Annotated in this window: 48 protein-coding genes (1 of these 48 running past the window's edge); 26 read left to right on the top strand and 22 right to left on the bottom strand. The window is 67.1% G+C overall.

The window, feature by feature from the left end; genetic code table 11:
• The 8 genes from HWY45_RS11255 to HWY45_RS11220 all read right to left on the bottom strand — a co-directional run.
• Positions 1-33, bottom strand: the 5' portion of a protein-coding gene (locus HWY45_RS11255; RefSeq protein WP_059881275.1) for a TonB-dependent receptor. The gene continues 2097 nt to the left of window position 1, outside the view; 33 of the gene's 2130 nt are visible here — the first part of the coding sequence; its start codon is at positions 31-33; its stop codon lies off the left edge, out of view.
• 223 nt (positions 34-256) lie between these two features.
• Complete coding sequence (locus HWY45_RS11250) at positions 257-1198, bottom strand: CopD family protein (RefSeq protein ID WP_059881273.1); 942 nt, start codon at positions 1196-1198, stop codon at positions 257-259.
• Positions 1198-1572, bottom strand: a complete 375-nt coding sequence (copC, locus tag HWY45_RS11245) for a copper homeostasis periplasmic binding protein CopC (RefSeq protein WP_059881271.1) — start codon at positions 1570-1572, stop codon at positions 1198-1200. Before copC ends, HWY45_RS11250 begins: the two co-directional genes overlap by 1 nt.
• A 5-nt stretch (positions 1573-1577) precedes the next feature.
• Positions 1578-1904, bottom strand: coding sequence for a copper-binding protein (locus HWY45_RS11240; protein ID WP_059881269.1), 327 nt, complete (start codon positions 1902-1904; stop codon positions 1578-1580).
• A 73-nt stretch (positions 1905-1977) separates the two neighbouring features.
• Positions 1978-3273, bottom strand: coding sequence for a multicopper oxidase family protein (locus HWY45_RS11235; RefSeq protein ID WP_059881267.1), 1296 nt, complete (start codon positions 3271-3273; stop codon positions 1978-1980).
• A 1-nt stretch (position 3274) separates the two neighbouring features.
• On the bottom strand, positions 3275-4816 hold the full coding sequence (locus tag HWY45_RS11230) for a TolC family protein (RefSeq protein ID WP_059881265.1): 1542 nt from the start codon (positions 4814-4816) through the stop codon (positions 3275-3277).
• Entirely contained in the window at positions 4813-5097 is a 285-nt protein-coding gene (locus HWY45_RS11225) for a hypothetical protein (RefSeq protein ID WP_059881263.1), read from the bottom strand. The genes HWY45_RS11230 and HWY45_RS11225 overlap by 4 nt, the downstream gene beginning before the upstream one ends.
• Positions 5098-5187: 90 nt before the next feature.
• Positions 5188-5583 carry a hypothetical protein gene (locus HWY45_RS11220; RefSeq protein ID WP_230946929.1) on the bottom strand — a complete coding sequence of 132 codons (396 nt, stop codon included), beginning with the start codon at positions 5581-5583 and terminating at the stop codon, positions 5188-5190.
• Between the two features lie 161 nt (positions 5584-5744).
• On the opposite strand from HWY45_RS11220, the gene HWY45_RS11215 reads away from it, so the two are divergent.
• On the top strand, positions 5745-6416 hold the full coding sequence (locus HWY45_RS11215; protein WP_059558078.1) for a heavy metal response regulator transcription factor: 672 nt from the start codon (positions 5745-5747) through the stop codon (positions 6414-6416).
• The gene (locus tag HWY45_RS11210) at positions 6413-7819 is read left to right on the top strand and encodes a heavy metal sensor histidine kinase (RefSeq protein WP_059881259.1); all 1407 of its coding nucleotides are present in this window, start codon (positions 6413-6415) and stop codon (positions 7817-7819) included. Before HWY45_RS11215 ends, HWY45_RS11210 begins: the two co-directional genes overlap by 4 nt.
• A 37-nt stretch (positions 7820-7856) precedes the next feature.
• Here the strand turns inward: HWY45_RS11210 and HWY45_RS11205 are convergent, their stop codons facing one another.
• The 5 genes from HWY45_RS11205 to HWY45_RS11185 form a co-directional block, all read right to left on the bottom strand.
• On the bottom strand, positions 7857-8051 hold the full coding sequence (locus tag HWY45_RS11205) for a DUF1289 domain-containing protein (protein ID WP_059558083.1): 195 nt from the start codon (positions 8049-8051) through the stop codon (positions 7857-7859).
• 3 nt (positions 8052-8054) lie between these two features.
• Complete coding sequence (gene dmeF, locus HWY45_RS11200) at positions 8055-9065, bottom strand: CDF family Co(II)/Ni(II) efflux transporter DmeF (protein WP_059881257.1); 1011 nt, start codon at positions 9063-9065, stop codon at positions 8055-8057.
• A gap of 8 nt (positions 9066-9073) precedes the next feature.
• Entirely contained in the window at positions 9074-9352 is a 279-nt protein-coding gene (locus HWY45_RS11195; protein ID WP_059881255.1) for a metal/formaldehyde-sensitive transcriptional repressor, read from the bottom strand.
• Positions 9353-10052: 700 nt separating this feature from the next.
• The gene (locus HWY45_RS11190; protein ID WP_059881253.1) at positions 10053-10763 is read right to left on the bottom strand and encodes a ProQ/FinO family protein; all 711 of its coding nucleotides are present in this window, start codon (positions 10761-10763) and stop codon (positions 10053-10055) included.
• A gap of 765 nt (positions 10764-11528) precedes the next feature.
• Positions 11529-15038: a pyruvate carboxylase gene (locus tag HWY45_RS11185; RefSeq protein ID WP_059881251.1), complete on the bottom strand. Its 3510-nt coding sequence runs from the start codon at positions 15036-15038 to the stop codon at positions 11529-11531.
• 586 nt (positions 15039-15624) lie between these two features.
• On the opposite strand from HWY45_RS11185, the gene HWY45_RS11180 reads away from it, so the two are divergent.
• On the top strand, positions 15625-15810 hold the full coding sequence (locus HWY45_RS11180; protein ID WP_059881249.1) for a hypothetical protein: 186 nt from the start codon (positions 15625-15627) through the stop codon (positions 15808-15810).
• Between the two features lie 111 nt (positions 15811-15921).
• Here the strand turns inward: HWY45_RS11180 and HWY45_RS11175 are convergent, their stop codons facing one another.
• Both HWY45_RS11175 and HWY45_RS11170 read right to left on the bottom strand, forming a co-directional pair.
• Positions 15922-16413, bottom strand: a complete 492-nt coding sequence (locus HWY45_RS11175; protein ID WP_059881247.1) for a flavodoxin family protein — start codon at positions 16411-16413, stop codon at positions 15922-15924.
• Positions 16414-16529: 116 nt separating this feature from the next.
• Complete coding sequence (locus HWY45_RS11170; protein WP_059558096.1) at positions 16530-17183, bottom strand: TetR/AcrR family transcriptional regulator; 654 nt, start codon at positions 17181-17183, stop codon at positions 16530-16532.
• Between the two features lie 81 nt (positions 17184-17264).
• On the opposite strand from HWY45_RS11170, the gene HWY45_RS11165 reads away from it, so the two are divergent.
• From HWY45_RS11165 to HWY45_RS11155, 3 genes are all read left to right on the top strand, one after another.
• Complete coding sequence (locus HWY45_RS11165; RefSeq protein WP_059881245.1) at positions 17265-18383, top strand: MBL fold metallo-hydrolase; 1119 nt, start codon at positions 17265-17267, stop codon at positions 18381-18383.
• A gap of 2067 nt (positions 18384-20450) precedes the next feature.
• Positions 20451-21149, top strand: a complete 699-nt coding sequence (locus HWY45_RS11160) for a ParA family protein (protein ID WP_059881243.1) — start codon at positions 20451-20453, stop codon at positions 21147-21149.
• Positions 21142-22167 (top strand): ParB/RepB/Spo0J family partition protein, encoded by a 1026-nt coding sequence (locus HWY45_RS11155; protein WP_059558101.1) that lies wholly within the window; start codon positions 21142-21144, stop codon positions 22165-22167. Before HWY45_RS11160 ends, HWY45_RS11155 begins: the two co-directional genes overlap by 8 nt.
• 47 nt (positions 22168-22214) lie before the next feature.
• Here HWY45_RS11155 and HWY45_RS11150 read toward each other — a convergent pair whose 3' ends face one another.
• Positions 22215-23531 (bottom strand): replication initiation protein, encoded by a 1317-nt coding sequence (locus tag HWY45_RS11150; RefSeq protein ID WP_059881241.1) that lies wholly within the window; start codon positions 23529-23531, stop codon positions 22215-22217.
• Between the two features lie 2150 nt (positions 23532-25681).
• Between HWY45_RS11150 and HWY45_RS11145 the strand changes: the two genes are divergently transcribed.
• On the top strand, positions 25682-25999 hold the full coding sequence (locus tag HWY45_RS11145) for a hypothetical protein (RefSeq protein ID WP_059558105.1): 318 nt from the start codon (positions 25682-25684) through the stop codon (positions 25997-25999).
• A 602-nt stretch (positions 26000-26601) separates the two neighbouring features.
• Here the strand turns inward: HWY45_RS11145 and gcvA are convergent.
• The gene (gcvA, locus tag HWY45_RS11140) at positions 26602-27504 is read right to left on the bottom strand and encodes a transcriptional regulator GcvA (RefSeq protein ID WP_059881600.1); all 903 of its coding nucleotides are present in this window, start codon (positions 27502-27504) and stop codon (positions 26602-26604) included.
• A gap of 139 nt (positions 27505-27643) precedes the next feature.
• Between gcvA and HWY45_RS11135 the strand changes: the two genes are divergently transcribed.
• Entirely contained in the window at positions 27644-28942 is a 1299-nt protein-coding gene (locus HWY45_RS11135) for an adenylosuccinate synthase (protein ID WP_059881239.1), read from the top strand.
• Positions 28943-29205: 263 nt separating this feature from the next.
• Positions 29206-30147, top strand: coding sequence for a LysR family transcriptional regulator (locus HWY45_RS11130; RefSeq protein WP_059803874.1), 942 nt, complete (start codon positions 29206-29208; stop codon positions 30145-30147).
• Between the two features lie 264 nt (positions 30148-30411).
• Here the strand turns inward: HWY45_RS11130 and HWY45_RS11125 are convergent, their stop codons facing one another.
• A complete protein-coding gene (locus tag HWY45_RS11125; protein ID WP_059881235.1) occupies positions 30412-31128 on the bottom strand; it encodes a dienelactone hydrolase family protein in 717 nt (238 codons plus the stop codon).
• 501 nt (positions 31129-31629) lie between these two features.
• Positions 31630-31935: a DUF4148 domain-containing protein gene (locus tag HWY45_RS11120; protein ID WP_059881233.1), complete on the bottom strand. Its 306-nt coding sequence runs from the start codon at positions 31933-31935 to the stop codon at positions 31630-31632.
• Positions 31936-32260: 325 nt separating this feature from the next.
• Between HWY45_RS11120 and parS the strand changes: the two genes are divergently transcribed.
• The 6 genes from parS to HWY45_RS11090 all read left to right on the top strand — a co-directional run bounded on the left by parS (position 32261) and on the right by HWY45_RS11090 (position 39824).
• The gene (gene parS, locus HWY45_RS11115) at positions 32261-32716 is read left to right on the top strand and encodes a type II RES/Xre toxin-antitoxin system antitoxin (protein WP_059558116.1); all 456 of its coding nucleotides are present in this window, start codon (positions 32261-32263) and stop codon (positions 32714-32716) included.
• On the top strand, positions 32713-33195 hold the full coding sequence (locus HWY45_RS11110) for an RES family NAD+ phosphorylase (RefSeq protein WP_059558117.1): 483 nt from the start codon (positions 32713-32715) through the stop codon (positions 33193-33195). Before parS ends, HWY45_RS11110 begins: the two co-directional genes overlap by 4 nt.
• Before the next feature lie 157 nt (positions 33196-33352).
• On the top strand, positions 33353-36811 hold the full coding sequence (locus tag HWY45_RS11105) for an adenylate/guanylate cyclase domain-containing protein (protein ID WP_059881231.1): 3459 nt from the start codon (positions 33353-33355) through the stop codon (positions 36809-36811).
• Between the two features lie 40 nt (positions 36812-36851).
• Positions 36852-37901, top strand: coding sequence for a patatin-like phospholipase family protein (locus tag HWY45_RS11100; protein WP_059558122.1), 1050 nt, complete (start codon positions 36852-36854; stop codon positions 37899-37901).
• A 76-nt stretch (positions 37902-37977) separates the two neighbouring features.
• The gene (locus HWY45_RS11095; protein WP_059881229.1) at positions 37978-38589 is read left to right on the top strand and encodes an HD domain-containing protein; all 612 of its coding nucleotides are present in this window, start codon (positions 37978-37980) and stop codon (positions 38587-38589) included.
• A 194-nt stretch (positions 38590-38783) separates the two neighbouring features.
• The gene (locus HWY45_RS11090; protein WP_059803846.1) at positions 38784-39824 is read left to right on the top strand and encodes a methyl-accepting chemotaxis protein; all 1041 of its coding nucleotides are present in this window, start codon (positions 38784-38786) and stop codon (positions 39822-39824) included.
• A gap of 60 nt (positions 39825-39884) precedes the next feature.
• Here HWY45_RS11090 and HWY45_RS11085 read toward each other — a convergent pair whose 3' ends face one another.
• Positions 39885-41327 (bottom strand): GSCFA domain-containing protein, encoded by a 1443-nt coding sequence (locus HWY45_RS11085; RefSeq protein WP_059881227.1) that lies wholly within the window; start codon positions 41325-41327, stop codon positions 39885-39887.
• Between the two features lie 210 nt (positions 41328-41537).
• On the opposite strand from HWY45_RS11085, the gene HWY45_RS11080 reads away from it, so the two are divergent.
• The 11 genes from HWY45_RS11080 (at position 41538) to HWY45_RS11030 (ending at position 56631) form a co-directional block, all read left to right on the top strand.
• The gene (locus HWY45_RS11080) at positions 41538-43025 is read left to right on the top strand and encodes a sugar ABC transporter ATP-binding protein (RefSeq protein WP_059881225.1); all 1488 of its coding nucleotides are present in this window, start codon (positions 41538-41540) and stop codon (positions 43023-43025) included.
• The gene (locus HWY45_RS11075) at positions 43022-44077 is read left to right on the top strand and encodes an ABC transporter permease (RefSeq protein ID WP_059881223.1); all 1056 of its coding nucleotides are present in this window, start codon (positions 43022-43024) and stop codon (positions 44075-44077) included. Before HWY45_RS11080 ends, HWY45_RS11075 begins: the two co-directional genes overlap by 4 nt.
• A gap of 166 nt (positions 44078-44243) precedes the next feature.
• Complete coding sequence (locus tag HWY45_RS11070) at positions 44244-45482, top strand: SfnB family sulfur acquisition oxidoreductase (protein ID WP_059881222.1); 1239 nt, start codon at positions 44244-44246, stop codon at positions 45480-45482.
• Between the two features lie 4 nt (positions 45483-45486).
• Positions 45487-46707 carry an SfnB family sulfur acquisition oxidoreductase gene (locus HWY45_RS11065; protein ID WP_059881220.1) on the top strand — a complete coding sequence of 407 codons (1221 nt, stop codon included), beginning with the start codon at positions 45487-45489 and terminating at the stop codon, positions 46705-46707.
• Positions 46708-46727: 20 nt separating this feature from the next.
• Positions 46728-48110, top strand: a complete 1383-nt coding sequence (locus HWY45_RS11060) for an LLM class flavin-dependent oxidoreductase (RefSeq protein ID WP_059881218.1) — start codon at positions 46728-46730, stop codon at positions 48108-48110.
• Between the two features lie 46 nt (positions 48111-48156).
• A complete protein-coding gene (locus HWY45_RS11055; RefSeq protein WP_059881216.1) occupies positions 48157-49227 on the top strand; it encodes a substrate-binding domain-containing protein in 1071 nt (356 codons plus the stop codon).
• Positions 49228-49687: 460 nt separating this feature from the next.
• Positions 49688-50467, top strand: coding sequence for a hypothetical protein (locus HWY45_RS11050; protein ID WP_059881215.1), 780 nt, complete (start codon positions 49688-49690; stop codon positions 50465-50467).
• A gap of 153 nt (positions 50468-50620) precedes the next feature.
• Positions 50621-51871 carry a metallophosphoesterase family protein gene (locus HWY45_RS11045; protein ID WP_059881213.1) on the top strand — a complete coding sequence of 417 codons (1251 nt, stop codon included), beginning with the start codon at positions 50621-50623 and terminating at the stop codon, positions 51869-51871.
• 3 nt (positions 51872-51874) lie between these two features.
• The gene (locus tag HWY45_RS11040) at positions 51875-55345 is read left to right on the top strand and encodes an ATP-binding protein (RefSeq protein ID WP_059881211.1); all 3471 of its coding nucleotides are present in this window, start codon (positions 51875-51877) and stop codon (positions 55343-55345) included.
• 90 nt (positions 55346-55435) lie between these two features.
• Positions 55436-55960 carry an HD domain-containing protein gene (locus tag HWY45_RS11035; RefSeq protein ID WP_059881209.1) on the top strand — a complete coding sequence of 175 codons (525 nt, stop codon included), beginning with the start codon at positions 55436-55438 and terminating at the stop codon, positions 55958-55960.
• Between the two features lie 2 nt (positions 55961-55962).
• On the top strand, positions 55963-56631 hold the full coding sequence (locus HWY45_RS11030) for a DUF429 domain-containing protein (protein ID WP_059881207.1): 669 nt from the start codon (positions 55963-55965) through the stop codon (positions 56629-56631).
• A gap of 76 nt (positions 56632-56707) precedes the next feature.
• On the opposite strand, the gene HWY45_RS11025 is transcribed toward HWY45_RS11030, so the two are convergent.
• Together HWY45_RS11025 and HWY45_RS36600 are read right to left on the bottom strand one after the other, a co-directional pair.
• Positions 56708-57145 carry an ATPase gene (locus tag HWY45_RS11025; protein ID WP_150999087.1) on the bottom strand — a complete coding sequence of 146 codons (438 nt, stop codon included), beginning with the start codon at positions 57143-57145 and terminating at the stop codon, positions 56708-56710.
• Positions 57146-57465: 320 nt separating this feature from the next.
• Positions 57466-57671 (bottom strand): hypothetical protein (locus HWY45_RS36600; RefSeq protein WP_208450112.1); only part of this gene is annotated, 206 nt, incomplete at its 5' end.

Here is a 57671-nt window from a genome sequence, read left to right as displayed (position 1 = left end):
GAGCGCGCGGCAGGCGTTCTGGTTGAGTTTCATCGTTGAAGGTGGACGGAAGCGGAAAAAATCGGTCGACGACATGAAAAAGCCGCGACGTCCGGGTCGCGGCTCGTAATATCTCGAAATATTAAACGATAATGATTCGTATTTTTAATCAATCGCCAAGCGTGTCGCCTGCCTGCAACACGCTTGCCGTCTACCTTTCATATTCCAAACAATCGCCATTCCTGACGAATGGCTTTCGATTTCGGCGTGACGCCGGTTACATCGTGCCGGGCAACGGGCTCGACGCAAGCACGGCGGCAGCCGCCAGCACGCCGGCCAGCACGACGGACTCGACGCGCAGCACCACGTTGAAATGGCGCAACGGGCCGCCGGGCGCGTTGCCGGATGCATGCGACAGCGCCGCCAACAGCTTCGGCATCCCGAAGAACCGGTTGTGTCCGCCGAGCGCGGCGGCCAGCAGCACGAGCGCGAGCTTCGCGAGCAGCACCTGCCCGTACGCCGAGTCGAACAGGTTGGCGGACGTGTTCACGCCGCGCCAGCCGTTGTAGGCGCCGGTAACGAACAGCACGACCAGCGCGGCCGTCGCCGCATCCGACAGCGACTGCACGAACGCCGCGCCGGCCGGCGCTTCGCCGCGCGGCGCGGCGAGCAGGCGCGGCATCACCACGCCGGCCGTCACGAACACGATGCCGACCCACGTGCTGATCGCGAGCAGATGCAGCCAGTCGATCCACACCGGCAGGCTGAACCACCCTGCCTCCACCGGATGGCCGCCGTGGCTGCGCGCCAGCGCGACGGCGGCGATCGCGAGCCACAGCGCGACGGGCTCGCGATCGCCGTGCCCCCGCCACCGGAACGACAGCACGACGATCGCGCCCATGCCGAGCGCGCCCGCGAACCACGCATGGCCGAAGCCGGTGCCCGTCAGCATCGGCCATACCGCGGGCCACACCGTCAGCAGCGTCGCATCGCTCATCAACGCGCAGTGCGCCAGGAACGCGACGACGCTCGCCAGCAACGCACCGGCCGCGGCCACACGCAGCGCGACGACCATGCGCCGGCCGGCCGCCGCCTGCCATGCGGCGTCGCCGCGCGCGAGCCAGCGGCTGCCGAACAGCGCCCCGACGACGACGGCGAAGCCGAGGTTCTGGATCGCCACCGCCGCGAGGCGCAGGATGCCCAGGAATCCTTCGTTCATCACTTCACCGTGAACGTGTAGGTGCCCCGCGTCTTGTGCGCATCGGCGGTCATCACGGCCCACCGGACCGTATACGTGCCCGTCGCGAGCTTCGGCACCGTGACGGTCATCACGCGCGGCGCGGACGCGTCGACCCGCGCCTTGTCCTGCGTGACGGCCGTGCCGTTCGCGTCCGCCACGACGATCGTGCTGAAGGCCGCTTCGAGGTCCTCGTTGAACGTGAGCCGGAGCGTGTCCGGCGCCGCCTCGACGGTGCTGCCCGCTGCGGGCGACGCGCGTTCGAGCTTGCCGTGCGCGAATGCCGCGAGCGGTGCGAGCGCGAGCAGCGCGCCCGTGGCCAGTGCGGCCAGATGTGTGAGCGTTGACGTCTTCATTGCCGTCACTTCCGCTGCAGCTTCGTGACGGTCAGCGCGCCGTTCACGTCCTCGGCGACGAAGTCGATCGTGTCGCCCACTTTCACCTGCGACAGCATCGCCGGGTCCTTCACCTTGAACACCATCGTCATCGCATCCATGCCGAGGTTCTCGAGCGGGCCGTGCTTGATCGTCAGCTTGCCGGCGGCCGCATCGACCTTGCGGATCTCGCCGTGCGACATGCCGTTGCGCACGTCCGTTGCATCGGCGTCGCCGGCCGCGTACGACACGGCAGGCAGGGTGGACAAGGCCAGCGCGCAGCCCGCTGCGATTACGGCAAGTGCTTTTTTCATCGTCGTTCTCCAGGGTTGGGGTGAGGCAATCGGCGGCCGGCGTCGTGCCGGCCGCATCGTGTGATCGTGTGAATCAGCGCGCCGGCAGCTCGCCGGCGTATTCGTAGGCGACCGTGCCCTTCGGGTGCTTGAACCAGCCCGGGTCGCGGTAATCGTTGCGGCCGAGCCCCTGCCGCACCTTCACGACGGTGAACATGCCGCCCATCTCCAGCGGGCCGAACGGCCCGGTGCCCGTCATCATCGGCAGCGTGTTGTCGGGCAGCGGCATCTCCATCTCGCCCATCGCGCCGCCGGTGCTGCCCATCGCCATGTAGTCGGGCACGAGCTTGCCGATGCGCTTCGCGAGATCCTTCTGCGGCACGCCGATCAGGTTCGGCACCTGGTGCCCCATCGCATTCATCGTGTGATGCGACTTGTGGCAATGGAACGCCCAGTCGCCCGGCCGGTCAGCGGTGAACTCGATCGCGCGCATCTGGCCCACCGCGACGTCGGCGGTCACTTCAGGCCAGCGCGCACTCGGCGGAATCCAGCCGCCGTCGGTGCCGGTCACCTCGAACGTGTAGCCGTGCAGGTGCATCGGGTGGTTCGTCATCGTCAGGTTTCCGAAGCGAATGCGCACGCGATCGCCCGCACGCACCGGCAGCGAATCGATGCCCGGGAACACGCGCGAATTCCACGTCCACATGTTGAAATCCGTCATCTCGTTGACGCGCGGCGTGTAGCTGCCGGGGTCGATGTCGTAGGCGGCGAGCAGGAACACGAAGTCGCGGTCGACCGGCATCACGCCGCGATCCTTCGGGTGCACGATGAACATCCCCATCATCCCCATCGCCATCTGCACCATCTCGTCGGCGTGCGGGTGATACATGAACGTGCCGTGCTTCTCGAGGCGGAACTCGTACACGTAGGTCTTGCCGGGCGGAATGTGCGGCTGCGTGAGGCCGCCCACGCCGTCCATCCCGTTCGGCAGCAGCATCCCGTGCCAGTGGATCGTCGTGTGCTCCGGCAGCCGGTTCGTCACGAAAATGCGCACCTTGTCGCCTTCGACCGCCTCGATCGTCGGGCCGGGCGACTGCCCGTTGTAGCCCCACAGGTTCGCCTTCATCCCGGGCGCCATCTCGCGCACCACCGGCTCGGCGATCAGGTGGAATTCCTTCCAGCCGTTCTTCATCCGCCACGGCAGCGTCCAGCCGTTCAGCGTCGCGACGGGCGTGTACGGGCGGCCGTCGGGCGGCGCGAGCGGCGGCTGCGTGGCGGCCTGCGCCATCGTCGGCGCCTCCGGCAGCGTGGCCGCGCCGGCCTTGCTGACCATCGCGGCACCGAGGAGCGCGGCACCCGAGCCGCTGAGAAATTGTCGACGGGACACCATGTCAATGACCTTCCGAATGCGTTGCCGGCGCGGAAAGCGCCGCGGGAATCGTGGGAGACGGCTCGGCTGCGGGAGCTGCGGGAGCTGCGGGAGCTGCGGGAGCTGCGGGAGCTGCGGGAGCTGCGGAAGCTGCAGTCGCTGTGGCCGCGGCCGCGGGCGGCGTGTCGCGCTGCGCGGCGTCCGGTGCCGGCAGGCGGCCGCCGACCGCCTGCTGGAGATCGGTCTCCGCAAGCCAGTAATCCTTCAGCGCGTCGACGGCGCCGTTGACCGCGCCGACCTGTTCGCGCGCATCGACGAGCAGTTCGAACACGCTCGCGAGCATGCCGTTGTAGCGCAGCAGCACTTCGTCCGAGATGGTCTTGCGCAGCGGCACGACCTCGTCGCGGTAATGCTGCGCGACGTCGTAGCTGGTCACGTATGCCGCGTACGATTCGCGCACCTCGGAGCGCGCGTCGATCGCCGTCTGCGCGAGGCGGTTGGCCGACTGCATGTAGAGCGCTTCCGCCCGCGCGACCTTCGCGCCGCCCCAGTCGAACAGCGGAATCTCCACGCTGATCTCGTAGCCGCGCTCATGCCCCTTGTCGGTTTCGTAGTTGTTCACGTAGCCGACGTCGAGCGCGTTGACGAAACGCGTGGCCTTGCTCAGGCCCAGCGACGACGCGACGCCCTGCGTCTGCAGCTGCGCCGCCTGGATGTCGACGCGATTGCGCATCGCGAACGCTTCGAGGTCCGCAAGCGCGGGGCGATCCTTCGGCAGCGCCGGCAGGCGATCGGGCAGCGTGTACTGCGTGCCCGCGCCCCACAGGCCCATCGCGCGCGTCAGCCGCTCGCGCGCGGCGACGGCCTGCTGCCGCGCCTTCGCGAACTGCGCGATGGCGTCCGCGTGGAACGCCTGTTCGCGCGCGTGCTCGAGCCGGCTGAAGTGGCCGGCCTGGCGCATGCGCTGCGCGAGTTCGGCGGCCGCGCCTGCCGCATCGTTCACCTGCCCCGCGTAGCGCGCCGACTGCTCGGCCGCGACCGCGTTCACGTATGCGCGGCGCGCATCGGCCGCGACTTTCAGCATCGCGTCGGCGGTTTCCAGCTTCGTCTGCTCGAACCGGCGCCCTTCGATGCGCGCGGCAAACGGCAGCGTCAGGATGCCGAGCACGTTCGCCGAGAACGTCCGGCCGATGCTCAGGTCGTTGTTCGAACGCGTGCGGCTGAAGCTGAAGCCGGGATTCGGCAGCCGCCCGGCCTGCACCAGATCGGCTTCCGACAGGCCGAGCTGCGCATACGATGCCTGCAGCCCACGATGATTCAGCAGCGCGACCTGCACGGCGTCGTCGATGCCGAGCGGCTTCGCGAGCAGCTCGCGGGTGCGCGCCGCGACCGTCTCGCGATCCGCGTCGCCGCGGACGATCACCGCGTCCTTGCCGAGCCGGTCGCGCGCGGCGGTGGACACCGCGTCGAACCCGCCGTCGCGCGAGAACGTCGTGCAGCCCGCCAGCCATGCGATCGCGGCAGCACTGGCCGCGACCCGCAGGGAAACCCATCGTTCGATCATCTGGCCGGGCCCTCGTGGGTTGCGTGGTTCGCGCGGCCCGAATCGGCCGGCTTGCCCGGCGCGGCCGCGCGCCTGGCGGGTTCGGTCACCGCGCGATTCAGGTGTTGCCAGCCCGGGCCGTCGCCGTCGCGATAGGGCCGGTAACCGTCGAATGCGGACGGAACGGCGTGCGCGGGCACGGGCGCCGCGGCATCGGCCGGATCGGGCAGCGTCGTCGTGGCGTGCGCGAGCGGCGGCAGAATGGCCGCCGCGCCGAGCAGCGCCGCAAGAATCAGTTGCATGAGTTGCCTCGTCATGAGTCACCGCGCGGGCCGCCATGCGGCCGCCGGTTCGGATTGCACGTCGCGGCGCATCGGCCGCGATCCCGGGTACTAGACGAGTGCGCCGCGAGGCGGCCGTTCGATGCCGCCGGTCAGGAACGACGCGGCGGCCGTGGGCGGTGGAATGAATCCGTGGATGCGGGCCGTATGGGCGGCTGCCGCGACGTCCGGCAGCGCCGGCCCCGTGCCGACACAGCACGACGCACAGGCCTGGCACGCGTGCGCGTGGCCCGCATCGCCGGGCGCCGCATGGCGGGTGTGACCGTGATCGTCCCGCATGTCGTGGAGCTGCGCGCCGCCGGCCGCTTCCGCATGCCGGGCCCGCATGTCGCCGGCCAACGCACATGACATCGCCGCAGCCGCGAACGACTGAACCGGCAGGCTCAGGGCCAGCAACACGACGATGAGGAATTTGCGCCAGTACGACATGGAAGCGGAAGCGGGCACGCGGCAATCAGGAACGCCCAGCTTATCGGCGCACGGGTGACGACGCCGTGGCCGCAACATGACCGGATTTTCATGAAAGACGTGCGGCAGTAGCGTACCCTCCTGCCTGTCGGCCGCATCCTCGCGTTGCGCCGCCCTGCTTCATCAACCACCATCACACCATGCGGATACTCATCGTCGAAGACGAAGCCAAGATGGCGTCGTATCTCCGTCAGGGGCTGACGGAAGCGAGCTATACCGTCGACATCGCCACGAACGGGCGTGACGGCCTGTTTCTCGCGCTGCACGAAGCGTTCGACCTCGTCGTGCTGGACGTCATGCTGCCCGAGCTCGACGGCTTCGAGGTGCTGCGGCGCCTGCGCGAGCAGAAGTCGACGCCGGTGCTGCTGCTCACGGCCCGGGACACGGTCGACGACAAGGTCGCCGGCCTCGAACTGGGCGCCGACGACTATCTTCCGAAGCCGTTCGCGTATGCGGAATTTCTCGCGCGCATCCGTTCGCTGCTGCGGCGCGCGCCGCGCAGCGTGCGCGACACGCTGCAGATCGCCGATCTCGAGGTCGACCTGATCCGGCGCCGCGTGCGGCGCGGCGACACGCGCATCGACCTGACCGCACAGGAATTCGCGCTGCTGCAACTGCTGGCGGAACGCGAGGGCGAGGTGCTCACGCGCACCTTCATCACGTCGCAGATCTGGGACATGAACTTCGACAGCGACACCAACGTCGTGGATGCCGCGATCAAGCGCCTGCGCGCGAAGATCGACAATGCGTACGAGCACAAGCTGATCCACACGATCCGCGGCATGGGCTACGTGCTCGAGGATCGCGCGTGAGCGCGGCGCCCTCGCCCTACTCGCTGCTCAAGCGGCTGACGTTCGCGTTCGCCGCCGTCGCGGGGCTCGTGTTCTCGCTGACGGGCGCGTACCTGTACCGGTCGCTGTCCGCCGAGCTGCAACGCCGCGACGACATCGAGATCAGCGGCAAGCTGAACCAGTTCGCGCAGTTGTCCCGCGCGCGCGGTTCGGCGCAAGCCATCCGCACGAACCCGGGCGTGTTTCACGACGTGCTGCTGTCGCACCCGGGCGTATATCTCGGCATCTACAATGCGCGCGGCACGCCGCTGGTCGAGCACGCGGACGGGCCGGACCCCGCGCTGAAACCGCTCGCCGACGGCCCGCACCCGGACAGCCAGCCGTTCACCTGCGCGCCCAAGGCGATCGGGCAGGCGCGCTGCATCTTCTCGAAGGTCGTACTGCCGTCCGGCGAAGCGATCCGGATGCTGCTCGTGCGCGCCGCAGATGACCGTCAGTCACTGCTCGACAGCTACCGGGACCACATCTGGTTCGCGATCGCGGCCGGCGCCCTGCTGGTGTGCGCGCTCGGCCATGCGGTCACGCGGCGCGGGCTGCTGCCGGTGCGGGACATCGGCCGCCAGGCGTCCCGGATCGAAGCGCACAACCTCGACGAACGCCTCGACATCCGCGGCGGCCCGGTCGAGCTGCACGAGCTCGCGCTGTCGGTGAACCGCATGCTCGACCGGCTCGAGCGCTCGTTCGAGCGGCTGTCGCGGTTCTCGTCGGATCTCGCGCACGACATGCGCACACCGCTGGCGAACATCATCAGCGCGTCGCAAATCACGCTGTCACGCGCACGGTCGGCGGAAGAATACGAGGCGCTGATCGATTCGAACATCGAAGAATGCGAGCGCCTGCAGCGGATGATCGACAGCATGCTGTTCCTCGCGCGCACCGACAACGCGCAGCAGCACCTGACGCTCGCCGCGCTCGACGCGGCCGACGAGCTGCAACGGCTGGCCTCGTATTTCCAGGGGCTCGCGGAAGACGCCGGCGTGCGCATCGTGGTGCACGGGCACGGGAACGTGCACGCCGATGCGCCGCTGTTCAGGCGCGCGGTGAGCAATCTCGTGTCGAATGCGCTCCAGCATGCGCATCGCGGCTCGACCATCGAGCTTGCGGTGGCGGTCGGTGCCGACCATGCGGCCGTGTCGGTCGCGAACCAGGGCGCCGTCATTGCGCCGGACCAGCTCGACCGGATCTTCGAGCGCTTCTACCGCGTCGATGCATCGCGCCACGGCTCGGCCCGCAACGCGGGGCTCGGCCTTGCCATCGTGAAATCGATCATGGCGCTGCACCGCGGCAGCGTCGCCGTGACGAGCGACGCGCAGCGGACGATCTTCACGCTGCGTTTCCCGTGCGGCGATTCGCGCCGCGCGTGACACGCGCGCGGCCGGCGCGTGCGTGGCCGACGCGGCGCTATTGCCCGTCCGGCGGCGCGCCGCGGTCGAGCTTCGCTTGCCGCCGCGCACGGTCGTTGACGATCTGGTGCCGCCGATGGTCGGTCAGCTTCTTCCAGGTCCGCGCCTCTTCCAGCGTGCGGAGGCAGCCGATGCAGAATCCCGTTCTTCCGTCGAACGAGCAGATGTCGATGCAGGGTGACTTGACGGCCATCGCTCAGGCCGCCCGCTGCGGTCTCACGACCTCGACGGTCACGTGCGACAGCCCGTCCACGCGGTCGAGCAGGCCGTGATAGAAGCGTGCATCGCGGCTGCCGTCGCCGGTCGCCACCGACACGACCGCGCTCATGTGGCCCGGCCCGAGACGCCACACGTGCAGGTCCGCGACGTGGTCGCCGCCGCCTTCGATCAGCGCGCGCACGCGCTGCGCCATCCGCGGGTCGGATTGCATGTCGAGCAGGATGCCGCCCGTGTCGCGCATCAACCCGTATGACCAGTTCGCAATCACCAGCGCACCGACGATGCCCGCGAGCGGATCCATCCACACCCAGCCGAACGCGCGCGCCAGCACGAGACCGATGATCGCGAGCAGCGACACGGCTGCGTCCGCGATCACGTGGATGTAGGCGGAGCGGATGTTGTGGTCGCGCGTCGCGACGGCGTGCGCCTGCGCGTGCTTGTCGCCGTGGTCGTGGTCGTGGTCGTGGTCGTGGTCGTTACCGTCATGGTCATGCGCGCGATGGTGATGATGCCCATGCCCGTGATGATCGCCGCTCAGCAGCCACACGCTCGCGAGGTTGACGAGCAGGCCGAGCACCGCGATCGGAATCGCTTCGCCGAAGTGAATGGGTATCGGCGACAGGAAGCGCGACACGGCCTCGTAGCCGATCAGCAGCGCGATCATCGCCAGCACGATCGCGCTGGTGAATCCCGCCAGGTCGCCGAGCTTGCCGGTGCCGAACACGAAGCGCGCATCGCCGGCGTGCTTGCGTGCATACGTATAGGCCAATGCCGCGATCAGCATCGCGCCCGCATGCGTCGACATGTGCAGCCCGTCGGCAACGAGCGCCAGCGAGCCGAACAGGCTCCCGCCGACGATTTCCGCGACCATCATCGCGCTGCACAGCGCGATCACCGCCCATGTCCTGCGTTCGTTCTGCTCGTGCGCCGCGCCGAGGAAGATGTGGTCGTGCCCCGCGCCGAACGCCGCTTCCCTGAAGTCGTTCATGTCGCGTCTCACTTGAAGTAGCTGTGCACGACGTCGATCAACTGCTCGGTCGCGCTGCCTTCTTCATGGCCGCCGTCGTGCTCGGCATCGACCAAGTGGGTGCGGATGTGATCCTCGAGCACGACGGCCAGCAGCCCGTTCATCGCGCCGCGGCAGCTCGTGATCTGTTGCAGGACCTCGTTGCAGCCCCGCTCTTCCATGAGCGCGCGCTCGATCGCTTCCACCTGCCCCTTGATGCGGCGGACCCGGTTGAGCAGCTTCTGTTTTTCGCGGACGGTGTGACTCATCGAGGGCCTCCAGATAGGGTGGGGGAGTATATCTCAAGGCCGAAACCTGTATAGGGGATGGGGGTATGGCACGGCGTATCGGCCTCCGCGCCGATCCACATTCCGAAGTGGAACGAAACCCGATGCAGAAAGTACTGGAAGGAATCCGTGCTCAGCCTGAACCGGCCGGCCACCGGCAACCGCAGCGAGCTACGGGCCACCGGATATCTTCCGGATAACTGATGGTTTCCCGATCGCGCGGGTCATCGGCCAGTCGCCGTTCAAGCGCTGGGCGAACGTGATCGGCGCGCCCGAACTGATCGGGCGACGGGCGCATTCAAGCGGCTCGCCTACCGATGGCGGTGAGAACTGCCTCGAAGATCGGGGATCGGGGATGGAAAGCTGAAAGCTGAAAGCTGAAAGCTGAAAGCTGAAAGCTGAAAGCTGAAAGCTGAAAGCGGAAAGCGGAAAGCGGAAAGCGGGATACGGGATGCGGGATGCAGGATGCAGGATGCAGGATGCAGGATGCAGGATGCAGGATGCAGGATGCAGGAATGCGACAGGCAGGCTGGCTGCCTGTCACGGAAAATTCATCGTGTGCTCGGCGTCCGGGCGCGTTGGCCGGCGCGATCCGCGCGACGCCCGCCTTGTGGGGACGAATCCAGATTCATGCTGCCGGCAATGCATTGAATTGCCGGCAGCATGGCGTCGCGCCGATGCGTTACTCGGCTTTCGTTGCCGGCTGCTCGACCGGCGTCGCTTGCGGCTCGGCCTGCTCGACTTGCGGTGCCGCGGCATCGGCCTGCTCCGGAACCGGAGCCGAGGCGTCGGCCTCGACCTTCTCCGGTTGCGTGCCGGCCTTGGCTGCCTGCGCAGGGCCCTTGCGCGGGCCGCGCGCCTTCAGCCGCCGGGCACGCGCCGCGTCGTCGCGCGTCACGCGCCCTGCCTCGTTGCCTTGCAGATCGATACGCACCGCGTCCTCGACGAGGCACGACCAGTAACGGTTACCGCGGCACCAGGTCGACATCGCGTCGCGCAGCTCGGCTTCGCTCAGGCCGATCGCCTGCGCGTCGGCGGCGAGATCCGCCCAGATGCCGACCTTCAGCGGCACCTTGGGCGCCGGGTTGCGCGGGAACGCCAGCGGGAAGCGCTTTTGCAGTTTGCCGATCGCGACGATGACCGGATCGACCGGCGCCGACGACTTGCCGCCGGCGGACGGACGCGCCCGGGGCCCCTGCCGGGCGCCGGCGGGTGCCTTCGCGTCAGCCGACGCCTTCGCGCCGGCAGGCGCCTTGGCCCCCGAAACCGGTTTGCCTCCGGACGACGGCTTGGTTCCGGATTGCGGCTGCGCCTTCGCGCGCTTGGCATTCCGATCCTGCTTGGCCTTCGCTGCGAGCTGGTCGCGCAATTCGGCAAGTTGTTCAAAACCCATAAATTCAATCCACCAGGAATAGAGAGCGTCGCTTCCACGGCGAAACGCACGCGAGGCCGCGCCAGGTTTGACGCGGCGGCTCGGGATGACGGCGTTCGGCACGTCCGTCACCGACGTGGAAGATACCGCATGAGCAACGGAGCGCACCCCGTGTCGGGCATCGCGCCGCGCTGCCGGATGGTACGCAGGAGTGGAAGTATACCGATACGCGCGGCTGTCGGTTGACTCGCAGGTCAACGGGTCGTGACAGAGGTCGCCTTGTCGCGCCGCGGGGCCGCCGCTCCGTACGTCGAATCCGGTTTCCCGCACGCGCTCTCCGCCCCCGCGTTCGCTGGCCGGGTTTCGCTCCCCTTCACTCAGGTTCCACAGTATGAAACAAGCATTCCGGAACGATTGCGCGGCGCCGGTCGCCCGGTTTCAAGGGTGATGGGGCGCTCCGCTTGGCTCGTCTCGCCGGATTGCCGTCCGCATGATCGTTGCGTCCGCATCGATCGTCGTCCACGACCGGCTGTGTCCGCGGCAAGCGGGACCGACGACGGCATACCGTAACGGTTCTTCGGAAAATGCGTAGTATGTTCGCGACGACACCGTCGCGGGCCGACATGCATCGTCATCGCGCCCACACGCGATCACCGACAAAAAGACAGGCGCGATCTCGTGAAGACGCTGTGGCCCGATCATCACCGGCCGGTGCAGCCGGTCGACGAGCGCCGATCGCGCAACGTGTCCGCGCGCCCGCCCGACGGCGGACGCGCGGCGTCATCCTCAGGCCGCGCCCTTCAGCTCGATCAGCAGATCCTTCGCCGCCACCCGTTCGCCGACCTTCACGTGCACGGCGGCAATCTCGCAGTCGCGCTCGGCGGCGATGTGCGTTTCCATCTTCATCGCCTCGAGCGCGATCAGCGTCGTGCCGGCCGTCACGCGCTGTCCCGGCTGCACCGCCACCGTCACGACCGAGCCCGGCATCGGCGCGGCCACATGCAGCGGGTTGGCCGGATCGGCACGCTGCAGGCCGTGGCGCTCCTTGCCCGCATGCACGGTGGTCTTCTGCTCGACGAGTGCAGAACGCGACTGGCCGTTCAGCTCGAACAGCACCTTCACGATGCCGTCCTGCGCATCGGCATGCTGCCCCTGCAGCGACACGAGCAGCGTCTTGCCCGGCGAAATGTCGATCGCCGCTTCTTCCTGCGGCTGCAGCCCGTACAGGAATGCAGGCGTCGGCACCACCGACGTATCGCTGTAGGCACGCACGTGCGCGTAGTAGTCGACCGTCTGCTTCGGATACATCAGGTAGGACGCCAGTTGCCGATCGTCGAGCGGCTGCTCGCACGCGGCCTCGGCCTGCGTGCGCACCGCATCGAGGTCGACCGGCAGAATCTGGTCCCCGGGGCGATACGGCGCGGGAGGTTCGCACTTGAGCACCTTGCGCGACAGCTCTGCCGGAAAACCGTCCGGCGGGAAACCCAGTTCTCCCTTGAACAGCGATACGACCGACTCGGGGAATGCGATGTCCTTGTCGGGATTGCGCACGTCGTCCACGCTCAGGTCGTTCGCGACCATCATCAGCGCCATGTCGCCGACCACCTTCGACGTCGGCGTCACCTTGACGATATCGCCGAACAGCCGGTTCACGTCCGCATACGCGCGCGACACCTCGGTCCAGCGATGATCGATGCCGAGCGAACGCGCCTGCTCGCGCAGGTTCGTGTACTGGCCGCCGGGCATCTCGTGGCGGTACACGTCGGCCGTGCCCGCGCGGATCTCCGATTCGAACGGCGCGTAATAGCGGCGCACGCCCTCCCAGTACATCGACGCCTCGTGCAAGCGGTCCGCGTTCAGCCCCGGATCGCGTTCGCTGCCGGCCAGCGCGGCCGCGATGCTCGACAGGTTCGGCTGCGACGTGAGGCCGCTCATCGCATCGAGCGCGCCGTCCACCGCGTCACAGCCTGCTTCGACGGCCGCGAGCACGGATGCCGCGGCAATGCCGCTCGTGTCGTGCGTGTGGAAATGCACCGGCAGCCCCGTTTCATCCTTGAGCGCCTTCACGAGCGTCGCGGCCGCCCGCGGACGGCAGATGCCGGCCATGTCCTTGATGCCGAGCACGTGCACGCCGGCCTGCTGCAGCTCGCGCGCGATGCCGACGTAATACTTGAGGTCGTACTTCGCGCGCGACGTGTCGAACAGGTCGCCGGTATAGCAGATCGCGCCTTCGCACAACATTCCGCTGTCGCCCACCGCATCGATCGCCACGCGCATGTTGCGCACCCAGTTCAGCGAATCGAACACGCGGAATACGTCGACGCCGGCGCTCGCGGCCTGCTTCACGAAGAAGCGCACGACGTTGTCCGCGTAGTTCGTGTAACCGACCGCATTCGAGCCGCGCAGCAGCATCTGGAACAGGATGTTCGGCACGCGCTCGCGCAGCAGCGCAAGGCGTTCCCACGGGTCTTCCTTCAGGAAGCGCAGCGCGACGTCGAAGGTCGCGCCGCCCCAGCATTCGAGCGAGAACAGCTGCGACAGCTCGCGCGCGTAGAACGGTGCGATCGGCAGCATGTCCGCGGTGCGCATGCGCGTCGCGAACAGCGACTGGTGCGCGTCGCGCATCGTCGTATCGGTCAGCAGCACCTGCTTCTGGTCGAGCATCCAGTTCGCGAATTTCGCCGGGCCGAGTTCGCGCAGGCGATCGCGCGTGCCGGCCGGAATCGCCGCCGCCGTATCGATCTTCGGCAGCACCGGTTTCGGCAACGGCAGGGCCGGCAACGTGCGGCCGTTCATCTCCGCGTTGCCGTTCACGTTCAGCTCGCCGAGATAGCGCAGCAGCTTCGTCGCGCGGTCGCCGCGCTTCGCGAATTCGAGCAGTTCCGGTGTCTTGTCGATGAAGCGGGTCGTCACGTCGCCGGCGATGAACGCCGGATGGTTGATCACGTTTTCGAGAAACTGCAGGTTCGACGTGACGCCGCGAATCCGGAACTCGCGCAGCGCGCGATCCATCCGATGAATCGATTCGGCCGCCGTCGGCGCCCACGTCGTCACCTTCACGAGCAGCGAGTCGTAGTACGGCGTGATCACCGCGCCGCCATAGGCGGTGCCGGCATCGAGCCGCACGCCGAAGCCGGCTGCGCTGCGGTACGCCGTGAGACGCCCGTAATCGGGCAGGAAGTCGTTCTCCGGGTCCTCGGTCGTGATCCTGCATTGCAGCGCGTGGCCGTTCAGCGGAATCGCCTGTTGTTCCGGCACGCCGGCCGCGCGCGCGACGAGCGCGCCGTCGCCATCCGTTGCGTCCTCTGCCAGGCCGATGCGGCCACCTTCCGTGATGCGGATCTGCGCCTTGACGATGTCGATCCCGGTGATCATTTCGGTCACCGTGTGCTCGACCTGGATGCGCGGGTTCACCTCGATGAAGTAGAACTGGCTGGTGTCGGCATCCATCAGGAATTCGACGGTGCCCGCATGCGTATAGCCGACGGCGCGCATCAGGCGCAGCGCCGATTCGCACAGCGCGTGGCGGCCGTCGCGATCGAGGTACGGCGCGGGCGCGCGTTCGACCACTTTCTGGTTGCGCCGCTGCACCGTGCAGTCGCGCTCGTACAAATGCACGACCGTGCCGTGCAGGTCGCCGAGCACCTGCACCTCGACGTGCCGTGCATTGCGCACGAGCTTCTCGACGTACACCTCGTCGTTGCCGAATGCAGCCAGCGCCTCGCGACGCGCGACAGGCAGCAGGGTTTCAAGGTCCTGAGCGTTTTCCAGTACGCGCATTCCACGGCCACCGCCGCCCCAGCTCGCCTTGAGCATCAACGGATAGCCGACTTCCGCGGCCAGCGCTTTGCACGCGTCGAGATCGTCCGGCAGCGGCGCGGTGGCCGGCATCACCGGCACGCCGGCCGCGATCGCGGCATTGCGCGCGGCCACCTTGTTGCCGAGCGTGCGCATCACGTCGGGGGCGGGGCCGATCCAGCGGATGCCGGCGTCGATCACGGCCTGCGCGAAATCGGGGTTCTCGGACAGGAAGCCGTAACCGGGGTGAATCGCGTCGACCTTCGCCTGCCGCGCGACGCGCAGGATGTCGTCGATGTCGAGATACGCCGCAAGCGGCTTCTTGCCCTCGCCGATCAGGTAGCTCTCGTCGGCCTTGAAGCGATGCAGCGCGAGGCGGTCTTCCTTCGAATAGATCGCTACCGTACGCATGTTCAGTTCGGCGGCGGCACGCATCACGCGAATCGAGATTTCCGAGCGATTGGCGATCAGGATGGACTGGATGGAGGTAGGCGTCATGTTATGCAAGGATCAACGGTCGTCGAACGGAACCAGCCCATGGGGCGTGTGACGGTCTGGCGCGAATCTGGATCGATGCAAGCAAGCGGCGGGCCAGCCGAGGCCGGCACGTCTACGTGCCTGATTTGGCAAGCGAACGGCACGGCGCCCGCTTGCCGTTCGTTTCAAAAGTGGAAGCCCGCTTGCAACGCTGAACTGCGCAATCGAGCGGGCAGCCGGCCGGCTCCGTGGGCTGCATTCGGGATGTCGATCGATCAAACGCGCCTCAGACATTACCGCGCGCAACGCAGGCGTTGCGCAATGCATCCCGATCAGGTGTTCCGTAGTTCGAAACATCGGCGGTGATCCTCAGGCGGACTTGCGTGCATGCGCAGACCAGTATTGCCGCGCATGGGATTGTGTTGTTCCGTCCATGCCGTCTACTCCGTTGCGCCCCGCACGTAACATACGCTGCGCATCGGCGAAGCGCAAACACGGCTCGCCCGCTGTGCAATTTCACAGTACGGATCACGGTGCGGAACGCCGGACTGGGTACGCGTCGCTCGCCGGCAGCCATGCGGTCAACGCCCCATCCGGCGCCGTGCTCATGCAGGTGTTGCCGCACGGCACGGGCGCGACGGTCGGCGGACGGACGCAGCAGATACTGGGGGTCGGCGGCGCCTATTCGGATTCGTATGTCACGGCGCTCGCCGATTTCGTGCTGAGCCATTTCGGCTCGAAGCAGGGAACGGTGACGGCCGAACAGGTGCGCGCGCAGTGCGTGTCCGAATGACGTTCGGCGTGTCGGCCGGGATCGCTGGTGCGATGCGGTGGCGGTGCGTGGCTTCCTGTTGCGTGGTAGTCGTTTATGGGAAATCCCGCGCCGCGCGGCACTTCATTCGGTTCAGAACACGCCGAGCGCAAGACCGGCCGCGAGGCCCGCGCCGAGTTCGGCGCAGCGCGCGAGATCGCCGGCGTCGATCGTCTTCGGTGCGAGGATGCGCTCGGTCGTCTGCGCATGCGTGCACACGATCAGGCCCGGCGCCACGCTCTTCAGGCGCCAGCCGGTCGCGATGCGATCGATCTGGCGCAACGCATTCTGTCCGTCGCTGCCGGCGCAGATCATCGTTGCGTACGGGCGGCCATTCACGCGATCGAGCGCCGCGTAATAACAGCGATCGAAAAAGTCCTTCATCAGGCCGGACATCGCGGCGAGATTCTCCGGCGTCGCGAACAGATATGCATCGGCCGACAGCACGTCGTCCGGGCCCGTCTCGTCCGCGCGCTGCAGCCGGACCGACACGCCCGCCTGGTCGCGCGCCGCGCCGGCGGCCGCCTCGGCCATCTGTCGCGTGCCTCCGGTCATCGTGTGGTAGACGATCAGCAGCGTCTTCATTCGGGTTTGCTCACGTGTCGGCCCATGCGCTGCATGTGCGGGAGCGGCATGGATGTGCTTCCAATGTAGATCAAACGTCGGGGTGTCGAAGCAGTGCGCTCCGGTGCGCCGACGCTTCAGCGTCCGCTTTCGTCGTGACCGTCGCCGCCCTGCTTTCGCTCGTAGTACGCGAGAAACAGGTCGGCCGCAGATTCCGCGACCTGCTTCTGCGCCTCGTCGCTTAGTGGTGGCTGTCCCATCGTCACCTGCGGCCAGAACGCGAACGCCTTCACGATGCCCTGCAACTGATGCGACGCGAATGCCGGATCCGGCGCCGCGAGCCGGCCCGCGGCCGCGGCCGCGCGGATCCACACCGTCACGTCTTCCTCGCGCTCGCCGAGACGCTCGACCATGTCGCGCGCGCGTTCCGGCGAATGAATGGCCGCCGCGATCGCGACCCGCGCGAGCGCGAGAAACGCGTCGTCGTTGAGCAGGCGCAGCTTGCGCGTCAACAGGTCGAGCAACTGCGTGCGCAACGGCACGTCGCTGCGAAAAGCCGGAGTGGCGCCCGAATGGCTCGCGTCCCAGAGCTGGTGCAGGATCGCGGCGAACAGCGCGTCCTTGCTCGGGAAATGGTTGTACACCGTGCGCTTGGAGACATCCGCGCGCGCGGCAATGCGGTCCATGCTGGTCGCGTCGTAGCCGGCCGCGAGAAACTCCTCGATCGCGGCGCTGACGATGGCCGCCCGCTTTCGATCGGTCAGACGTTGATGAGTGGTGCTCGTATCCATTCTCAAATTTTACACCCGGCAGTTTACTTTCCTCGGAAATAAACTACACTGTTTAGTGTACTTTCATCCGGATGGATACTCATGGCATCGCTCCCCGATTTCATTCAACGTACGCTCGGCCTGACCGCTGCAAAGCGCGGCCGCGCGTTGTCCGCCCATTCGCCGCAACACGACGGCGAACGCTTTCGCAACGTCGCGCCGCGGCCCGCCGAAGGGCTCGGCAAGATGCTGGGCATCATGTGGAACATGATGTTCCACAAGCCGCGCGGCGCGGTGCCGGCCGGCGCCCTGCCCGTCGATACACTCACCCGCGCGGAGCTCGACGCGGCGCCGGATCGCAGCCTCTACCGGCTCGGGCATTCGACGCTGCTGCTCAAGCTGCGCGGCCAGTTCTGGCTGACCGATCCCGTGTTCGCCGAGCGCGCGTCGCCGTTCCGGCGTGTCGGCCCGAAACGCTTCCATGCGCCGCCGATCGCGCTCGGCGACTTGCCGCCGCTGCGTGGCGTGATCCTGTCGCACGATCACTACGATCACCTGGACCGCGACACCGTGCTTGCGCTGGCCGCGAAGACGGAGCGTTTCCTGACGCCGCTCGGTGTCGGCGATCGCCTGATCGAATGGGGCATCGACGCGGCCAAGGTGCGCCAGCTCGACTGGTGGCAAAGCGCGGAGATCGACGGCGTGACGCTGACCGCGACGCCTGCGCAGCATTTCTCCGGCCGCAGCCTGCTCGACGGCAACAGCACGCTGTGGGCGTCATGGGTGATCGTCGACGGCGACCTGCGCGTGTTCTTCAGCGGCGACACCGGCTACTTCGACGGTTTCAGGACCATCGGCGAACGTCTCGGGCCGTTCGACGTGACGCTGATCGAGACGGGCGCGTACGACGCGCAATGGCCGTACGTCCACATGCAGCCGGAAGAAACCGTGCAGGCGCATGTGGATCTGCGTGGCCGCTGGCTGGCGCCGATTCATAACGGCACGTTCGATCTGGCGATGCATCGCTGGCAGGAGCCGTTCGAGCGCGTGACGGCGCTGGCCGTGGCGCGCGGAGTCGATCTTGCGACGCCGCGGATGGGTGAGCGGCTGGACCTGGTTGCGCCGCATTGCGGCGAGCGGTGGTGGCGCAATGTCGTCGAGAAGGTCGAGGCGCCGAAGTCGTTGCGGTTTGCAATCTGTCCGGCGCGAGCAACCAAGTAGATGATCGTTGTCATTCCGGCGGCTGACGCCGAGCGCCTCGCATTCATGTTCGTGTTTGCCTGATGCTGCGCGTTACGAAACGCTCCCCGGGACTTTCGCGATCGGCGATGCAGCGGTGAAGGGCTATTCCGCTCCTCGGGGTTGCCCTGAAACGCTGCGGGGCAGCCTCACTACCGGCGCTCCTCAGTCTGGCCAGCGAGATCCGCGAGAGATTCGAATCTCTTTCGCTGAGTGCGGAGGTCGCGTGTCGCGGCCCGGGTCGCGTATCGACCGGACGAGGGCTCGATGGTTTGGCATTTTCTCCGGGGAAGAGGCAATTTGAATAAGTCGATCGGCGTATGCTTCCCTGAACCTCCGGCTGCCCGCGACGATGTGCGATGACAATGCCGCAGGTTCGATGCAATCGAGCGCATTGAATTTAGGACGGCAACGTAATGGATCCGGCAAGCGCGAATGACAGGAAGTGGGACCGCAAAGACGATTTGCGTCGCGAACTATTGAATGGGCGGATGCGGGCTTATCGTGGCTCAGGGTTTCGGAGGCGGTCAGATATCGCTCTTTACTTCGGCCATTTATCGCGTGGATTGTGGTGATGCCTGCCGATCCAGCCAATTAATTCAGAATGAAACTGGGGCGGCCCTACCCCAGCATCGTTATTGACTTCACTTCCGTTCATATCGCTCATTTCGTAACGGCGCTAAGTGAAACACCATGCTTCGGGAGGGGCCCACTCCGTAATGTCGCGTTGTCACGTGACAACTCACCACTCTGCGGGGATCGCATTACCCCCGAATTACGCTCGGCTCACGCCGAAATCATTTCATTTACGACACAACACGTATCAATCAATACATTTGATGCTTACGCATGGCTGAAGAAGCGTGGCCGCCTTAAGTGTAGTTGGTTGACCCCTGTTTTTGGGATGCGCGCGCCCTCCGTGCGTGAAACAACATGAAGAGTCGCCCGGAAGTCCTTATAAGATAAGGCTTCCGCGACCGCACCCTACTTTGTGTGAATGTTTCACGATACGAATCGTGTGCGCTGCCGGCGCCTGGGGATCGGGTGTTGTCGATCCCCGCGCAGGTTTCCACGGTGTGCCCCGCTGGGCGGGAGACAGCCTCTGCTTGGCGACAGGCCGCCATCAAGCAAACGAGCTAATGGGTGCGCTACATCAGGGAGCGCATTAATGGGGACACATCGAAGATGTTGCCTGCCCTCATGCCTCCTGATGCGCAACGCGCCTGACAATCAGTGTGCGATACCAGACCAGATCGCCAGATCGAGCTTCACCCACGGCAAAAGACCTAGGATCTCGCGAGTCAAACTGCCCAACGAACTCGCTCATTTCCGCATCCCGTCACGTCCGAAACCATTCGCCAACCGTTCGCGTCGATCTCTGAAATCTAACCAGTGCTTCCCAACCATCTCTGGCGTACGCCCCGGCTCGATCATCCGTTGTCACGTGACAACCGATCAACAGTGGGTAGAGCTCGGACACACATCCACTTCCGCGAACGAAATCTAACACCAGTACCGACTGCTAGAAGCCCGTTTCCATTTAGCAAGCCAATACACCGTAGCCACGTTCGTCGACACCTGCCCATGTTGTCACGTGACAACCTGTCATTTGGTCGAGTCACTACTTCATCTCTGTTAATCGCTATACCTGTCGATCGCGCGACGTTCGGCTATGCAACCATCCGATCGCACGATCGGCTCATCAGCTTGGCGGCTTGTCACGTAACAACTACTCGTATGTTGATCGTCAGCCAATCGGCACGATGCAATGTGTTTGCAGCAGCTTAGTGCATACCGTCGCGGCCAAGAACTAATCCAGTATCAAGGGAAAGCCAATTCGTCGATCGCACGCGTCATCTCAACTGCAAGCCATCAGATTTTTATTGATTTCCATAATCTCACTTCCATCGCTTCCGCACGTGTTAGCCATCCGGCTACTTGTCACGTAACAACTGCACCGCCTCGCTCAAAATCTCGCGATCAGAGCATCTTGTCTGGACTTTTCTCCAACAAATGCATATATTACGCAAAACTCCTTGGAGGGATTTAATGGCTTTCAAGATCGCCGTCAGCAATCAAAAGGGTGGTACTGGAAAGACCACCATCTCCGTCAACATCGCCGCCGCCTTCGAGGCCGGCGGGAACAAAGTGGCACTCATCGACGCCGACCCGCAGGGCACGTCCGTCCGGTGGGTCACGAGTGGCGAGAACACCCTGCCGATGACCGTGCTCTCCCTGGCCCCGGCCGGCCGCGGGATCGGTGGCGAGATCAAGAAGCAGGATGCGCATTTCGATGTGATCGTCATCGACTGCCCCGGCAACCTCGAGGATCCGCGCATCGCGTCGGTACTCGAAGTCGCAGACTTCTGTCTCGTACCACTGTCGCCATCGCCTGCAGACCTCTACAGCACCGTCGCAATGATCCGCATGATCGAATCCATGCGAGCAGTACGTAACCCGAACCTGTCTTCCGCACTGATGCTCAATAGCGTCAATGGAAAAACTAAAATGCGTGAAGAGATTTTAAAAATTCTAAGAGCAGAAGAAATAGGGGAACATCTGCTGGACAGCCAGATCGCCCAACGCGAGGTCTATCGGCAGACCTTCGCGCTCGGCACCACCATCCACCACCACAATCGCTACCTGAAGGGCCTCAAGGAGGCTCGCGCGGAGATCGAGAAGCTGGTCACCGAAATGGCCCAATACATTGCGTCGACACGCGCTACCGGAGCCGCAGCTCATGGCTAAAGACACATCGAAGGAAAAGAAGGCGACGGGCAATCTCCATCTCGCGGCCGGGCTTCTGCGCGGGCTCGCACAGGAAAACGCGGCGCTGGAGACGCGGCTGCCCGAACCGTCCGTGACGGTGCTGCCGACTGCCGCTGCGCCCGCGATCAAGCTGGCGACGGCGCAGCCCGCCGACACGACGGATCTCGACGCCCCGCAGAAGGTCGCCGTGAAGGACTGCATCCCGAACCCGTTCAACCCCCGGGTTTTCTATTCGGAATCGAGCCTGCATGAACTCGCGCTGACATTGAAGCGGGAAGGGCAGATCGAACCGATCAAGGTGACCCGTCTGCCGGAATTTCCCGGCAAGCTCGTCGTGATCGACGGGCAGCGCCGGCTGCGCGCCACCAGCATCAACGGTGACGAAACCATCACTGCCACCTTCCGGTCGGATCACACACCCGAGCAGCTCTATACGATCGCCTATCGCGCGAACCACGATCACGAACGCCAAACGATCTTCGACGATGCGGTCGCATGGAAGCGGCTCCTCGACGAAAAGGTGTTCGCCGACCAGAACACGCTGGCGGAGAAGATCGGCAAGGACAAGGCATCGATCAGCAAAACACTCTCGCTCAACGCATTGCCGAACACGCTCCTCGAGCGGATGGCTACGGCGAGCGACGTGGTCGGCCTGCAGGCTGCCTATTTCCTCAAGCTGATCTTCGAGCGGCTGGGCGAACCGACGGCCGACCGCCTGCTGTCGGCCGTGATCGACCGGAAGAAGTCGGTGCGCGATCTCGAGAATTTCCTGCGCGCGCAGAACGACGGGGACAAGAAGGCAGGGCGGACACGCTACAGCGTCCGCCACGACTTCGCGCTTGAATCACAGACGATCGGCCAGTTGAAGACCTATCCCGACGGACGTCTCGACCTGCAGCTCAAGGGCGTGGACGCCGCCCATCAGGAAACGCTCGCCGACCGACTCAAGGAAGTCATCGACGCGTACGTCGCCGAGCTGGCCGCCGCGCAAAAGTAAGGTGCCCAAATGAACAGACCTCGCGTTGCGAGGTCTGTTTTTCAGTTTCAGTTCGTGGCCAGGCTGCTTTTCAGCAGGAACTCCAGCAAGTCGTCCGAGGTCGGTTCGCCCCAGGTATCCAGCGCGAGCCATCTGAAGAAACTGGTTTGCGCGAGCTTGCTGGCCTTCTTCTTCGGCGACAGCACCAGGTCCTTCGAGCCGACCACCGTCTCGTTGTACCGATCGATGAGCTTGGTCTGGTCGTCGATTTCCAGTTCGCGGAAGTAGGCACCGGCCTCGTCGATCTTGGCGGCGAGGTACTTGTCCCGGATCTGCTCCTGCTTGCTCTGCGCCGTTTCCTTCGCCGACGGGGCCGTCTCCGGCGTCGGCCCGTCGGACAGCGTATAGCCGTGCGTCAACGCCTTGCGGAAATAAGCCCCGATGTTATCGACCGGCGCCGCATTCTTTTTCGTGGTCCGGTTGAGCGTGTACGCAATCGCAGCCTTGATGCGCTGAACACCGTACTGCGTAATCAGCCGCCGCGCCTCCGAGCGCGGGATGCCGAACTTGGCGACTTCCTCGACGAGTGCTTCGTTCTTGACGTCGCCTTCTTCCACGGTATCCGCACTCGGCTTGCGCATCACCTTGAACTGGACCGCTTCGACGCTGCGCCCGGACTTGTGCTCGATCAGTTCGAGCGTGTGGTCCGATACTTCGTTGACCTCTTGAATGCACGGCACCAGCACCTTGCTCTTGAACAGCTTGTACTCCTTGTACGACTGCGATGCCTTGTCCTGGCCCAGGATCAGATCCCGGAACTTCGGCAGCGGGATCTTCGCGGTGATGCCGATACCTTCGTAGCGCACCGTGTTTTCCCACAGCGCGAGCGAGTGCGAGCGCCGAAACTCGCGCGCGATCCGCATATCGATCAGCGCGTAGATCTCGGGGTTGAGCAGCTCGCTGCGAATCTGGTCCGAGAAGCTGTACTTCAGCACCGACTGCTCGAGCTCGGCGCCGGCCAGCAGACCCGATGCCTTCCAGACGGTCGAGCGATCCGCTGCAAGATAGTCCCAGTTGACGACGGTGCTGATCAGCGAGTTCACCGTGTCCTTCACGTATTTCGTGTTGTTGCTGTTCAACCCGCTCTCGTGCGAGAGCGAGGCGATCGAGATCGAGAAGCTCGTGCGCCCCGGCTCGAATGCTTCCTGCCTGAGCGCGTTCTTGATCAGCGAGCTGAACATCTTGCGCTGCTGCAGACCGATCTTTCCCGATTTGGGGGCGATGTGAATCGCTTGAACCGCCTTGCGCAGCAAGTCGGGAGGCTCGGGCGTCTGGAACAGCGAGACCTGTTTGTCGGAGCCTTTGCTTGCGGGCTTTCGCGGCATCGTGGTGTCCGGATAAGGTTACCTTGTTGAGAGCGGACTTTATACCTCTTCACCGCCGAGGGCAACGCCCCTGTTCGCACGTCACTTGCACTGTCGCAGCTAACTTATGGCACACAAAGGAATTTTTTCCGCGTGCGAATGTTCGAAAGGCCCCATAACCATCTACCTTTCCGCAAACTCTCCTCCCAAAGGCCGCTACCTTTCGCGCGAGATGTCCTGATCCGTCCGGGCCATCGCCCTGCTGAAGGTACCTTTTTATGGGAAGCAAATGGCCAGAACCGCGATCGGACGCGGAATCTGTGGTGCCGTGCAGCACACGGTCGTTTTTCTCCCATAACACGCTACCTTCGAAATTTCCCATAGAAGGGGACCTTTCGAAGCCGTCGTGTTTTGCGAATCGCGCGCCTTGGGTCGCCGCATCGTCAAATTGATCCCATAACAGGCTACCTTACACGAATCCCACGGATGACTACCTTTCCCACGGACCAATCCTGTATACGCGCGGGAGTCACAGCCTCGGGCTGTGCATGAACTCGAGCTGGCATACACGGAGCAACCCCATAAACGGGTACCTTCAGGGCTTCCCATAACTGGCTACCCGAGATCGCCCTTCTCACTAGAATGGCTCGGTCGATTCGCAGAAATCCCCCATAACCGGGTACCTTAAAGATCCCCCCATAAGCCGCTACCATCGGCGTTTCGCCGCCGAATCCCCATAAACGGCTACGCTTGCACCATATCCACACCCCCGATTCCCCATCCCGGGCTACCCCAAACCCCAAATCCACAGACCTAACGCCCCAGACACTTCTACCTATGCTCCCATAAATGGGTACTGAACACCGGCCACAGCCTTGTTCCACAAGCCTGTGAGGCATCTAAAAGTAGTTAAAGAAGTAAACGTTGCTTTCTAAAGAAGTAAACACACTGTGTGTCTCCGGAAAAAGCACACCCCATAAACCGCTACCAGAAGAGTTCCGCACTGGGTGTCGCGCGTCTTTCTGTGGAGAACCTTCCGGATTCGTCACAGCGCTGTGCCCCGTCTGTCAAGCTTCCTGACGCTGCCTGGCCGATCCGGACGTGAGCACATACTCACAAGCATCGAAACGTATAAGGCTATGGGAACAAATCTCTTAGAAACCGCCTTTTCCCGCTCATAGGTTCCCGTCTATGGGGGATCCACAGCGGGCAGCGACGAGGAAATCGCCAGTCACAGGCCCCGAAAGCCGGCATGACATGGACAGGTCGCTTTGTTGCTCCGCACTACGCTTGCCAGCCGAATTCCCACACGCAGTGGCACCGGAACGCGTCGAGCCGCCTAGAAGCCCCACAGAGCGGCTCAAACAGCAGTCGAATGCCTGTGGGGTACCTTTCCTCGAATGCGGCCGCTACGGCACCATCTGTGCAAGCGATGGCTACCTTATGTCGGTCGGACCACCCCAGCAAGTTTCTACCTTTGAATCGCCTCAACGCCTGTGTGTGAAGTACCCATGCTTCCAGCACCGTTCCGTGCCTCACGTGAGAACACCAACATTCCTGGCACTCACCTGGAGCGATTCGGCACACATCTCCCGAAAATGCTCACCGTTGACACACACCTGATCCCGTAAAGGCTCACGATCACCGTGTCCTGAATTACAGGGCAGTCGGATTGCGATGCCGGAAAGGCGCGCGAAGGCTTCCGACATCCATCCCGGTCAGTCCTTTGCCAAGATCACCACTTCCACATGGCGACCTGATGTGATCGTCGCGCGCTGAAGGATCGGTGAGCCGAATGCGACGCCTTTCGATCACCAGGAACCGATCACACCTGACTCACGCGTTATGTCGCTGATGCGCGCGCAGTTGTATGTGACATGAACGGTGCACAGGGAGAAGCGTATGTGAGACGTCGGCATCGTCGAGCACAGCACGCGTGCCCGACGGTATACATCCATGGGAATCGGCGCGTCAGGCGCCCTCGTCGCCGAGGCCGGGGTTGTCGTTTATGGGAGCGCACGACTCGATCCTCGACGAGCAAATTCCATGTCGCCACACGCGAGGCAACACGGTTATGATGCAGAGGCCTCGATCGACGTGCTCACACGTCGGGGCAGGGGTGGTATCTCGCAGTTCTTCATCCGTGACCAATCCGAATAGAGAGTTCAGCGATGCGAATCCAAATCAGAACGTTCACGCTCGTTGCTGCGACCGCAGCTTTCCTGATCGGCGGGACAGCGCCTGCGTTTGCGCAGGAAACGGCCAGCGCACCCGCGGCGCAAGACGCAAAAGCCGCGAAAGCCGAGGCACGCAAGCAAGCCCGTGCGCAACACAAGGCCGAGCGCAAGGCGGCTCGCGCGAAGAAAAACGCCGAGCTGAAGAAGCTCGAGGACGCGGGCTACAAGCCGGCGGCCAATGATCCGAACTATCCGCAGAAGCTGCAGGATGCGCAGAAGAAGGCGGGCGCCGCGGCCGGCGCAAGCCAGTAAGCGCTGTCACGGCCGGGACGTCGCGCGAGGCCCGCGTGACGCCCTGCCAGCCATCACGCTGTGATGGGGCACGTCGCATCGTTCGCGAATGACGTGCCCAAGTTTGTGAAGCAGCAATCGAATATTTGGTTCGTCATGCTGATGATGTGTTCGGCTTGAACCTGCCGCATGCTTTCCTGGAAGATCATTACGTTCGGGCGATCACCAGTTTCGCTTGAATCCCGCCTCCTGCTGCTCGAGACAAAGCACCGTCGACTTCACTGCACGGAACGTCTCGACTGAACGGTTTACACCACGTAAAACCAACCTTGTAATGCATCGAGTTGGGCGGCGTTCGGCGTTCCGCAAACCATTTCCCCGAACACGTGCGGCCGTCGCGTTGACGTTCGCCGCTCAGGACGGACGCACAATGCAATGATCAGGCGCGATTCGCGGCTTCACGTTTGATCGCCTTGAACGCCAACGATATCGCCGCGCACGAACGTCAACGTGCTGGTCGAGCGTCCGGGCTCGACGACATCCGGGCGGCAGCGGCGTAACGCCGCCCTCGGCGCGGCCGACTTCGCGGGCAACCCGGGCGAGCCGGGGCGGCCTGCCATCCGTCACCCGCCGCTCGAACGCGATGCCCCGGCCGCGCGCGTCAACCAGTCCTTGAACGCGCGAACCGCACCGTCTTCCGCGCGTGATGCTGCAACGTAGGTGAAGTACCGCCACGGCGGCATCACCGGCGCCTTGAACGGCTGCACGAGCCGGCCTTCGGCGATATCGTCCGCGACGAGCGCGATCGGCCCCATCGCGACGCCGAGCCCGTCGAGCGCGCCCTGCAGCGTCAGGTAGAAATGCTCGAGCGTGAGCGACTGCCGCGGCACGAGGTGCGGCTCGCCGGCCGCCGCCAGCCACTCGGGCCACATGCCGGGATAGGTCGCCGCATGCAGCAGCGTGAAATGCGCGAGATCGGCAGGCTTGCGCAGCTTCCTGCCTTCGAGGAGCCGCGGCGCACACACCGGCAGGCGCACTTCGGACAGGAACTCGTCGGCGACATAGCCATCGATCGCCTGCGGGCCGCCGCGAATGATCAGGTCGACGACGTCGCGGAGCTTCTCGATCGGTTCGTTCGACGTGGACAACCGCACCTCGATATGCGGATGCGCGACCTGGAACGACGACAGCCTTGGCACGAGCCAGCGTAGCGAGAACGTTGCCGGCGCGCTGACGCGCAGCACCCGCTGTTGCCCGCGTTCGAGCTGCTGGGCGGTGGCAAGTGCAATGCGGTCGAACGACGCGCCGACTTCCGCAAGGTAGGTCCGCCCGGCCTCGGTCAGTTCGACCCGCCGGTTGTGGCGCTCGAACAGCGCCCGGCCGAGCCAGGCCTCGAGCTGCTGCACATGCCGGCTGATCGCGCCGTGCGTGACGCACAGCTCGTCGGCGGCCAGCGTGAAGCTGCCCAGGCGGGCGGCGGCCTCGAACGCCCGCAACGAATTCAACGGAGGAAGCTTTCTGCCCATCACATCCATTCGCGTGAATTTTTTTCACACGATGCTCAAGATTAATCGTTTGATCGCCCAGTGCTGCTGCGCCAATATGCCATACCTGCGGCTCGCCGAGTCCGCCAAGTGTCGAGTTTCCTCACGTGGAGAGTGGAGCATGCAGAATGTCGTGGTGGTGGGCGCCCAATGGGGCGATGAAGGCAAAGGCCGCGTGGTGGACTGGCTCGCGGGGCAGGCCGACATCGTCGCGCGCTACAACGGCGGGCACAACGCGGGCCACACGCTGGTCGTCGACGGCAAGACCTACAAGCTCGCGCTGCTGCCGAGCGGGGTGGTGCGCGGCAAGCCCGGCGTGATCGGCAACGGCGTGGCGCTCGACCCGGAGGCGCTGCTCGCCGAGATCGCGCGCGTCGCGGAACTCGGCGTCGCGGTCACGCCCGATAACCTGGCGATCGCCGAAAACGCGACGCTGGTCCTGCCGATTCACCGGGCGATCGACGCCGCGCAGGAGACGCTGCGCCGCGAACCGATCGGCACCACGCTGCGCGGCATCGGCCCCGCCTACGAGGACAAGGTCGGCCGCCGCGGGCTGCGGGTCGGCGACTTGGCCGATCCCGACGCGCTCGCGAGCAAGCTCGACGTGCTGCTCGACCATCACAACGCGTGGTTCCGCGGGCTCGGCCTCGACCCGTGGACGCGGGACGCGATGCTGCCGATGCTCGTCGACCTCGCGCCCAAGGTGCTGCCGTTCGTGCGGCCCGTGTGGGCGGACCTCAACGATGCATACGACCAAGGCCGGAAAATCCTGTTCGAAGGCTCGCAAGCCGTGATGCTGGATATCGACTGGGGCACGTATCCGTTCGTGACCTCGTCGGGCACGGTGGCGTCGGCGGCTGCCGCCGGCACCGGCCTCGGCGCGTCGAAGCTCGGCCATGTGCTCGGCGTGACCAAGGCCTATGCGACCCGCGTCGGCGGCGGGCCGTTCCTCACGGAACTCGCCGACGGCGTCGGCGCGCGGTTGCGCGAACGCGGGCGCGAGTTCGGCGTCAACACCGGCCGGCCGCGGCGCTGCGGATGGCTCGACGCGGCCCAGCTGCGCCAGGCGGCCAAAGTGTCCGGCATCGATTCGCTCGCGCTGACCAAGCTCGACGTGCTCGACGGCTTCGACACGATCCGGCTGTGCGTCGGATACGAACTCGACGGCGAGCGCATCGATCATCTGCCGGCGAGCCTTGCCGCGCAGGCCCGTGCGAAGCCCGTCTACGAGCAGTTCGACGGCTGGGCCGGAACGGTTGGCGGCACGCGTCGGCTCGGCGACCTGCCGCACGCGGCGCGCCGTTTCGTCGAACGCGTCGAGGCGATCGCGGGCGTGCCGGTTTCGCTGCTGACGACCGGGCCGGAGCGCGACGACACCATCGTGCTGCGCAACCCGTTCGATTCGTCCGTGCGCGCGTAGCAGGTATCCGGCGGCGTTCGACCGCGACGGCCGAACCGTGAGGAGTCCGGCCGAGCGGCGGCGTAGACAGTTCGGGGGCATACCCAACTGGACACGCCCGTGGCGCTGCTGTAGTGTTCCGCACCAATCATTCCGGCCTCCGGAACACGGTGCCGGCATCTTGCGTCGCGCGCTGCGCCGATACCGGCACAGACCCGGTCGCGCGCGTCGCGGCGCGCCAGGCCTGCATGGTGCGAGGCGATCTCATTCCCGGGGACTTGTCGATGGACACGCTACAGATGATGCGCATTTTTGTCCGCGTGGCGGAGGAAGGCAGCTTCACGAGCGCCGCCCAGCGCCTGGACATCACGACCGCCTACGCATCGCGTTCGGTCGCGCAGCTCGAAACGCATCTGCGCACGCGCCTGCTCAATCGCAGCACCCGCCGCATCGCGCTGACCGATGCGGGGCAGCGTTATCTGGACCGATGCCAGCGGGTGCTCGCGTACATCGACGAGGCCGAAGCGGAAGCGGCGGACGCGCAGGCGAAGCCGTCGGGCCGGCTGCACGTGCATGCGACGACGAGCTTCGGCCAGGCGTACGTGGTGCCGGCAGTCGTGCGCTATCGGCAGCGGTATCCGTCGGTGGCGGTCGAGCTGACGCTGTCGCAGCACGTGCCGGACATCATCGACGAAGGCTACGACGTATCGCTGCAGTTGAGCACGACGGAGCTGCCCGATTCCGGGCTCGTGTCGCAGCGGCTCGGCGCCGTGCACAGCGTGCTGTGCGCGTCGCCCGCGTATCTGCAGGCGCGGGGCACGCCGCAGACGGTCAAGGATCTCGAGGGGCATTCGTGCCTGCAGATCGTCACGCCGGTGTTTCCGCGCGACCGCTGGCATCTCGACGGGCCCGACGGCCGCGAGACCTTCGAACTGCCGCTGCCCGATTTCCAGGTGAACATCGCCGATGCGCTCGGCGCCGCGCTGCGTGCGGGCCTCGGCATCGGCTCGCTGCCGATGTCGACGGCGTTGCCCGCGCTGAGCAGCGGCGCGCTGGTGCGCGTGCTGCCCGAGTACCGGCTGCAGAAGCTGACGGTCTATACGCTGTATCCGTCGCGCCAGTATCTCGACGCGAAGATCCGCACCTTCGTCGATTTCCTGCGCGAATGCGTGCCCGAGATGCTCGCCGCCGACGAGGCGGCGCTGTGCGCGTCCCACCAGGCGTGATGCGTGCGGTGGCGGCGCCACCGCGCACGATCATGCGTCGAATTTGAAATTGACCGTCTTCAGTTCGGCGAACGCCTCGATCGACGGTCAGGCGCTTTCGCGGCCGATGCCCGAACGCCTGATGCCGCCCATCGGCGCGCTGGCATAGCCATTCACGCCGAGGCGATCGATACGCGCATCGGCCGGCATGTGCCGGCGGCGTTCATTCCCGGCGCGTCGCCCCGCGTTGCGCGCCCGGCGACGCTCATCCGGGCTGCAAGCCGCTTACTTCTGCGCGTGCGCCCACATCGTGCGGCCGAGGAACGTCAGCGTGCGGTCCCACGCGATCTGCGACCACACCGGATCGAACTGCGTGCCCGGCAGGCGGCCGGTGCCGACCGCCGTCTCGTTGGCGAACGCGTGGTGCGCGAGATAGCGGTGGAACGTGTAGTCGGCGTTCGCGGCGCGCAGCTTCTCTTCGAGTGCGTCCACCTGGTCGGCCGCGAAGAACGCATCCTGCGTCGCCCAGTGCCCCATGATGGGCGCCTTGAGCTTCGCCGCGTCGAGGTAGTCGAGCGGCGGCAGGCCATACCAGGCGATGCCGGCCGTCACGTCGGCGTTCTGCAGCGACAGCAGGGTCAGCGCACCGCCCATGCAGAAGCCGGTGACCGCGACACGCTCCGCGTGCGTCTTCAGGTACTGCACTGCGCCGGGAATGTCCTGCGATGCCGCGTCGCCGAAATCGAGCGCGCTCATCAGGTGGTGCGCCTCTTCCGCCTCGACCGTCGACTTGCCGCGATACAAATCGGGAACGAGCGCGAAGTAGCCGCAGCGGGCCAGGCGGTCCGCGACGCCGCGGATCTGGTCATTCAGGCCCCACCATTCCTGGATGACGACGACCGCGGGCGCGCCGTCGGTCTGCTCCGGCGTCGCCAGGTAGCCCTGCAGTTCCTGGCCGTCCGGGCGGCGAAACGAGATCATGGATCCGGTTGCTTGAGACATGAAACCACTCCTTGTCTTGTTGAAATGAGCATGGGTGCGGCATCAAAACAGGCCGGCGGTCTTCACGAACCATCCCGCGCCCGCTTTGGCCGGCCCCGTACACGCGGGAATTCTATGCGCAAACACGCCGCGTCTGCTGGCACGGTGCGGATTTCGCGCGAATCCGATCGTTCCGTGCGCCGCTGCCTGCCGGAGCCGACGTGACCGGACATCCGCGGGCGCCGTTTCAAAGTACGGAGCAAATCGCCGAATGCGTTGACCTCGCGTCGCGGCGCTGGCGGATGTGCCGCCTGTCCGAATCGGGTGCGGCGCCGACGTGCAGCACATGGCGCGCGTCGATCGATCAAAATGGAAGGATTACTGATCATTCTTGGCGGCGTTTGCCGCCGGGAGACGGTGCCTCGCATTCATCCGCCGAGGCCCGATGCGAAAACACCACGCCCCCGATCGTCAGGGGCGTGGTGTTCGGCAGCACCCGCGCGAAGCGAGCGGCAGTTCGTGTTACTGACCGAAATAGATCGAGTCGCGGCCGTTCTCCTTGACCGGCGTCACACGGCCGGAGCGGACGCCGGCGGCTGCCTGCGCGCCGTAGCCGGCTTCGTCGGCATGGGTCACGCGCGCCTGGGCGGCTTGCAGCGCTTGCGGGTAATGGGCATCGGACACCTCCGGCTTGTACCCGGCCTGCTCGAGCTGCACCAGCTCCGCGCGCACCTGCTCGCGTGTCGGCGCCGGCGTCGACTGTGCGAATGCGGCATACGAGGCGGACAGGGCGGTGGCTGCGACCACGGCGTAGATGAACGATTTCATGATGACCTCCGGTTTGATTGATTTCGCGCTTCACTGTCGTGCTGAGCGGTTGATTGCATCGTAGCGGTCGCGTCACCGGCCGAAAATACCGATTCCAGTGACAAATTATCTCAGCACGGTAAACAATCCGACGCGAATACCCGGTTTGGTCTGATGATTGCCGAAGTTCGTGGAACGATCGGCTGCAGCGTTTCCGTTGCATCGAATGTGCGATGCCGAAGCGCGGATTCAAAGTTGTTACGTGACAAAGCCATGACGTTGCCGCACGTCGCCATCGACCCGGCAAAACGCCTATAATGATTGGGCAAATTGCCGAGGAGAGGTCATGGCAACCATCGCTTTCCATCCGTCCGGCGTCGCGCATCCGCGCCAGGCCGAGTTCTCGATTCTCGAACAACTGCTGGCCACCCGCATCCGATCGGGCGCCGACCTGGCCGAGCTCGCGAGCGCGCGCGTCGACGTCGCGGTCATCGACCGGCTGTCCGAGCGCGGCCTCAAGTCCGACGAGCTTGCGTTCATCATTCCGCGCCGGACCTTGAGCCATCGCCGCCAGGCGCACGAGCGCCTGTCGCCCGAAGAATCCGACAAGGCGATCCGCCTTGCGCGGATCGTCGCGCAGGCCACCGCCACCTTCGGCGATCCGGACAAGGCAATGGCATGGCTGCGCAGCGGGCTCCAGCGCTTCGGCGGCCGCACCTCGCTCGACATGGCGAGCACCGAGCACGGCGCGCGGCTCGTCGAGGAAGCGCTCACGCAGATCGACGAGGGGTACTTCGCTTGACGATGCTGTGGCGGATCAGCAATTACGCGGACCTGCAAGGCATCGGCGGCTTGCGCGCCGGCGGGCGCTGGCACTTTGCCGGGCAACCGGTCGTGTATCTCGCCGAACATCCGGCGCTCGCGCTGCTCGAGACGCTCGTCCATCTGGAGATCGGTTCCGTTGCGCAGTTGCCGGACGGGTATCAGCTGCTGCGCGTGGACGTGCCCGATTCTGTCGCCGTGGCCGAGATTGCCGAGGACGACGCGCCGGACGATTGGCGCACGAACCCCGAGTGGACCCGCGGCGCGGGCACCGAATGGCTGCAGACGAAGCCGAGCGCGTTGCTGCGCGTGCCGAGCGCGGTCGTGCCGTATGCGCACAACTTCCTGCTGAACCCCCTTCATCCGGCTGCCGCCGAGATTCGCATCGCGGAGATCGTACGCGCGCCGTACGACCGCCGGATCCTGCATCTGCTCCAGCCGCCGAAGCCGCGCGGTTGATCCGCCGCGCGCGCCGCGCATCGTCCTCCGATCCACGTCGAATGCGCACATCCGCCAGCCGCGACCGAGGGAATGCCATATCCCGTTCGCCGCTTGCCGCGACCGGGTGCGGAACTAGAATGATTAGGTGCAGGTTCCGGGCTAGGAAAGGGATCGTATGCGCTGCGCACATTGCGGATTCGACAATCCCGCCGCGGCCCGCTTCTGCGAGACGTGCGGATCCCCGATGTCGCGCATCTGTCCGCGCTGCGGCCACGCGTCGGGCCCGTCCGCGAAGTTCTGCAGCGAATGCGGCGCGCCGCTCGCCGATGCGCCGGACGCATCGGCGCCGCGCCCGAAACCGGTTGCCGGGCCGTCTCCCGCGCCGATCCACTACACGCCGCAGCATCTGGCCGAACGCATCCTCGCCGAACAGGCCGCGATGGAAGCGCGCGGCGAAACCGCCGGCGAACGCAAGACCGTCACCGCGCTGTTCGCGGACATGGCGGGTTCCACCGCGTTGATCCACGACCTCGATCCGGAGGAAGCACATCGTCTGATCGAGCCCGTCGTCGCGCTGATGATGGAGGCGGTCCACTACTACGAAGGCTACGTCGCGAAGTCGCTCGGCGACGGCATCCTCGCGCTGTTCGGTGCGCCGATCGCCCATGAGGACCATCCGCAGCGCGCGCTGTTCGCCGCATTGCGGATGCAGCAGGCGATGCGGCGGCACGGCGATCGCATCCGTCTGGAGAAAGGCATTCCGCTGCAGATTCGCGTCGGCGTGCACACAGGCGAAGTGGTCGTGCGCTCGATCCGCACCGACGACCTGCATACCGACTACGATCCGGTCGGCCACACGATCCACATCGCGTCGCGCATGGAAGGCATTGCGGCGCCGTCGTCGATTCTCGTCAGCGATTCGACGCACAAGCTGGCCGAAGGCTATTTCGAGTTCAAGGCGCTCGGCGCGACGCAGGTCAAAGGCATTCCGGACCCGCTGTCGGTGTACGAAGTGCTGGGCCTCGGCGCGTTGCGCACGCGGCTGCAGCTCGCCGCGCATCGCGGCCTCGCCCGCTTCGTCGGCCGCGACGCGGAACTGGAGCACCTGCACGGCGCGCTGGAACGGGCCGGCGCGGGCAGCGGGCAGCTCGTCGCGGTGGTCGGCGAGGCCGGGGTCGGGAAATCGCGGCTGTTCCATGAATTCAAGGCGCGCACGCGGCACGGCTGCCTGGTACTCGAAACATTCTCCGTGTCGCACGGCAAGGCGTTCGCCTACCTGCCGCTGATCGAGCTGCTGAAGAACTACTTCCAGATCACTGCGCAGGACAACGAACGGCGTTGCCGCGAGAAGGTCATGGGCAAGGCGCTGACGCTCGAACGCGGCTTCGAGGCGCTCGTGCCTTACCTGCTGTACCTGCTCGGCATCGGCGAACGCGATTCGGTGCTGGCGGAGATGGATCCCGGAATCCGGCGCGAGCGGACCTTCGATGCGATCATCCAGCTGCTCGCGCGCGAGAGCCGAGACCAGCCGGTCGAGCTGCTGTTCGAAGACCTGCAATGGCTCGATCGCGAGACGGAAGCATTCCTCGCGCACCTGAGCGAACGCGTGCCGGCCACCCGGATCCTGCTGCTCGTGAACTACCGGCCCGAATATGCGCCGGTGTGGGGCAGCGCACCGCATTGCGCGCAGCTGCGGCTCGAACCGCTCGGGCCGGCCGAGGCGCAAGGCCTGCTCACCGCGCTGCTCGGCGACGATGCGTCGCTCGGCCCGCTCAAGCAGCGCATCCTCGAGAAGACCGAAGGCAATCCGTTCTTCATGGAGGAGGTCGTGCAGACCCTGGCCGAAGAGCATGCGCTGCTCGGCGAACCGGGCCGCTACCGGATCGAGCAGACGCCGGCCGCGCTGCATATCCCGACCACCGTGCAGGGCGTGCTGGCCGCGCGCATCGACCGGCTCGCGATCGACGAGAAGGAACTGCTGCAGACGCTCGCGGTGATCGGCAAGGAGTTTCCGTACAGCCTCGTGCGGCACATCTGCGACGGGCAGGTCGCGCGGACGGACGACGACCTGCGCCGCCTGCTGGCGCGCCTCGAGGCCGCGGAATTCATCTACGAGCGGCCGGCCTTCCCGGAGGTCGAGTATTCGTTCAAGCACGCGCTGACGCAGGAAGTGGCCGGCTACTCGCTGCTCACGGAGCGGCGCAGCGCGCTGCACGAGCGCACCGCGCGGGCGATCGAGGCGCTGTTCCCGGCCCGCGTCGCGGACTACAGCAGCGAACTCGCGCACCACTACCGGCTGAGCGGCAACGTGCAGAAGGCGATCGAGTATCTGTACCGCACCGGGCAGCAGGCGCTGCAGCACTCCGCGCAACCGGACGCGATGCGCCATCTCGGCGCGGCGCTGGAGCTGCTCGAGCGCCTGCCCGATTCGCCCGAGCGCGCGCATCAGGAGCTGACGCTGCGGCTCGCGCTGGGGCCGGCGCTGATGGCCGTGCGCGGCTATGGCGCGCCGGAAGTCGAGGCGAACTACACGCGCGCGCTCGCGCTGTGCGACCGGATCGGCGAAACCACGCAGCGCTTCTCGGTGCTGATGGGGCTGCGGACCTACTACCACCTGCGCGCGGAATACGCGACCGCCGGCGAGATCGGCGAGCGGCTGCTGAGCATGGCGCGCGACGCGAACAAGCCGGCGCTGCTCGTGGAGGCGCATCTCGCGCTGTCGGCCAGCCTGTTCTTCCAGGGCGATCTCGATACCGCCCGGGCTCACCAGGAACGCGCGCTCGCGCTGCTCGAAGCGGAGCCGCGCCACGAGCCCGTGTTCGCCGCCGCGATCGATCCGGGCATCCGCGCGCTGAGCTTTCTCGCATGGAGCCTGTGGCACCAGGGCTACGCGGATCAGGGCAACCAGCGCTGCGACGCGGCGCTGGCGCGCGCGCGGCAGATCGCGCACGTCCCGACGCTGGCGCTGACGCTCGCGTATGGCGCGCAGTTCCATCAGCTCCGGCGCGAAGCCGACGTCACCCGCGGGCACGCCGAAGCGCTGATGACGCTCGCGACCGAGCAGGGCCTGCCGTTCTGGTACGCGTGGGGCGCGATGCTGCGGGGCTGGGCAATGAGCGAGCAAGGCAGCGTGCCGGAAGGCATCGCGCAGTTGCGCGCGGGCGTGGACGGCTACCGCGCGACCGGCGCCGCGATGGCCTGCTCGTACTTCCTCGCGCTGCTCGCGGACAGCCACGGGCGTATCGGCGAGACGGCGGCGGCCATGGACGCGATCGACGAGGCGATGGCGTTGGCGGCGCGTTGCGGCGAGCACTGCTACGACGCGGAGCTGCATCGGCTCAAGGCGGTGCTGCTGCTCGGCGCGTCGGATCGCGACGGCGGCGACCCGGCGCACGCCGAGGAGGCCGAGGGTTGCCTGCATCAGGCGATCGACGTGGCGCGCCGGCAGGGCGCCCGCGCGTTCGAGCTGCGCGCGGTGCTGGCCCTCGCGCGCCTGCGGCAGCACCAGGGCCGCACGGCCGACGCGCGGCGGATGCTGTCCGACGTGTACGCCGGGTTTGCGGAGGGGTTCGATACGGCGGACCTGCGGGAAGCCGCGGCGCTGCTCGACACGCTGGCGTCGACCGGCGGGTGAGCCGCCCGCATCGCATCGGCATCACGAGGAGAGGCGGAAGATGACCACGAAGAGCGCAAAGCGGCGGGGCAGCGACGAACCGAAGCCGATCGCGCTGGCGTTGCAGGGCGGCGGCATGCACGGCGCGTTCACCTGGGGCGTGCTGGACCGTCTGCTCGAAGACGGCAGGCTCGCGATCGAAGGCGTGAGCGCCACCAGCGCCGGCGCGATGAATGCCGCGGTGCTCGCGCACGGGCTGCGCCAAGGCGGCCACGCCGCCGCCCGCGAGGCGCTGCACGGCTTCTGGCACGCGGTCTCGGAGTCGGCCGAGCAATACAATCCGCTGCGCTGGACGCCCTGGCTGAAGGGCACGCACAGCTTCGGGCTCGATCACTCGCCGCTGTACGCATTCGCGGACATGGTGCTGCGCCTGTTCTCGCCGTACCAGTTCAATCCGCACAACCTGAATCCGCTGCGCGACGTGCTCGAACGGCACGTCGATTTCGACGCGCTGCGCAAGCATTGCCCGATCCGCCTCTACCTGTGCGCGACCAATGTCGAGACCGGCAAGATCCGTATTTTCTCGGGCGACGACGTGTGCGCCGACGCGGTGCTGGCGTCGGCCTGCGTGCCGACCCTGTTCCAGGCGATCACGATCGACGGCCAGCACTACTGGGACGGCGGCTACATGGGCAATCCGGCGATCTATCCGCTGATCTACCACTGCAAGACGCAGGACGTCGTGATCGTGCACATCAACCCGCTCGTGCGTCCGGGCGTGCCGACGACGGCCGCGGACATCCTGAACCGCATCAACGAGATCAGCTTCAATTCGTCGCTGATGCGCGAGATGCGCGCGATCGCGTTCGTCACCGAGCTGATCCAGCAAGGCAAGGTCGACCGGCTGGAGATGAAGGAAATGCTGATCCACTCGATTCGATCGGACGAGGCGATGTGCGCGCTCAGCGTATCCAGCAAGTACAACGCGGACTGGGCGTTCCTGTGCGGGCTGCGCGACAACGGGCGGCGCGAGGCCGACGTGTGGCTCGCGGAGAATTTCGGGAACATCGGCCAGCGCTCGAGCATCGACATCCGCAAGGAATTTTTCTGAGGGCCGCCGTCAGGGCGACGCCCGATGCCGCTTCGCCGCATTGGCACGCGCGTCGGGATGACGGAAAGGGGCGGAGATGAGCCACACGCAAACGCGCTTCATCGCACTGTGGTCACGCAGCGGCGGCCAGCACGCCGAAACCGTCTATGCGGACCTCGCGCGACATTATGGCGAAGCGACGCGTCACTACCATACGCTGCGCCATATCCGCCGCTGCCTGCGCGACTTCGACTGGGCGCGCGGCGCGGTGCCCGACGCCGACGCGGTCGAGCTCGCGCTGTGGTGCCACGACGTGATCTACCGGCCCGGCGCGCGCGACAACGAGGAGCGCAGCGCCGACTGGTTCCGGCACTGGGCGGCGGGATGCATCGCGGCAGGCGAGCGCATCGGCGAGATGATCCTCGCGACCAAGCACCGCGGCGCGCCGGTCGAGCCGGCCGCGCGTTTCGCGGTCGACATCGATCTCGCGGTGCTGGGCGCCGCGCGCAGCCGGTTTCGCGACGACGGCGCGCGGCTGCGCGCCGAGCGCCCGGAACTCGACGATCGCGCATACGACCGCCATGTCCGCGCGATCCTCGGCGACCTGCTGGCGCGCCCGCGCATCTATCACACCGATCTGTTCCATGCGCGCTGCGAAGCGGGCGCGCGCCGCAACCTGTCGTGGCGGCTTGGCTTGCCGCCGGCCTGAGCCGGCCGCGCCTTATGCGCCGTATGCGCGGCGCGCCCATCGTGGTGCATCGCCGGTGCGACAAGCGTGCATCGGCGTGCCCGCGCGGTGCGCGATGCCGAAATGCGTGCATCGCCGCGCGGCAAAGCAGGCCCGATACTTGCGTCGTCTCGGTCGACCACACATCGACACACCACAACGAGAGAGACCCACGCATGGCCAATCCGCAAGCAATCGTCGACCTGACCCATCAAGTGAAGAAGCTCGCGACCGGCAAGATCGGCGATATCAACGACATCAACCGCGAGACCACCTTTCTCGCATTGAACGCGCTGATCGAGGCAGCCCGCGCGGGCGATGCCGGCAAGGGCTTCGCCGTCGTCGCGAACCAGGTGAAGCACGTGTCGAAGCGCATCGGCGACATCACCGACGGCCTCAACAAGGAGCTCGCGGGCGCGCTGACGCGCCTGACCGAGCTCGGCGACAGCATGATCGAACGGATGCGCTCGCACGAAGGGCAGCGCTGCGCCGATCTCGCGCTGAACATGATCGACATCGTCGATCGCAACCTCTACGAGCGCTCGTGCGACGTGCGCTGGTGGGCGACCGATTCGTCGGTCGTCGGCTGCGTGACGCACGAGAGCGCGGCAACGCGCGCGCATGCATCGGAACGGCTGTCGGTGATCCTCGACAGCTATACGGTCTACAAGGACCTGTGGGTCGTGAATGCCGACGGCGTCGTGGTCGCGAGCGGGCGCGAGGCGACCTACCCCGTGCAGGGGCGCCATGTCGGCGACGCGCGCTGGTTCAAGGCCGCGATGAAGACTTCGTCCGGCGCGGACTACGCGGCGTCGGACATCGAGCGGCTGCCGTGGCTGAAGCAGGCGCAGGTCGCGACCTATTCGACGGCCATTCGCGACGGCGGCCAGGAGCACGGCCGCCCGCTCGGCGCGCTGGTCATCTTCTTCGACTGGGAGCCGCAGGCGGCGGCGGTCGTCAACGGCGTGCGGCTGAGCGACGACGAACGGGCGCGCACGCGCTGCATGATCGTCGATGCATCGTCGCGCGTGATCGCGAGTTCGGACGGCAAGGGCGTGCTCGACGAGCCGTTCCGCCTGCAGACCGACGGCAGGGCCGTGGGCTTCTACCGGATGCGCGACGGCGCGACCGTGTCGTTCGCGGCGACGCCCGGCTACGAGACGTACAAGGGGCTCGGCTGGTACGGCGTGATCTGCCAGCGGCCGCCGAAAGGCTAGGCGTCCGTCACCGCGGGCGGCGCGCCGAAGCGACGCCCGCGTTCGATGCCGCCGGCCCGGTTACGAATAATGCTCGATGAACAGATCGGTGATGGCCTTGACCACGTCGTCGCCGATATGGAGCGCGGAATCGTCGTCGGTGCCGTAGTAAGGCCCGACGTGCCCGCCGAGCCAGCGCACGACTTCGAAGCTCGGCCAGTAGACGACGTCCGGGTGTTTCGTGACGAACTCGTGCGCGACGACGCGCAGCGTCGACTTCGAGATGCAGTCCGCCTGCATCGCCGACTTGAACTCGAACGTGGTTTTCAGCGGCACCGGGCTCACGGTGATCACGATCTTCACGTTCGGGTTCAGCGCGCGCATGTGCGACGTGATGTATTCGAGGTTGTCGAGGTTTTCCTGGACCGTGGTGGTGCGGAAGTCGTACATCTCCGCAAATGCGCGCGATGCGAACGCCGAATTCGACGGCATCACGAATGCGCCCGACTGCCGGTCGAAGAAGGCCGGCGCCACGCCCAGCGTGTAGATGAACACGTTCGAGGCGGCCCAGCGCGCCTGCAGCCCGTCCGGCGTGATGTTCAGCGATGCGAACAGCTCGTCGAGCCGCTCGCGGGCCTGGCCTTTGCAGCGGCCCATCGCCCAGTCGACCATGCTCCGGTTCGCGAAGCTCGAATTGATGTGCTCGACCACCTCGAAGAAGTCGGCCTGATAGCCGCGCTCGATCATGCGCGTGGCAATCTCGCGCGCAAAGCACGAGCCGAGCGTGAAGAACCGGGTATCCCGGCTGATGAAGCGCTGCTGCGGCAGGTCCTTGAGCAGGGTGGAGCGAATCGCGGCCTTGAGATCGCCGCGCATCTCCTTCGTGGTCGGGTATTTCGCGCGCGCGATCGGCGCGCGTCGTGCGCCGGCCGCACGCACCTCGCGCGACAGCGCGAGATCGTTTCCGTTCGCGACGCGCGGATCGATCGACTGCGCCGTGTCGAGCAGCGCGGCGGCTTCTTCGAGGTTGTCGTCCGCGCGCAGCTGCGAAAGGTTCGCGTAATGCCCCGCATTGCCCGGGTCGATCCGGATCAGCCAGCGATACGCGAATTCCGCGTCCTCCGCCGGGCCGACGTAGGTGGCCGCCTGCGCCAGCATCTCGAGGCAGAGCTTGAGTTGCGGCCAGGGCGCCGCATCCGGCGTGTCCTGGACCAGGCTGAGCGCTTGCCGGGCGTGATCGCGCCGCACGGCCCAGCTCTTGTGGAAGCCGGGTGTCTGCAACGCCTGGAAGCAGCCCAGGAAGAAAATCGTGTCCGGATTGTTCGGGTTGCCGGCAGCGGACCGGCCCAGGAACCTGACCGAATTGTCGAGATCGCGCGCTTGCCCGTGGAGGATGCCGAGCAGCATGTTGGCTTCCCAATCCGCCTCGTCGGGCTCGCGCGCCAGCAATGCGATCGTGTCCTGCACATTCCCGTTCGTCGACAGGGTTCGATGCGCGTGTTCCTTCCAGCTTGTAATGTCCATGGGGTCCGGGTTCGCGATAAGGGGCACACATTCTGCGGTCGTATTGACGGCAGCGCGCGCGGCAACTTTAGGGCGGCGCGCGCTGCCGAGATGCCGTGCGCGTATCGCTTCGCCGGCGTAAAGATATGAGGAATGCTTCGTTGGCGCATGCGATCGCGGTCGTTACGATGATCCATCCCGTTCCGCGCCGCGTATGCGATCTTCCGCCCGATGTCATCGCCGATCCTGACCGTCTCCCGCGTATCGAAGCGTTTCGATGCCACCGTTGCGCTGTCGGCCGTCGACCTGTCGATCCGCGCCGGCGAAGCCATCGCGCTGATGGGGGCGAACGGCGCGGGCAAGTCGACGCTCGTGAAGATCCTGAGCGGCGTATATCCGCCCGATGGCGGGACGCTGACGCTGCGCGGCGCGCCGTATCGGCCCGCGTCGCCGCGCGCGGCCACGCAGCTCGGCGTCGCCACCGTGCATCAGGCGATCGCGGATGCGGTCGTGCCGGCGCTGTCGATCGCCGACAACCTGCTGCTCGACCGGCTGTGCGATCCGGCGTCGCCGTGGCGCGCGCCGCTCGCGGCACGGCGTGACGCGGCGGCACCGCTTGCCGCGCGCGTCGGGCTCGACGTCGATCTGCGCGCGCCGCTCGCGTCGCTGTCGCTCGCGGGGCAGCAGCGCGTCACGCTGGCGCGTGCGCTGGCCACGCATCCCGCGCTGCTGATTCTCGACGAACCGACCGCGAGCCTGTCCGCGCCGGAAGCGGAGCGGCTCTTTGCGCTGCTCGATGCGCTGCGCGCGGACGGCGTCGCGATCCTGCTGGTGTCGCACCGGCTCGGCGACCTGCGCCGCATCGCCGATCGCGTCGCGATCGTCCGCGACGGGCGGATCGTCGCCGATCTGCCGGCGCCGATCGATTTCGACGCCGCGGTCGATACGATGATCGGGCGGCCGCTGCGCAAGGACCGCACGCATCGCGCCGCGGACGCCGCGCCGCTCGACGCGTGCTTCAGCATGCGGGATTTTCGGCTGACCGCAGCCAGCACGCCGTTCGATCTCGACGTGCGGCGCGGCGAGATCGTCGCGCTCGCGGGCCCGGTGGGCGGCGGAAAATCGCGCGTCGCGCGCGCGATCTTCGGCGCGGCCCATGCGGCCGGCGGCGCGATGACGCTCGACGGGCGGCCATGGCGTCCGCGCTCGCCGGCCGACGCGATTCGCGCGGGCGTGTTCCTGGCCGGCGAGGATCGCTGGCGCACGTCGCTGTTTCCGGACCACGTCCCGTTCGCATCGATCGCGGGCACGCTCAGCTTTCCGTTCCTGCCGCGCTGGTTCGCGCGCGGCGCGGTGCACCGGGCACGGGAGCGCGCGGCGGCCCGCGCGGCGATCGCGCAGTTCGGCATTCGTTGCACCGGCCCGGACGCGCGCGTCTCGCATCTCTCCGGCGGCAACCAGCAGAAGGTGGTGCTCGCGCGCTGGCATGCGGAACCCGCACGGCTGCTGCTGCTCGACGAGCCGTTCCAGGGCGTCGACGCCGGTGCGCGCGCCGACATCGTCGATACGCTGCGGCGGCAGGCCCCCACACGCGCGACGCTGGTGTTCGTCAGCGATCTCGAAGAGGCGTTCGAGATCGCGGATCGCGTCGTGCGCTTCGATCGCGCGACGCTCGATCACGCATTCACCACCGATCCGGCATCAGTCCATCCTCGATGAAACCCGCTACCTCGTCATTCGGCCGCGACGCGGCCTCCGGCCCGCGCACGCACGCCGCATGGCACCGTGTGCGCGAGACGCTCGAACGCACCGGCATCCTGCTCGTCCTCGCACTCCTCGTCGCCGTGTTCGCGGCCCGGGAACCGGCGTTCCTGAACCTCGACAACCTGTTCAGCATCCTGCAGTCGGTATCGATCGTCGCGTTGCTCGGGATCGGCGTGACGATCACGCTGGCGGCCGGCGGCTTCGACCTGTCGGTCGGCAGCGTGGCCGCGTCGGCGCAGATGGCGGCCAGCTACGTGCTGGTGGTCTGGCACGGCAGCACGTTGGCGGCCGTGGTTGCGTGCATCGCGCTCGGCATCGCGGCCGGCCTGTTCAACGGCGTGCTGATCACGCGGCTGCGCGTGCCCGACCAGCTCGCGACGCTCGGCACGCTGTTCCTGCTGGCGGGCCTGCAACTGATCCCGACCGGCGGGCGCTCGCTCGCGACCGGCACGGTGCTGCCCGACGGCACGGACGCGACCGGCGTGTTCCCCGCCGCGTTCCTGGCGCTCGGCCGCATGCGCGTGTTCGACGTCGTGCCGCTGCCGGTGCTGATGCTCGCGGTGCTGACGGTGCTCGCGTGCATCGTGATGGAGACGACGCGCTGGGGCCGCGTGATCCAGGCGATCGGCGGCAACGAGACGGCCGCGCGGCTCGCGGGTGCGCCGACGCTGCGCTACCGGATCGCGGCATACGTCGCGTCGGGCGCGATCGCGTCGCTGGGTGGCGTGCTGATCGCCGCGCGGGTCGGCCGCGGCGACGTCAGCGCCGGGCACTCGCTGCTGCTCGACGCGGTGGCCGCCGCGCTGGTGGGCTATGCGGTGTGGGGCGCGAAACGGCCCAACGTGTTCGGCACCGTGGTGGGCGCGGTGTTCGTCGGCGTGCTGCTCAACGGCCTGACGATGCTGAATGCGCCGTACTACATGCAGGATTTCATCAAGGGCGCGCTGCTGGTGCTCGCGCTGGCGTTCACGTTCGGCGTCGGGCGGCGCGCGGATGCGCGGGGCTGAAACGACGGCACCCGCAAGCGCGATGCTTGCCGCCTGCCGCGCCTGCCGCGCCTGCCGCGCTTGCCGCGCTTGCCGCGCGATGGAATATCCATTGCCGAATCGCTCGGTTTGCGCGTGCGAATCCCGCTGATAGATTGAGCGATCAGTCATTCAGACGGAGACGCATATGGCAGAGATTGACGTGGCGCACCCGACGCACGCGCCGGACGCGAACCGGCAGGCAGTTCGCGTGATCGCCGACGATGCGCAGGCGATCGCGGTCGCGCATGAACTGGCGGGCCGTCTCGCGCAGGGCGCGGCCGAACGCGACCGCGAACGGCGCTTGCCGCACGACGAGATCGAATGGTTCTCGCAGTCGGGCCTGTGGGCGATCACGGTGCCGAAGGCCTATGGCGGCGCGGGCGTGTCGTTCGTCACGCTGGTCGAGGTGGTCAGGATCATCGCGGTGGCCGATCCGTCGCTCGGGCAATTGCCGCAGAATCACTTCGGCCTCGTCGACGTGATCGCGCTGACCGGAACCGAGGACCAGAAGCGTTACTTCTTCGCCGAGATCCTGAACGGCAAGCGCTTCGGCAACGGCTTCTCGGAGAAGGGCACGAAAAACGTGCTCGACCTGAAGACGCGCGTGCGGCGCGACGGCGATCACTACGTGGTCGACGGCACCAAGTTCTATTCGACCGGCGCGCTGTTCGCGCACTTCGTGCCGGTGCTCGGCCTCGACGATGCGCGCAAGGGCTGGCTCGCCTACATTCCGAAGGGCACGCCGGGGCTGACCGTGATCGACGACTGGTCGGGCTTCGGCCAGCGCACGACCGCGAGCGGCACGGTGGTGCTGGACAGCGTGCGCGTGCCGGCTTCGCATGTGTTCCCCGCGCATCGCGTGTCCGACGAGCCGACGCTCAACGGCCCGATCTCGCAGATCATCCAGGCCGCGATCGACGCCGGCATCGCGAAGGCCGCGCTCGACGATACGCTGACGTTCGTGCGCACGCGCTCGCGGCCGTGGATCGACAGCGGCGTCGAGCGCGCGAGCGACGATCCGCTGACGGTGCGCGAGATCGGTCACCTGCATATCCAGTTGCATGCCGCCGAAGCGCTGCTCGAGCGCGCCGCGCGCGTGCTCGACGAGGTCGCCCGGCAGGGCGCGATCACCGAGGACGACGTCGCGCGCGCATCCGTCGCGGTCGGCGAGGCGAAAGTGCTGACCACCGAGATCGCGCTGCTCGCGAGCGAGAAGCTGTTCGAACTTGCCGGCACGCAGGCGACGCTCGGCGAGCACAACCTCGACCGTCACTGGCGCAATGCGCGCACGCATACGCTGCACGATCCGATGCGCTGGAAATACCACCTCGTCGGCAACTACTACCTGAACGGCGTGAAGCCGGCGCGTCATCCATGGAACTGAATTCATGAGCGCTCTCGCATCAACCCTCGCGCGCGGCACGCCGCATGCCGCGCGCATCGACAGCGACGAACAGGCGCTGAGCGTCGCGCGCGACATCGCGGGCACGTTCGCGCGGGAAGCATCGCTGCGCGATCGCGAACGCCGCCTGCCTTACGCCGAAATCGACGCGTATTCGGCGAGCGGCCTGTGGGGCATCACGGTGCCGCGCGAACATGGCGGCGCGCAGGTGTCGTTCGCGACGCTCGCGGAAGTCACCGCGATCGTGTCCGAGGCCGATCCGGCGCTCGGGCAGATCCCGCAGAACCACTTCTACATGCTCGACGTGCTGCGCGTAAACGGCACGCGCGAGCAGCAGGCGTTCTATTTCGGGCGCGCGCTGGCGGGCGACCGGTTCGGCAATGCGCTGTCGGAGCGCGGCACGAAAACCGTGCGCGACTATCGCACCACGCTGACGCCGGACGGCGACGGCTTCCGCATCAACGGCACCAAGTTCTATTCGACCGGCGCGCTGTTCGCGCAATGGATTCCGGTGGTCGCGAAAGCGGCCGACGACACGCTGCACGTCGCGTTCGCGGACGCGCGCACGCCGGGCCTGACGGTGGTCGACGACTGGTCGGGCTTCGGGCAGCGGACCACCGGCAGCGGCACGACGACGCTCGACAACGTGTACGTCGAGGCGTCGGCGGTCGTGCCGTACAGTGCGGCATTCGATGCGCGGCCGACCACCGTCGGCCCGCTCGGCCAGCTCATCCACGCGGCGGTCGATCTCGGCATCGCGCGCGCGGCGTTCGCCGATGCGCGGCGCTTCGTGCGCGAGCGTTCGCGGCCGTGGGTCGACAGCGGCGTCGAGCGCGCGGGCGACGATCCGCTCACGCTCGAACTGTTCGGCAAGCTCGCGCTGCAGCTCGAAGCGGCGAGCGCACTGGTCGAGCGCGCCGGCCGTCGCGTGGACGCCGCGGCCGACGTGTCGAACGAAGCGACCGTCGCCGCCGCGTCGATCGCGGTCGCGCAGGCGCGGGCCGCGACGACGGAGATCGCGCTGCAGGCGTCGACGCGCCTGCTCGAACTCGCCGGCACGCAGGCGGTGCTCGCCGAGCACAACCTCGATCGCCACTGGCGCAATGCGCGCACGCACACGCTGCACGATCCGGTGCGCTGGAAATACATCGCGATCGGCAACTACTTCCTGAACGACGTGCTGCCGCCGCGCCACGGCGCGCTCTGAATCGATCACCGGAGCCGATCATGGCCAGACAGATTCGCCTCAACGCATTCGACATGAACTGCGTCGGGCACCAGTCGCCGGGCTTGTGGGCGCATCCGCGCGACACGTCATGGCGCTACAAGCATCTCGACTACTGGACGGACCTCGCGAAGCTGCTCGAACGCGGCAAGTTCGACGGCCTGTTCATCGCGGACGTGCTGGGCACCTACGACGTGTACCGCGGCAACGCGGAAGCGGCGATCCGGCAGGCCGCGCAGGTGCCCGTCAACGACCCGATCCTGCTCGTGTCGGCGATGGCGAACGTGACCGAGCATCTCGGCTTCGGCGTCACGTGTTCGCTGTCGTACGAGCATCCGTATCCGTTCGCGCGGCGCATGTCGACACTCGATCACCTGACGAACGGCCGCGTCGGCTGGAACATCGTCACGTCGTACCTCGACAGCGCCGCGCGCAACGTCGGCCTGCCGGCGCAGGCGAACCACGACGAGCGCTATGCGCTCGCGGACGAATACCTCGAGGTCTGCTACAAGCTGTGGGAGGCGTCGTGGGAAGACGACGCCGTCGTGCGCGACGCCGCGCGGCGCGTGTTCACCGAGCCGTCGAAGGTGCATCCGATCGGCCATCGCGGCACGTACTTCGACGTGCCGGGCATCCACCTGTGCGAGCCGTCCCCGCAGCGCACGCCGGTGCTGTACCAGGCCGGCGCCTCGAAGCGCGGCAAGGATTTCGCCGCGCAGCACGCGGAGTGCATCTTCATCGCGGCGCCGTCGCGCACGATCCTGAAGAATTTCGTCGCCGACATCCGGGCGCGCGTGAAGGCGTTCGGCCGCGATCCGCACGACGTGCTGATCTTCAACCTGCATACCGTGATCACCGGGAAGACGTCGGCGGACGCGCACGCGAAGCACGCGGACTACCGCCGCTACGCGAGCGACGAGGGCGCGCTGACGCTGATGTCGGGCTGGACGGGGATCGACCTGTCCCGCTACGACCTCGACGAACCGCTGCGCCATGTCGAGAGCAACGCGGTGCAATCGGCGGTGGAGGCGCTGTCGAGCGCCGATCCGACCCGCGTGTGGACGGTGCGCGAGATCGCGAAGTGGGGCGGCATTGGCGGGCTCGGGCCGCTGTCGGTGGGCAGTCCGCAGGAGATCGCCGACGAGCTGCAATCGTGGGTGGACGAGACGGACGTCGACGGCTTCAACCTCGCTTACGCGCTGACGCACGAGACCTTTGCCGATTTCGTCGAGCTCGTCGTGCCCGAGCTGCAGCGGCGCGGCGTGTACAAGACCGACTATGCGGACGGCACGCTGCGCGAGAAGCTGCACGGCCGCGGCGCGCGGCTTGCCGATCCGCATCCGGGCGCGCGCTATCGCGCGGGCGCCGGCGTGCCGGCGGCGTGAGGCCGTTTGCTGATTTCCCTGTTGCCTGACCGGCTGGAGAGCATTCATGAGATCGTGGTTTCGTCGCAAATCCTGGATCGGCCGCATCGGCGGCGTGCTTGCGCTGGCGTCGGCCGCTGCGCTGGCCGCGCCCGGCGCGCACGCGGGCCCGCTCAAGGGCGCGCCCGCGCCGTTCGACAAGGGCGGCGTGCGGATCGCGCTGGTCAATTACCTGTCGACCGGGGATTTCTTCCAGGCATATGAAGCCGGCGCGCAGAAGCAGGCCAAGGCGCTCGGCATCGACCTGCGCATCTACGAAGGCCGCCAGGATGCGGCCGAGCAGCGCGAGCAGATCCAGCAGGCGATCAGCCTCGGCGTGGCCGCGATCATCGTCAACCACGGGCTGCCGGAATCGCTGAAGGACGTCGTCCAGCGCGCGCTCGACAAGGGCATCAAGGTCGTCGCGTTCGACGTCGACCTCGGCCATCCGAAAGTCCCGCAGATCGAGCAGAGCGACCGCGACCTCGCGGCGTTGCTGCTCGACCAGGCGGTGAAGGACAACGGCGACGCGTTCGCGGCCGGCTACGTGTACGTCGCCGGCTTCGCGCCGCTCGACCGGCGCGATGCGGCCTGGCGCGACTTCAAGCGCGCGCATCCGAAGGTCGTGGAAAAGGCGCGCTGGGGCACCGTCGACAACCCGATCGCGCAGTCGGTCGCGAACCAGGCGGCCGCCGCGTACCGCGCGCATCCCGACATCCGCGTGGTGTTCGCGCCGTACGACGAATTCGCGCGCGGCGCAAAGCTCGCGGCGGACGAGGCGAAGCTGTCGTCGAAGGTGCGCATCTACAGCGCGGACATCTCGACCGCCGACATCGACGCGATCCGCGCGCCGAACAGCGCGTGGGTGGCGACGGCGGCGACGAATCCCGCGGTCGTCGGCGCGGTTTCCGTGCGGGCCGCCGCGTTGCTGGTGGCCGGGCAGGACCCCGGGCGCCGGATCGTGGTCAAGCCGGTGCTGGTCACGCGCGACGATCTCGTGAAGCACGACATCCGCACGATTGCCGAACTCGGCGCGAAATTCCCGGCGTTCCGCGCGAGCGACGCGGCGACGGCGGCGTGGATCCCGGCTGCGGATTGAGCGTTCTCGGGCGCGGAAGCGCGGGGCGCTGCGCGTGCGCGGCTGCCCGGACGGACTGACTGTCCGCATCCGCACCTGCACCTGCACCTGCACCCGCACCCGCACCCGCACCCGCATCCGCACCCGCATCCGCACCCACATCCGCGCCCACATCCGCGCCCACATCCGCGCCCACATCCGCGCCGGCGCGGCGGCGTTGCGCGCGATCCCGCGCAGGGCATGCCGTGCGGCGCCGAGCACGATGCTCGCCGACCGCCACGCACGGCTCCCGTTCCCGCAACGCCCCTGCCGCCCGCGCCCGCACCGTGCTTAAATGGCGGTGCCGCCCGCAGCCGGGCCGGCAGCAGGCCGCCGGTTGCCGGGCGCGAACGCGTCCGATCGACATCGTGACGACCCATCCACGAAAAAACGCCGCCCGGCCTGCCGGCGCGGCTCGATAACATTCCGAGATCTCACGAACATGACCTTCCTGTTCCGTCTGCTCGCGCTCGTCTGCGCGCTCTGGCTTGCCGCCTGCAGTTCGTCGCAGCCGCCGTCCGCCGCATCCGCCGCGCCGTCTTCCGCCGCGCCGTCCCCGCAACCCGAGGAGCGCCGCGGGCTCGGCACCGCATGGGGCGAGGCGGTGCGCTCCGAGACCCGCCGCGTCGATTTCGAGCGCGCGAACCCGGCGACGCCGACCGACGTGACGTCGGTCTATTACAACGACGCACTGCCGGGGCGTCCGGCCGCCGCGAAAGTGCGCGCGCTGCCCACCCGCGTCGCGCTCGCGAACGGCGACGTCGCGCTGTCGTTCATCGACGAGCGCGGCGCGCCGCTGCGTCTCGCCCGCCAGGACGGCCGCTGGCACATGGCCGGCGTCGACGGCGCGCGCTACCGGATCGTGCTGCGCAACCAGGGCCGCCGCGCGTTCGAGGTCGTGTCGACGGTCGACGGGCTCGACGTGCTGACCGGCCGCCCCGGCAGCTACACGAACGGCGGCTACGTGCTCGATCCGGGCCGCACGCTGACGATCGACGGGTTCCGCAAGAGCCAGGACGAAGTCGCGGCGTTCCGCTTCGCGGCGGTGCCCGACAGCTATGTCGCGAACTCGATCCACGGCGACACCGCGAACGTCGGCGTGATCGGCGTCGCGCTGTTCGCGCAGAAGGCGCCGGACGAGGATGCGCTGCGGCGCAACGCGAACCCGTTCCCGGGCAACGACAACCGCTTTGCGCCGCCGCCCGTGCCGCGCGGGGAGTGACCGGCGCCGGCCGGTGCGCGCGTTCGGGCGCGCGCAATCCGGGGCGTCCGGCGAAATGACCACTACAATCTGCCGATTCCTGCGATGTCGCGACGGGCGCACCGGCCCGCGGCATCGCCTGCTTCAAACCCGATACGTACCCGAGGAATCGTCGTGAAGTTCATCCACGCGGCAGACATACACCTGGACAGCCCGCTGCACGGCCTGAGCGCCTATCCCGACGCGCCGGCCGCGCAGTTGCGCAACGCGTCGCGCGACGCGCTGCGGCAGCTCGTCGACCGCGCGATCGAGGAGGAGGTGGCGTTTCTCGTGATTGCCGGCGATCTGTACGACGGCGACTGGAAGGATCACAACACCGGCATCTTCTTCGGCCAGCAGATGGGGCGGCTGCGCAAGGCGGGCATCCGCGCGTTCGTGCTGTGGGGCAACCACGACGCCGAGAGCGAGATGACGAAGAAGCTGACGCTGCCCGACAACGTCACGGTGTTCAGCCATCGCAAGCCGGAGGTGCACCTGCTGCCGGAATTCAACGTCGCGCTGCACGGGCAGAGCTTCAAGGACAAGGCGGTCGTCGAGAACCTGGCGATCGGCTATCCGGCGCCGGTGGCCGGCCACTACAACATCGGCGTGCTGCACACTGCGCTGGAGGGCAATGCGGCCCACGCGAACTACGCGCCGTGCACGCTGGCGGAGCTGCATGCGAAGGGCTACGACTACTGGGCGCTCGGTCACGTGCACGAATTCCAGCAGTGGTCGGGGCCGTCCACCGTCGTGTTCCCGGGGAACCTGCAGGGCCGGCACATCCGCGAGACGGGCCGCCGCGGCGCGGTGCTCGTCACGGTCGAGAACGGGCATACGCAGGTCGAGCGCCTGTTTCTCGACGTGCTCCGTTGGGAGGCGGTGTCGGTCGATGCGTCGGATTGCGCGTCGATCGCCGACCTGTCGCGCAAGATCGGCCAGTCGCTCGAGGCGCTGCTGGCGGTCGACGGCCACGTGCCGCGCGCGGTGCGCGTGACGGTGACGGGGCAAACGCCCGCGCACGGGCTGTTCTTCGGGCGGGCCCCGCAGTTGCGCGCGGAAGTGCTGAACCAGATCGGCATCATCGGCAACGAGCGGCTGTGGCTCGAGAAGGTCAAGCTCGCGACGTCCGCGGCGCACGAGCCGCACGGCGAGCGCGAGCAGCTGGAAGCGCTCGAGGATCTGAAGCAGATCCTGGCGGACGCCGCGCACGACCCGGATTTCCTCGCGCTGCTCGAACGCGACCTGCGGCCGTTCGTCGGCAAGGTGCGCAGCGAGGTGAAGGAGGACGCGCCGCTGCTCGGGCTGGCCCGCGCCGGCGAACTGACGGGGCTGGTGCAGCAGGTCGGGCCCGCGCTGCTCGCGCGCCTGTCGCGGGGGGAATGAGCGATGCGCATCAAGCAACTCGATCTGATCAAGTACGGCAAGTTCACCGATGCGACGCTGCGCTTTCCGCGGGCGGAGCACGATTTCCACGTGATCGTCGGGCCCAACGAGGCCGGCAAGTCGACGATCCGCACGGCCGTGTCGGAGCTGCTGTTCGGCATGAAGCTGCAGACGCCGCTGGATTTCCTGCACAGCACGCCGGAGCTGCGGCTCGGCGGCGTGCTCGAAGGCGCCGCCGGCGACCTGGCGTTCCACCGGGCACGTGGCCGCAGCCCGCTGCGCACGCCGGCCGACGACAAGCTGCCGGACGATTATCTGGCGGCCGTGCTCGACGGCGCGAGCAAGGAGTTCTTCGAGCAGATGTTCGGGCTCGATCACGGGCGGCTGGTCGAAGGCGGCAGGAGCATCCTCGATGCGTCCGACAAGCTCGGCCAGGTGCTGTTCGAATCGGCGGCGGGCGTCGGGAGCCTCGGGCCCGTGCGCGAGGAACTGGAGGCGCGCGCGCTCGAGCTGTGGGCGCCGCGGCGCAGCGGCAGCGCGTTCGCGGTGGCCGAGACGGCCTTCAACGAAGCGGTTGGCGATCTGAAGGCGGTTCAAGTGCGCACGCGGGACTGGGTCGACCGCAAGGAAGCATGCGAGGCGGTCGAGCAGGAGATCGAGCACGTGCGTGCCGACCAGCGCCGGCTCGAATCGCTGCGCTCGAAGCTCGAGCGCGTGCGACGGCTCGCGCCGTATCTGAAGGAGCTGACGGTCAAGCACGCCGCGCTGGCGGAGCTCGGCGATGTCGTCGAATTGCCGCCGACCGCGTATGCGGATCTGCTGAAGGCACAGGGCGATCTCGCGGCGGAGCGCAAGGTGCTGGAGGAGCGGCGCGCCGATCTCGCCGCCCGGCGGCAGGCGCGCGACGCGATCGACGCGGACGGCGGCGCGCTTGCGCTGGCGGGCGACATCGAGGCGCTCGACCGGCTGCGCAGCGCGTGCGCGAATCATCCGCAGGATTTGCTGCTGCGCGAGGCCGAGCTCGAACGTCATCTGTCGGCTGCATTCGGCGCTGCCGCGCAGCTCGGCTGGCCCGCGGACGAAGCGGCGCTGCGCGCGGCGTTGCCGAAGGCGCTGTCGCTGAAGACGGTCACCAACCTGTTGCGCGAGCACGGCGCGCTGCAGCAGGCGCTGCTGGGCGCGCGCGAGGCGCTCGACGAACGGGCGCGCGAGCTTGCGCAACTGCGGGATCAACTGGCCGGGCTGGCGACCGTCGAGGTGCCGGACGCGCTGCGCACCGCGCTCGCCGATGCGCAGGGCTTCCGCAACAGCGCGCCGCGGGAGCAGGCGCTCGAGCGCGAGGTGGCCGCGTCGGAACGCGCGCTGCGGGATGCGCTCGACGGGCTCGGGCAGTGGCGCCGGCCGGCGGCGGCGTTGCGCGCGCTCGACCTGCCGTCGACCGCGCGGCTCGCCGCGTGGCAGAAGGACGACAGCGAGCAGGCGAGCGCGGTCGCCGCGGCGCGCGACGCGCTGGATCAGGCGCGCGAGGATCTGGAGCGGCTCGAGCTGCAGGAAAGGCATTTCACGGAGAATCACAAGGTCGTGACGAGCGCCGACGTGCAGGCAGCGCGCACGCGCCGCGACGGCGCGTGGGGGGAGATCAAGCGCGGCGCGGTCGGCGTCGACGCCGGCGCGCCGGCCGTCGATGATGCGATCCGGCTCGCGGACGAGCTCGTCGATTCCCAGCTCGGCACGACGCAGGCGGCGGCGACGCTGCAGTCGCTGCGTCAGCAGGTCGAGTCGGCGCGTGCGAACGCGGCGCGCAAGCAGGCCGCGCTGGCCGAGCGCGAGCAGTCGCTGTCCGCGCTTCGCGACGCGTGGGCGCAGTTGATGACGGCCGCCGGCGTGCCGGGCATGCCGCTGGCCGACCTGAACGACTGGCTGGCCCGGCGTGAAGCGGTGTTCGTCGCGCAGGCCGAGCTCGAACGTCAGGCGCACGAGCTCGACACGATGCGCACGGCGCGCGCGGCGGCCGACGCGGCATTGGCGTCGGCGTTGCGCACGGTTGCGCGCGGCAGCGAGTCGGATGCGCTGGCGGCGCGTATCGTGGCCGCCGAGTCGTTCGTGCAGGCGGCGGAAAAGGCGAATGCGCAGCAAGGCAGCCTCGCCGACCAGGCGCGCCAGGCCGAACGCGGGTGTGCGGGCGCGCAGGCGAAGGCCGATCTTGCACAGGCGGCCTACGACGCGTGGCAGACGCAATGGCGCGACGCGCTGGCGGACGCGCGGCTCGACACGAGCGCCGTGACGCTCGCGGCGGCGGAGGGCGCGGTCGAGCTGGCGAATGCCGTTGCGGCCGGCCTGGCGGCTGCCGATGCGCCGCGCGGCCGCATGGCCGCGATCCGCGCCGAGCTGGCCGCGCTGGAGCGCGATGCGCGGCGGCTTGCCGACGCGCTCGATCCCGCGCTGCTGGCGGCCGGCAATGGGCCGGAGGTCGCGCGCAGGCTGACGGCGCGCCTCGCGGCCGCCAGGGAAACCGCGAAGGCGATCGAGCGGGCCGACGACGCGATCCGCCAGGCCGAAGGCAAGGTGGCGGATGCGGTGGCCGCGGTCGCGGGCGCGGACGCCCGGATCCAGCCGCTGCTCGAGTCGGCCGGCGTCGCGTCGATCGACGCGGCGCTGCCGCTGGCCGAGCGCTCCGACCGGCAGCGCCAGCTGCGGCAGGCGGTCGACACGGCGCAGGAGGCGCTCGTGCGGGACGGCGACGGCCTGTCGCAGGACGCGATCGAGGCCGAGATCGCGGAACAGGACATCGCCGAGGTGCCGGCGCTGCTCGAATCGGCGAAACAGGCATTGAGCGACATCGGCAAGCGCCTGAACGAACTCGCGCAGCGGCAGGTGGTGGCGGAGCAGGCGTTCGGCGCGGTCGCCGGCCAGGCCGGCGCGGCGGTTGCCGAGGCGAAGCGGCAGGAAGCGCTGTCCGCGATGGGCGACGCCGCCGAGCAGTATCTGGAAGCCGCGACGGCGAGCCGGCTGCTGAAGTGGGCGACGGATCGCTATCGCGACCAGAAGCAGGGGCCGATGCTCAAGCGCGCGGGGGAGATTTTCGCGGGCTTGACGCTCGGCGAGTTCGCGAGGCTGGCGGTCGATACCGAGACGACGCCGCCTGCACTGCATGCGAAGCGGACGAAGGGCACGACGGTCGAGGTGACCGGGATGAGCGAAGGGACGCGCGACCAGCTGTTCCTCGCGCTGCGGATCGCGGCGCTCGAACTCCAGCTGCGCAACAAGACCGCGTTGCCGTTCGTCGCCGACGATCTGTTCATCAATTTCGACGACGCGCGATCGAAGGCGGGCCTCGAGGCGTTGCGGGACTTGTCGACGCGCACGCAGGTGCTGTTCCTCACGCACCACGATCACTTGCTGCCGCTGGTGAAGACGGTGTTCGGCGAGCAGGTGAACGTGGTGCCGCTGCAGCGCGAGGCGGCTGCCGCGTAGGGGTGGGCGCGGCGCTCGCGGAATCTGCAAGAATGCACGAGGGCACGGCATGCCGGACCGTCTCGCGGTGCCGGCGAATCAGGGGGCAACATGAACAAGCTGGTCGCCGCGATGGCGTTCGCCGCGGACAAGCATCGCAATCAGCGGCGCAAGGACGACGAAGCGTCACCGTACATCAATCATCCGATCGCGCTCGCGGACGTGCTCGCCAACGAGGCCGGCATCGAGGACGAGCGGGTGATCGTCGCCGCGGTGCTGCACGACACGGTCGAGGATACGGAGACCACCGAGCAGGAATTGCTGCGCCGGTTCGGCAAGGATATTGCCGACATCGTGATGGAGGTGACGGACGACAAGTCGCTGCCGAAGGACGAGCGCAAGCGCCTGCAGATCGAACATGCCGCGCACATCAGCCGCCGCGCGAAACTCGTGAAGCTGGCGGACAAGATCTGCAACCTGCGCGATATCGCGACGCATCCGCCGGCGGACTGGCCGCTGGATCGCAAGCAGGCGTACTTCGACTGGGCGAAGGCGGTGGTCGACCGGTTGCGCGGCGTGCATCCGGGGCTCGAGGCGATCTTCGACGCCGCGTACGACGCGCGGCCGTCGGCGTGACCATGCCGGCGACGACGATGCGGACGGCGCCCGTCGCGGGCATCGACGTGGGCGGGAACCGGAAGCTGTGCGATCTCGTGATCCTGCAGGGCACGTCGATCCTGCATCGCGCTGACGGCGTGGCGCCGGAGGCGCTGCTGCCGCTGTGTCTCGAACATGACGTCGTGGCCGTGGGTGTCGATGCGCCGAGCCGATGGTGGGCCGGAGAAGGCCATCGGGCGGCCGAGCGCGCGCTGGTGCGGGAACGGATCTCGTTGTTCTCCACGCCGGCGCGGGAGCGGGCGCTGACCAGTACCACTGGGTTCTACGACTGGATGTTTATTGGCGAGCGGGTGTATCGGGCGCTTGCCGGCGCGTACCCGCTGTTGAGTGCGCCGCGCTATGCGGGCGGGCGTGTGAGTTTCGAGACCTATCCGCATGCGATCACGTGCGCGCTGCTGGGCAAGGACGTCGCGTCCGCCAGGCAGAAGCGTGTTCAGCGCAGGCAATTGCTGGAGCGGATGGGGATCGACGTCACGACGCTGACCTCCGTCGATGCGAGGGACGCGGCGCTGTGCGCGCTGACGGCGCGATTCGTGGTCGAAGGCGGCGCCGACGCTTATGGGGATGCCGAGGGCGGGTACATCCGGGTGCCGAAGGTGAGCGAGCCGGTCGGTTGTGCCGCGCCGTAGGCGGGCACGCCGGTCCGGCGTACTTCCCATGTCGACGGTGAGCTTTTACGGGAGGTGCGCCGGCGCGCCCGGTGGTTCAGTCGTCGAGCAGGGAAGGCGGCACGTCGGCCGGATCGGGGTCTTGGGCCTGCTCGTAATGCGCGTCCGCATCGTCGATCATGACGGTCGCGACGTCGATCAGCTCGTCGAGACGTTGCAGCAATGCGTCGCGCCACTCTTCGTCTTCGTCGCGTACGGGTGTCTTGTCCAGCTGCTCGATGATCGATTCCGCGGTTTGCAGGAACGGAAAGGCCTGCTGGTAGTTTTCGATGGCGACCAGGGCTGCATTGCGCGCGCCGACCAGCGCTTCGCGGTGATCGTCCGCCAGTTCGGATTGCCCGCCGATGCGGGGCAGCACGTCTGAAATGCGCTGCAGGAGCGGTGGGACCTGTTCTTCCAGCGCGGCGGCGCGCTGGCTCAGTGCCGCGTATTCGTCACGAAGGTCGATTTCGTCGGATCGGGTGGTGCTGTCCATCATGGGTCGGTGTGGATAGTGCGATCGCGGCATGATACTCGACCGGGCATTCGGCGTTCATCCCATAAATGGGTTCCTGTGCCGGCGCTTTGCTTTTTGTCTTTCTATATATAGCGGTCGCACATTGATAAATCGGAGTGCGCGGGGGTTTTTGAATTTATTTCGCAAACCCCCTTGCGCTTGGGGCGCGGGGTGCCTAGAATCACGCCTCTTTCGCGCTAACGGCAACGCGGCGCGGAAGGGGGAAGCGGAGTTGGTCGGATGCCTGTAGGGCGGCCGGCCGGCGCAGGAAGATGAACCCCGCAGTCGCAACGAAGTAGTTAAAAAAGTTGTTGACGAACTGCGAAACAGTGTTCATAATCTCGCTTCTCTGCTGCTGACAACGCAGCGCTGCTGAGAAGGAAGAATTTCTCGCAGAAACGTTCTTTAAAAATTAACAGCCGATAAGTGTGGGCGCTTGATGGCAGCGAACCGATCCTCGGATCGGATAGCAAAAGTATCAAGAGTCTCACACTAAAGTAAGTCA

The organism is Burkholderia stagnalis, assembly GCF_902830275.1.
GTDB lineage: Bacteria > Pseudomonadota > Gammaproteobacteria > Burkholderiales > Burkholderiaceae > Burkholderia > Burkholderia stagnalis.
The sequence above is the reverse complement of the archived record's forward strand: the minus strand, read 5'-3'. Positions and strand labels throughout refer to the sequence as shown.

What these genes read in the sequence shown, in the direction of transcription:
- HWY45_RS11075 (WP_059881223.1), top strand. Translation starts at nt 43,022, where the DNA reads ATGAAACCCGCTACCTCGTCATTCGGCCGCGACGCGGCCTCCGGCCCG.
- gcvA (WP_059881600.1), bottom strand. Translation starts at nt 27,504, where the DNA reads ATGGGCAGAAAGCTTCCTCCGTTGAATTCGTTGCGGGCGTTCGAGGCC.
- HWY45_RS11030 (WP_059881207.1), top strand. Translation starts at nt 55,963, where the DNA reads ATGCCGGCGACGACGATGCGGACGGCGCCCGTCGCGGGCATCGACGTG.
- HWY45_RS11145 (WP_059558105.1), top strand. Translation starts at nt 25,682, where the DNA reads ATGCGAATCCAAATCAGAACGTTCACGCTCGTTGCTGCGACCGCAGCT.
- HWY45_RS11155 (WP_059558101.1), top strand. Translation starts at nt 21,142, where the DNA reads ATGGCTAAAGACACATCGAAGGAAAAGAAGGCGACGGGCAATCTCCAT.
- HWY45_RS11090 (WP_059803846.1), top strand. Translation starts at nt 38,784, where the DNA reads ATGGCCAATCCGCAAGCAATCGTCGACCTGACCCATCAAGTGAAGAAG.
- HWY45_RS11250 (WP_059881273.1), bottom strand. Translation starts at nt 1,198, where the DNA reads ATGAACGAAGGATTCCTGGGCATCCTGCGCCTCGCGGCGGTGGCGATC.
- HWY45_RS11130 (WP_059803874.1), top strand. Translation starts at nt 29,206, where the DNA reads ATGGACACGCTACAGATGATGCGCATTTTTGTCCGCGTGGCGGAGGAA.
- HWY45_RS11230 (WP_059881265.1), bottom strand. Translation starts at nt 4,816, where the DNA reads ATGATCGAACGATGGGTTTCCCTGCGGGTCGCGGCCAGTGCTGCCGCG.
- HWY45_RS11195 (WP_059881255.1), bottom strand. Translation starts at nt 9,352, where the DNA reads ATGAGTCACACCGTCCGCGAAAAACAGAAGCTGCTCAACCGGGTCCGC.
- HWY45_RS11125 (WP_059881235.1), bottom strand. Translation starts at nt 31,128, where the DNA reads ATGTCTCAAGCAACCGGATCCATGATCTCGTTTCGCCGCCCGGACGGC.
- parS (WP_059558116.1), top strand. Translation starts at nt 32,261, where the DNA reads ATGGCAACCATCGCTTTCCATCCGTCCGGCGTCGCGCATCCGCGCCAG.
- HWY45_RS11080 (WP_059881225.1), top strand. Translation starts at nt 41,538, where the DNA reads ATGTCATCGCCGATCCTGACCGTCTCCCGCGTATCGAAGCGTTTCGAT.
- HWY45_RS11180 (WP_059881249.1), top strand. Translation starts at nt 15,625, where the DNA reads ATGCAGGTGTTGCCGCACGGCACGGGCGCGACGGTCGGCGGACGGACG.
- HWY45_RS11225 (WP_059881263.1), bottom strand. Translation starts at nt 5,097, where the DNA reads ATGCAACTGATTCTTGCGGCGCTGCTCGGCGCGGCGGCCATTCTGCCG.
- HWY45_RS11055 (WP_059881216.1), top strand. Translation starts at nt 48,157, where the DNA reads ATGAGATCGTGGTTTCGTCGCAAATCCTGGATCGGCCGCATCGGCGGC.
- HWY45_RS11240 (WP_059881269.1), bottom strand. Translation starts at nt 1,904, where the DNA reads ATGAAAAAAGCACTTGCCGTAATCGCAGCGGGCTGCGCGCTGGCCTTG.
- HWY45_RS11185 (WP_059881251.1), bottom strand. Translation starts at nt 15,038, where the DNA reads ATGACGCCTACCTCCATCCAGTCCATCCTGATCGCCAATCGCTCGGAA.
- HWY45_RS11215 (WP_059558078.1), top strand. Translation starts at nt 5,745, where the DNA reads ATGCGGATACTCATCGTCGAAGACGAAGCCAAGATGGCGTCGTATCTC.
- HWY45_RS11150 (WP_059881241.1), bottom strand. Translation starts at nt 23,531, where the DNA reads ATGCCGCGAAAGCCCGCAAGCAAAGGCTCCGACAAACAGGTCTCGCTG.
- HWY45_RS11235 (WP_059881267.1), bottom strand. Translation starts at nt 3,273, where the DNA reads ATGGTGTCCCGTCGACAATTTCTCAGCGGCTCGGGTGCCGCGCTCCTC.
- HWY45_RS11175 (WP_059881247.1), bottom strand. Translation starts at nt 16,413, where the DNA reads ATGAAGACGCTGCTGATCGTCTACCACACGATGACCGGAGGCACGCGA.
- HWY45_RS11100 (WP_059558122.1), top strand. Translation starts at nt 36,852, where the DNA reads ATGACCACGAAGAGCGCAAAGCGGCGGGGCAGCGACGAACCGAAGCCG.
- HWY45_RS11170 (WP_059558096.1), bottom strand. Translation starts at nt 17,183, where the DNA reads ATGGATACGAGCACCACTCATCAACGTCTGACCGATCGAAAGCGGGCG.
- HWY45_RS11135 (WP_059881239.1), top strand. Translation starts at nt 27,644, where the DNA reads ATGCAGAATGTCGTGGTGGTGGGCGCCCAATGGGGCGATGAAGGCAAA.
- HWY45_RS11120 (WP_059881233.1), bottom strand. Translation starts at nt 31,935, where the DNA reads ATGAAATCGTTCATCTACGCCGTGGTCGCAGCCACCGCCCTGTCCGCC.
- copC (WP_059881271.1), bottom strand. Translation starts at nt 1,572, where the DNA reads ATGAAGACGTCAACGCTCACACATCTGGCCGCACTGGCCACGGGCGCG.
- HWY45_RS11050 (WP_059881215.1), top strand. Translation starts at nt 49,688, where the DNA reads ATGACCTTCCTGTTCCGTCTGCTCGCGCTCGTCTGCGCGCTCTGGCTT.
- HWY45_RS11085 (WP_059881227.1), bottom strand. Translation starts at nt 41,327, where the DNA reads ATGGACATTACAAGCTGGAAGGAACACGCGCATCGAACCCTGTCGACG.
- dmeF (WP_059881257.1), bottom strand. Translation starts at nt 9,065, where the DNA reads ATGAACGACTTCAGGGAAGCGGCGTTCGGCGCGGGGCACGACCACATC.
- HWY45_RS11070 (WP_059881222.1), top strand. Translation starts at nt 44,244, where the DNA reads ATGGCAGAGATTGACGTGGCGCACCCGACGCACGCGCCGGACGCGAAC.
- HWY45_RS11205 (WP_059558083.1), bottom strand. Translation starts at nt 8,051, where the DNA reads ATGGCCGTCAAGTCACCCTGCATCGACATCTGCTCGTTCGACGGAAGA.
- HWY45_RS11065 (WP_059881220.1), top strand. Translation starts at nt 45,487, where the DNA reads ATGAGCGCTCTCGCATCAACCCTCGCGCGCGGCACGCCGCATGCCGCG.
- HWY45_RS11105 (WP_059881231.1), top strand. Translation starts at nt 33,353, where the DNA reads ATGCGCTGCGCACATTGCGGATTCGACAATCCCGCCGCGGCCCGCTTC.
- HWY45_RS11040 (WP_059881211.1), top strand. Translation starts at nt 51,875, where the DNA reads ATGCGCATCAAGCAACTCGATCTGATCAAGTACGGCAAGTTCACCGAT.
- HWY45_RS11190 (WP_059881253.1), bottom strand. Translation starts at nt 10,763, where the DNA reads ATGGGTTTTGAACAACTTGCCGAATTGCGCGACCAGCTCGCAGCGAAG.
- HWY45_RS11025 (WP_150999087.1), bottom strand. Translation starts at nt 57,145, where the DNA reads ATGGACAGCACCACCCGATCCGACGAAATCGACCTTCGTGACGAATAC.
- HWY45_RS11095 (WP_059881229.1), top strand. Translation starts at nt 37,978, where the DNA reads ATGAGCCACACGCAAACGCGCTTCATCGCACTGTGGTCACGCAGCGGC.
- HWY45_RS11165 (WP_059881245.1), top strand. Translation starts at nt 17,265, where the DNA reads ATGGCATCGCTCCCCGATTTCATTCAACGTACGCTCGGCCTGACCGCT.
- HWY45_RS11060 (WP_059881218.1), top strand. Translation starts at nt 46,728, where the DNA reads ATGGCCAGACAGATTCGCCTCAACGCATTCGACATGAACTGCGTCGGG.
- HWY45_RS11035 (WP_059881209.1), top strand. Translation starts at nt 55,436, where the DNA reads ATGAACAAGCTGGTCGCCGCGATGGCGTTCGCCGCGGACAAGCATCGC.
- HWY45_RS11160 (WP_059881243.1), top strand. Translation starts at nt 20,451, where the DNA reads ATGGCTTTCAAGATCGCCGTCAGCAATCAAAAGGGTGGTACTGGAAAG.